This is a genomic window from Paenibacillus massiliensis subsp. panacisoli DSM 21345, assembly GCF_000426545.1.
Taxonomy (GTDB): Bacteria; Bacillota; Bacilli; order Paenibacillales; family Paenibacillaceae; genus Paenibacillus; species Paenibacillus panacisoli.
This window is the reverse complement of sequence record NZ_AUFO01000011.1, coordinates 270545-328215: the sequence shown is the minus strand read 5'-3', so window position 1 is coordinate 328215 and position 57671 is coordinate 270545. Positions and strand designations below refer to the sequence as shown.

General features: G+C 48.2%; 65 protein-coding genes and 2 pseudogenes (2 of these 67 running past the window's edge). 9 read left to right on the top strand and 58 right to left on the bottom strand.

The window, feature by feature from the left end; all coding sequences use genetic code 11:
- The 8 genes from gatB to K331_RS0111315 form a co-directional block, all read right to left on the bottom strand.
- On the bottom strand, window positions 1-78 hold the start of the coding sequence (gene gatB / locus K331_RS0111350; RefSeq protein ID WP_018887339.1) for an Asp-tRNA(Asn)/Glu-tRNA(Gln) amidotransferase subunit GatB. Its footprint begins 1368 nt before the window's first position; only the first 78 of its 1446 coding nucleotides appear in the window; it begins with the start codon at window positions 76-78; the stop codon falls past the left edge of the window.
- 26 nt (window positions 79-104) lie between these two features.
- On the bottom strand, window positions 105-1562 hold the full coding sequence (gene gatA / locus K331_RS0111345; protein WP_028590392.1) for an Asp-tRNA(Asn)/Glu-tRNA(Gln) amidotransferase subunit GatA: 1458 nt from the start codon (window positions 1560-1562) through the stop codon (window positions 105-107).
- Between the two features lie 31 nt (window positions 1563-1593).
- Window positions 1594-1881, bottom strand: coding sequence for an Asp-tRNA(Asn)/Glu-tRNA(Gln) amidotransferase subunit GatC (gatC, locus tag K331_RS0111340; protein WP_018887337.1), 288 nt, complete (start codon window positions 1879-1881; stop codon window positions 1594-1596).
- A gap of 226 nt (window positions 1882-2107) precedes the next feature.
- Window positions 2108-2494 (bottom strand): hypothetical protein, encoded by a 387-nt coding sequence (locus K331_RS0111335; protein ID WP_018887336.1) that lies wholly within the window; start codon window positions 2492-2494, stop codon window positions 2108-2110.
- A 220-nt stretch (window positions 2495-2714) separates the two neighbouring features.
- Window positions 2715-3035 carry a hypothetical protein gene (locus K331_RS0111330; protein ID WP_028590391.1) on the bottom strand — a complete coding sequence of 107 codons (321 nt, stop codon included), beginning with the start codon at window positions 3033-3035 and terminating at the stop codon, window positions 2715-2717.
- 246 nt (window positions 3036-3281) lie between these two features.
- Entirely contained in the window at window positions 3282-3908 is a 627-nt protein-coding gene (locus K331_RS0111325; protein ID WP_028590390.1) for an MBL fold metallo-hydrolase, read from the bottom strand.
- A gap of 6 nt (window positions 3909-3914) precedes the next feature.
- Window positions 3915-4484 (bottom strand): thioredoxin family protein, encoded by a 570-nt coding sequence (locus K331_RS0111320; protein WP_018887333.1) that lies wholly within the window; start codon window positions 4482-4484, stop codon window positions 3915-3917.
- 1 nt (window position 4485) lies between these two features.
- Entirely contained in the window at window positions 4486-5100 is a 615-nt protein-coding gene (locus K331_RS0111315) for a DedA family protein (RefSeq protein WP_028590389.1), read from the bottom strand.
- A gap of 157 nt (window positions 5101-5257) precedes the next feature.
- Here K331_RS0111315 and K331_RS0111310 point away from each other — a divergent pair, with 157 nt between their 5' ends.
- On the top strand, window positions 5258-5581 hold the full coding sequence (locus tag K331_RS0111310; RefSeq protein ID WP_028590388.1) for a hypothetical protein: 324 nt from the start codon (window positions 5258-5260) through the stop codon (window positions 5579-5581).
- A 108-nt stretch (window positions 5582-5689) separates the two neighbouring features.
- Here the strand turns inward: K331_RS0111310 and K331_RS0111305 are convergent, their stop codons facing one another.
- From K331_RS0111305 to yyaC, 4 genes are all read right to left on the bottom strand, one after another.
- A complete protein-coding gene (locus K331_RS0111305; RefSeq protein ID WP_028590387.1) occupies window positions 5690-6856 on the bottom strand; it encodes a class I SAM-dependent methyltransferase in 1167 nt (388 codons plus the stop codon).
- A 56-nt stretch (window positions 6857-6912) separates the two neighbouring features.
- Window positions 6913-7590, bottom strand: coding sequence for a DUF6483 family protein (locus K331_RS29390; RefSeq protein WP_051289792.1), 678 nt, complete (start codon window positions 7588-7590; stop codon window positions 6913-6915).
- Window positions 7591-7770: 180 nt separating this feature from the next.
- Window positions 7771-8565: an alpha/beta fold hydrolase gene (locus K331_RS0111295; RefSeq protein WP_028590386.1), complete on the bottom strand. Its 795-nt coding sequence runs from the start codon at window positions 8563-8565 to the stop codon at window positions 7771-7773.
- Window positions 8566-8644: 79 nt separating this feature from the next.
- The gene (gene yyaC / locus K331_RS0111290) at window positions 8645-9214 is read right to left on the bottom strand and encodes a spore protease YyaC (protein ID WP_028590385.1); all 570 of its coding nucleotides are present in this window, start codon (window positions 9212-9214) and stop codon (window positions 8645-8647) included.
- Window positions 9215-9409: 195 nt separating this feature from the next.
- On the opposite strand from yyaC, the gene K331_RS0111285 reads away from it, so the two are divergent.
- From K331_RS0111285 to K331_RS0111265, 5 genes are all read left to right on the top strand, one after another.
- Window positions 9410-9634 (top strand): DUF1128 domain-containing protein, encoded by a 225-nt coding sequence (locus K331_RS0111285; RefSeq protein ID WP_018887326.1) that lies wholly within the window; start codon window positions 9410-9412, stop codon window positions 9632-9634.
- Window positions 9635-9782: 148 nt separating this feature from the next.
- Window positions 9783-10469 (top strand): phosphatase PAP2 family protein, encoded by a 687-nt coding sequence (locus tag K331_RS0111280; protein ID WP_025677891.1) that lies wholly within the window; start codon window positions 9783-9785, stop codon window positions 10467-10469.
- Window positions 10470-10651: 182 nt separating this feature from the next.
- Window positions 10652-10909 carry a GlsB/YeaQ/YmgE family stress response membrane protein gene (locus K331_RS0111275; protein ID WP_025677893.1) on the top strand — a complete coding sequence of 86 codons (258 nt, stop codon included), beginning with the start codon at window positions 10652-10654 and terminating at the stop codon, window positions 10907-10909.
- A gap of 49 nt (window positions 10910-10958) precedes the next feature.
- Window positions 10959-11369 (top strand): YtxH domain-containing protein, encoded by a 411-nt coding sequence (locus K331_RS0111270; protein WP_018887323.1) that lies wholly within the window; start codon window positions 10959-10961, stop codon window positions 11367-11369.
- A 100-nt stretch (window positions 11370-11469) separates the two neighbouring features.
- On the top strand, window positions 11470-11817 hold the full coding sequence (locus K331_RS0111265; RefSeq protein ID WP_018887322.1) for a DUF5665 domain-containing protein: 348 nt from the start codon (window positions 11470-11472) through the stop codon (window positions 11815-11817).
- Between the two features lie 149 nt (window positions 11818-11966).
- Here K331_RS0111265 and K331_RS0111260 read toward each other — a convergent pair whose 3' ends face one another.
- The 13 genes and pseudogenes from K331_RS0111260 to K331_RS0111200 form a co-directional block, all read right to left on the bottom strand.
- On the bottom strand, window positions 11967-12941 hold the full coding sequence (locus K331_RS0111260) for a magnesium transporter CorA family protein (protein ID WP_028590384.1): 975 nt from the start codon (window positions 12939-12941) through the stop codon (window positions 11967-11969).
- Between the two features lie 186 nt (window positions 12942-13127).
- Window positions 13128-13904 (bottom strand): sigma-70 family RNA polymerase sigma factor, encoded by a 777-nt coding sequence (locus tag K331_RS0111255; RefSeq protein ID WP_018887320.1) that lies wholly within the window; start codon window positions 13902-13904, stop codon window positions 13128-13130.
- On the bottom strand, window positions 13901-14350 hold the full coding sequence (rsbW, locus tag K331_RS0111250; protein WP_018887319.1) for an anti-sigma B factor RsbW: 450 nt from the start codon (window positions 14348-14350) through the stop codon (window positions 13901-13903). Before rsbW ends, K331_RS0111255 begins: the two co-directional genes overlap by 4 nt.
- 16 nt (window positions 14351-14366) lie before the next feature.
- Window positions 14367-14705 (bottom strand): STAS domain-containing protein, encoded by a 339-nt coding sequence (locus K331_RS0111245; protein WP_028590383.1) that lies wholly within the window; start codon window positions 14703-14705, stop codon window positions 14367-14369.
- A gap of 103 nt (window positions 14706-14808) precedes the next feature.
- A pseudogene (locus tag K331_RS29385) lies at window positions 14809-16510 on the bottom strand (response regulator).
- Between the two features lie 19 nt (window positions 16511-16529).
- Window positions 16530-17393 carry a CheR family methyltransferase gene (locus K331_RS0111235; RefSeq protein WP_025677899.1) on the bottom strand — a complete coding sequence of 288 codons (864 nt, stop codon included), beginning with the start codon at window positions 17391-17393 and terminating at the stop codon, window positions 16530-16532.
- A gap of 55 nt (window positions 17394-17448) precedes the next feature.
- Window positions 17449-21165 carry a response regulator gene (locus K331_RS0111230; protein WP_028590382.1) on the bottom strand — a complete coding sequence of 1239 codons (3717 nt, stop codon included), beginning with the start codon at window positions 21163-21165 and terminating at the stop codon, window positions 17449-17451.
- Window positions 21162-22331 (bottom strand): SpoIIE family protein phosphatase, encoded by a 1170-nt coding sequence (locus K331_RS0111225; RefSeq protein ID WP_025677904.1) that lies wholly within the window; start codon window positions 22329-22331, stop codon window positions 21162-21164. Before K331_RS0111225 ends, K331_RS0111230 begins: the two co-directional genes overlap by 4 nt.
- A 174-nt stretch (window positions 22332-22505) precedes the next feature.
- Window positions 22506-22850, bottom strand: coding sequence for a general stress protein (locus K331_RS0111220; protein ID WP_018887313.1), 345 nt, complete (start codon window positions 22848-22850; stop codon window positions 22506-22508).
- Window positions 22851-22992: 142 nt separating this feature from the next.
- On the bottom strand, window positions 22993-23520 hold the full coding sequence (locus K331_RS0111215) for a hypothetical protein (RefSeq protein ID WP_025677907.1): 528 nt from the start codon (window positions 23518-23520) through the stop codon (window positions 22993-22995).
- 60 nt (window positions 23521-23580) lie between these two features.
- Window positions 23581-24078, bottom strand: a complete 498-nt coding sequence (locus K331_RS0111210) for a DUF948 domain-containing protein (RefSeq protein ID WP_025677909.1) — start codon at window positions 24076-24078, stop codon at window positions 23581-23583.
- A gap of 279 nt (window positions 24079-24357) precedes the next feature.
- Entirely contained in the window at window positions 24358-25569 is a 1212-nt protein-coding gene (locus tag K331_RS0111205; protein WP_028590381.1) for a C40 family peptidase, read from the bottom strand.
- Between the two features lie 626 nt (window positions 25570-26195).
- The gene (locus K331_RS0111200; protein ID WP_028590380.1) at window positions 26196-27098 is read right to left on the bottom strand and encodes a cation diffusion facilitator family transporter; all 903 of its coding nucleotides are present in this window, start codon (window positions 27096-27098) and stop codon (window positions 26196-26198) included.
- A 212-nt stretch (window positions 27099-27310) separates the two neighbouring features.
- On the opposite strand from K331_RS0111200, the gene K331_RS0111195 reads away from it, so the two are divergent.
- Complete coding sequence (locus K331_RS0111195) at window positions 27311-27499, top strand: hypothetical protein (protein WP_018887308.1); 189 nt, start codon at window positions 27311-27313, stop codon at window positions 27497-27499.
- An 83-nt stretch (window positions 27500-27582) separates the two neighbouring features.
- On the opposite strand, the gene K331_RS0111190 is transcribed toward K331_RS0111195, so the two are convergent.
- The gene (locus tag K331_RS0111190) at window positions 27583-28467 is read right to left on the bottom strand and encodes a LysR family transcriptional regulator (protein ID WP_028590379.1); all 885 of its coding nucleotides are present in this window, start codon (window positions 28465-28467) and stop codon (window positions 27583-27585) included.
- Window positions 28468-28590: 123 nt separating this feature from the next.
- On the opposite strand from K331_RS0111190, the gene K331_RS0111185 reads away from it, so the two are divergent.
- Window positions 28591-29772, top strand: a complete 1182-nt coding sequence (locus tag K331_RS0111185; RefSeq protein WP_028590378.1) for an MFS transporter — start codon at window positions 28591-28593, stop codon at window positions 29770-29772.
- A gap of 119 nt (window positions 29773-29891) precedes the next feature.
- On the opposite strand, the pseudogene K331_RS0111180 reads toward K331_RS0111185, so the two are convergent.
- The 7 genes and pseudogenes from K331_RS0111180 to K331_RS29375 form a co-directional block, all read right to left on the bottom strand.
- A pseudogene (locus K331_RS0111180) lies at window positions 29892-30080 on the bottom strand (ABC transporter ATP-binding protein); the annotation flags it as partial.
- A gap of 73 nt (window positions 30081-30153) precedes the next feature.
- Window positions 30154-30963, bottom strand: coding sequence for a hypothetical protein (locus K331_RS0111175; protein ID WP_028590376.1), 810 nt, complete (start codon window positions 30961-30963; stop codon window positions 30154-30156).
- Between the two features lie 12 nt (window positions 30964-30975).
- A complete protein-coding gene (locus tag K331_RS30955; protein WP_028590375.1) occupies window positions 30976-31539 on the bottom strand; it encodes a papain-like cysteine protease family protein in 564 nt (187 codons plus the stop codon).
- A 213-nt stretch (window positions 31540-31752) separates the two neighbouring features.
- Window positions 31753-33381 (bottom strand): ABC-F family ATP-binding cassette domain-containing protein, encoded by a 1629-nt coding sequence (locus tag K331_RS0111165; protein ID WP_028590374.1) that lies wholly within the window; start codon window positions 33379-33381, stop codon window positions 31753-31755.
- 586 nt (window positions 33382-33967) lie between these two features.
- Entirely contained in the window at window positions 33968-34315 is a 348-nt protein-coding gene (locus K331_RS0111155) for a YolD-like family protein (RefSeq protein WP_028590373.1), read from the bottom strand.
- 11 nt (window positions 34316-34326) lie between these two features.
- A complete protein-coding gene (locus K331_RS0111150) occupies window positions 34327-34518 on the bottom strand; it encodes a hypothetical protein (RefSeq protein WP_226383580.1) in 192 nt (63 codons plus the stop codon).
- A 321-nt stretch (window positions 34519-34839) separates the two neighbouring features.
- Window positions 34840-36432 (bottom strand): SIR2 family protein, encoded by a 1593-nt coding sequence (locus K331_RS29375; RefSeq protein WP_028590371.1) that lies wholly within the window; start codon window positions 36430-36432, stop codon window positions 34840-34842.
- 437 nt (window positions 36433-36869) lie between these two features.
- Here K331_RS29375 and K331_RS0111140 point away from each other — a divergent pair, with 437 nt between their 5' ends.
- Entirely contained in the window at window positions 36870-37526 is a 657-nt protein-coding gene (locus tag K331_RS0111140; RefSeq protein WP_028590370.1) for a hypothetical protein, read from the top strand.
- A gap of 463 nt (window positions 37527-37989) precedes the next feature.
- Here K331_RS0111140 and K331_RS29365 read toward each other — a convergent pair whose 3' ends face one another.
- The 25 genes from K331_RS29365 to K331_RS0111010 form a co-directional block, all read right to left on the bottom strand.
- Complete coding sequence (locus K331_RS29365; protein ID WP_051289786.1) at window positions 37990-38706, bottom strand: M23 family metallopeptidase; 717 nt, start codon at window positions 38704-38706, stop codon at window positions 37990-37992.
- Window positions 38703-39167 carry a phage holin family protein gene (locus K331_RS0111125; protein WP_028590369.1) on the bottom strand — a complete coding sequence of 155 codons (465 nt, stop codon included), beginning with the start codon at window positions 39165-39167 and terminating at the stop codon, window positions 38703-38705. The genes K331_RS29365 and K331_RS0111125 overlap by 4 nt, the downstream gene beginning before the upstream one ends.
- A gap of 60 nt (window positions 39168-39227) precedes the next feature.
- Window positions 39228-39338, bottom strand: coding sequence for a CD1375 family protein (locus K331_RS32460; RefSeq protein WP_211237335.1), 111 nt, complete (start codon window positions 39336-39338; stop codon window positions 39228-39230).
- On the bottom strand, window positions 39331-39705 hold the full coding sequence (locus K331_RS30950) for a hypothetical protein (RefSeq protein ID WP_051289784.1): 375 nt from the start codon (window positions 39703-39705) through the stop codon (window positions 39331-39333). The genes K331_RS32460 and K331_RS30950 overlap by 8 nt, the downstream gene beginning before the upstream one ends.
- Before the next feature lie 12 nt (window positions 39706-39717).
- Window positions 39718-40938 carry a phage tail protein gene (locus tag K331_RS30945; RefSeq protein ID WP_051289781.1) on the bottom strand — a complete coding sequence of 407 codons (1221 nt, stop codon included), beginning with the start codon at window positions 40936-40938 and terminating at the stop codon, window positions 39718-39720.
- Between the two features lie 15 nt (window positions 40939-40953).
- A complete protein-coding gene (locus tag K331_RS0111105; protein ID WP_028590368.1) occupies window positions 40954-41343 on the bottom strand; it encodes a phage tail-collar fiber domain-containing protein in 390 nt (129 codons plus the stop codon).
- Window positions 41344-41353: 10 nt separating this feature from the next.
- On the bottom strand, window positions 41354-42418 hold the full coding sequence (locus K331_RS31880; protein WP_156897646.1) for a hypothetical protein: 1065 nt from the start codon (window positions 42416-42418) through the stop codon (window positions 41354-41356).
- Window positions 42415-43569 (bottom strand): baseplate J/gp47 family protein, encoded by a 1155-nt coding sequence (locus tag K331_RS0111095; RefSeq protein ID WP_028590367.1) that lies wholly within the window; start codon window positions 43567-43569, stop codon window positions 42415-42417. The genes K331_RS31880 and K331_RS0111095 overlap by 4 nt, the downstream gene beginning before the upstream one ends.
- 15 nt (window positions 43570-43584) lie before the next feature.
- A complete protein-coding gene (locus K331_RS0111090) occupies window positions 43585-44493 on the bottom strand; it encodes a contractile injection system sheath initiator (protein WP_028590366.1) in 909 nt (302 codons plus the stop codon).
- Window positions 44490-44837 (bottom strand): hypothetical protein, encoded by a 348-nt coding sequence (locus tag K331_RS0111085; protein WP_156897645.1) that lies wholly within the window; start codon window positions 44835-44837, stop codon window positions 44490-44492. The genes K331_RS0111090 and K331_RS0111085 overlap by 4 nt, the downstream gene beginning before the upstream one ends.
- 5 nt (window positions 44838-44842) lie before the next feature.
- Window positions 44843-45460, bottom strand: coding sequence for a hypothetical protein (locus K331_RS0111080; protein WP_028590364.1), 618 nt, complete (start codon window positions 45458-45460; stop codon window positions 44843-44845).
- A 6-nt stretch (window positions 45461-45466) separates the two neighbouring features.
- On the bottom strand, window positions 45467-46180 hold the full coding sequence (locus K331_RS0111075; RefSeq protein WP_028590363.1) for a hypothetical protein: 714 nt from the start codon (window positions 46178-46180) through the stop codon (window positions 45467-45469).
- A complete protein-coding gene (locus K331_RS32665; RefSeq protein WP_028590362.1) occupies window positions 46177-47934 on the bottom strand; it encodes a LysM peptidoglycan-binding domain-containing protein in 1758 nt (585 codons plus the stop codon). Before K331_RS32665 ends, K331_RS0111075 begins: the two co-directional genes overlap by 4 nt.
- A 1-nt stretch (window position 47935) precedes the next feature.
- The gene (locus K331_RS30935; protein ID WP_051289780.1) at window positions 47936-51499 is read right to left on the bottom strand and encodes a M23 family metallopeptidase; all 3564 of its coding nucleotides are present in this window, start codon (window positions 51497-51499) and stop codon (window positions 47936-47938) included.
- Between the two features lie 15 nt (window positions 51500-51514).
- Complete coding sequence (locus K331_RS0111060) at window positions 51515-51781, bottom strand: hypothetical protein (protein ID WP_028590361.1); 267 nt, start codon at window positions 51779-51781, stop codon at window positions 51515-51517.
- Entirely contained in the window at window positions 51765-52232 is a 468-nt protein-coding gene (locus K331_RS0111055; RefSeq protein ID WP_028590360.1) for a hypothetical protein, read from the bottom strand. The genes K331_RS0111060 and K331_RS0111055 overlap by 17 nt, the downstream gene beginning before the upstream one ends.
- Before the next feature lie 60 nt (window positions 52233-52292).
- A complete protein-coding gene (locus K331_RS0111050) occupies window positions 52293-52727 on the bottom strand; it encodes a hypothetical protein (RefSeq protein WP_028590359.1) in 435 nt (144 codons plus the stop codon).
- Window positions 52728-52745: 18 nt separating this feature from the next.
- Window positions 52746-53771: a phage tail sheath protein gene (locus K331_RS0111045; RefSeq protein WP_169718327.1), complete on the bottom strand. Its 1026-nt coding sequence runs from the start codon at window positions 53769-53771 to the stop codon at window positions 52746-52748.
- 85 nt (window positions 53772-53856) lie between these two features.
- The gene (locus tag K331_RS0111040) at window positions 53857-54108 is read right to left on the bottom strand and encodes a hypothetical protein (protein WP_028590357.1); all 252 of its coding nucleotides are present in this window, start codon (window positions 54106-54108) and stop codon (window positions 53857-53859) included.
- Complete coding sequence (locus tag K331_RS0111035; RefSeq protein WP_028590356.1) at window positions 54098-54637, bottom strand: hypothetical protein; 540 nt, start codon at window positions 54635-54637, stop codon at window positions 54098-54100. The genes K331_RS0111040 and K331_RS0111035 overlap by 11 nt, the downstream gene beginning before the upstream one ends.
- Entirely contained in the window at window positions 54638-55456 is an 819-nt protein-coding gene (locus K331_RS0111030) for a hypothetical protein (RefSeq protein WP_028590355.1), read from the bottom strand.
- On the bottom strand, window positions 55431-56174 hold the full coding sequence (locus K331_RS0111025) for a hypothetical protein (protein WP_028590354.1): 744 nt from the start codon (window positions 56172-56174) through the stop codon (window positions 55431-55433). The genes K331_RS0111030 and K331_RS0111025 overlap by 26 nt, the downstream gene beginning before the upstream one ends.
- The gene (locus tag K331_RS0111020) at window positions 56174-56875 is read right to left on the bottom strand and encodes a hypothetical protein (RefSeq protein WP_156897644.1); all 702 of its coding nucleotides are present in this window, start codon (window positions 56873-56875) and stop codon (window positions 56174-56176) included. The genes K331_RS0111025 and K331_RS0111020 overlap by 1 nt, the downstream gene beginning before the upstream one ends.
- A 182-nt stretch (window positions 56876-57057) precedes the next feature.
- Window positions 57058-57369 (bottom strand): hypothetical protein, encoded by a 312-nt coding sequence (locus tag K331_RS0111015; protein ID WP_028590352.1) that lies wholly within the window; start codon window positions 57367-57369, stop codon window positions 57058-57060.
- Window positions 57370-57425: 56 nt separating this feature from the next.
- Window positions 57426-57671, bottom strand: partial view of a hypothetical protein gene (locus K331_RS0111010; RefSeq protein WP_156897643.1) — the 3' end only. It continues 1197 nt past the right edge of the window; 246 of the gene's 1443 nt are visible here — the last part of the coding sequence; its start codon lies off the right edge, out of view — the gene reads right to left on this strand; the stop codon is at window positions 57426-57428.

Sequence of the window (57671 nt, the reverse complement as noted above, 5' to 3'; positions counted from 1 at the left end):
TATTTTGGATTGTGTATGTAGCTCTACATGGACTTCCAGTCCAATGACCGTTTCGTATTTTGATGTAGTTGTAGACACGATTGATTCCCCTCCTTCTGGACCGATTACAGCTGCGGACGCTGCTTATGGAATTCCGTATGCTGCTCGAACGCATGTGCGGCACGCAATACGGTAGATTCATCAAATGGTTTACCAATAATTTGCAGACCTACTGGCATGCCATCGGCAAAGCCGCAAGGCACACTGATAGCAGGGACACCAGCGAGACTGACAGGGATCGTCAGAATATCATTCAAATACATGGTCAGCGGATCATCTACCTGAGAACCCAGCTTGAAGGCTGTTGTCGGGGCTGTAGGTCCGATAACGACATCATATTTCTCGAATATTTGATCAAAATCGCGCTTGATCAATGTACGTACTTTCTGTGCCTTCAGATAATATGCATCATAGTAACCTGAGCTAAGCGCATAGGTTCCCAGCATAATCCGGCGCTTGACCTCATCTCCAAAGCCTTGTGTTCTCGATTGATGGTACAGATCAAGCAGGTTGTCCGGATTCTCGGCACGTACGCCATAACGGACACCATCGAATCTTGCCAGATTCGAGGAAGCCTCTGAAGAAGCCAGCAAATAGTAAGTCGCCACTGCATATTCCGTATGTGGGAGCGATACTTCCTCCCATGAAGCGCCAAGCCCTTCCAGTGTCTTCAACGCTTGCAGTACAGTCTCTTTTACCTGCGGATCAACGCCTTCTCCCAGATATTCCTTAGGAACTGCAATCCGCAATCCTTTTACGTCACCAGTGAGTGCCGATGTATAATCAGGAATATCGACCTTCGCCGAGGTAGAATCCGACCCATCATAGCCTGCAATGGCTTGCAACACATACGCAGAGTCCTCAACATTTTTGGTGATCGGTCCGATCTGATCCAGTGAGGAAGCAAATGCCACCAGTCCAAACCGCGATACAAGACCATAGGTTGGCTTCAATCCAACTACTCCGCAATACGATGCCGGCTGTCGAATAGAGCCACCTGTATCCGAGCCAAGTGTAAAGTAAGCTTCTCCGGCAGCTACAGCTGCTGCTGAGCCGCCACTGGAGCCGCCCGGTACACGTTCAAGATCCCATGGATTGCTGACCGGATAGAAGCTGGAGTTCTCATTAGACCCTCCCATCGCGAATTCATCCATATTCATCTTGCCCAATGTGATGACGCCAGCATCACGAAGCTTGCCTGTTACTGTAGCATCATATACCGGATTGAATTCACGAAGGAACTGACTGGCACAGGTCGTCCGCAGACCTTTGGTAACAATATTGTCCTTGATTCCTGCCGGAATACCGAACAGTGGTCCACGCTTCTCTCCAGAAGCAAGCTGGTCGTCCAGTCTTCGAGCGGCATTACGCGCGCCTTCCTCATCAATAGTGATATAAGCCTTAACTTTCTCCTCACGCTGACTAATCGTCTCAAAAGCCTGCTCTACCAGATCCGTAACTGACAGCTCTTTGCGATCCAATCTGGATTGTAGCTCTGGCAATGTATGTTCAAACAAACTCAAGTGAAGCTTCCTCCCTTCAATCTTTCGATGATTACTCCAGCACCGCCGGAACCTTGAATTGTCCTTCTTCCTCATCTGGTGCATTCAACATGACCTCATCCAACGAGAGGCTCGGACGCACCTCATCCTCACGCATCACATTGCTGACATGCAACACATGTGTTGTTGGCTCGACCTCATCTGTGTCCAGCTCATTTAATTTCTCCGCATACTTCAGAATGGCGTTTAATTGCCCGGTCATGATCTCCTCTTCCTCGGCTGTCAGGTTCAAACGGGACAGCTTGGCTACATGACGTACGTTATCAGCAGAAATACTCATGTCGGCTCCTCCTTATGGATCGGTGTGGTACATGCAAAATATATGTTCAGCAAGAATGACTGTATCTGGTCCCCATGACAGGTCAGATATCCAGTGCATTCATTCTGGCAAATCAAGTAGCTATCGGGGCTATTTCCCCTTTAAAATAACGTTTTTAATTATATTGTAGAATGTTGGACAATTCAATGTCACACCTTGCAAAAAAGAGCCGGCATAGGCCGGCTCCTCATATCCAAGCACGCAAATTAATTTGTTTGATAAATTCCGCCTGTGACAACGGCTCTGTAACCGCCTCATTCTCTTCTGCTTGCTCTTGTTCTTGATCACCATTCATGATGCTTCGGAACAATCGTTCATTATGTGTAGCCAGTGCATAGTCTATCAACGCTTCGCGTTCGACGCGTTCTGCCTCAAGCTTAAGCATGCTCTCCTCAAGCTCTACGTCCTGTTCCGGAACAAAGAAATTCCGGTTGGCCTTGGGCACTCGGATAATATAATCAAATGCATTATCCGGGTTACGGTCATATGCAATGATATAACCATACTCCCCTATTGGAAGACTTTGCTCAAAGGCGTCCGCGACGATTACAATTTTCTCTCCTAAACGGTGCATCGTCTACCTCCCCGGCTGTCTTGGATTATCTGCCTAGTCTACTAAAAAAATATGATAATGTCTATCATCAAATGATAATGCCTATCATTAATTGTAGGTCATCTGCTGATATAAGCGCAGTAATAGCCAGCGAAGACCTCCAAATATCCCCGTTGCACATCGTCCCGAATCGTGTCCCCTGGTGAGATTCTGCCAGATATTATGACTCTAGCATCCGATGCTATGATCTGCGCTGGTCCCGATGCTGCTGCAGCCATACGAGCCAGGGATGTCTTGCTAATCTACTACGTACGTTCTCTCTTCCTCCCCAGGTCACAACCTGAACCCGGCCTGTTGTGCTTCTGCTCGCAAGCGATCCTCTATCTTCATAGCTGTTCGCTTCCCTGCGCCATCCCCTGCTCGACCGCCGATAATCTCTGGATTCTGACTGATCGACCGCGCGCGATACATCCACTGCCATCAGCACACCTGTAGCTTCTGCCCCATCACTCCAATATAGCACTCCCGAATATGGTACTTTCTTTCTTTCTCTATGCTTCATGGAATCCCCCTTGTGCACCCCGACCGACCACCCTTAATGTATCGAAAACCTAAAAAAAGACAAAAAAAGAACGCAAACCGGGCTTAAATCCACAGTCTGCGTGCTTCGCAAAGTTAATATGTAACATGTAATAAGGCTATATTAGCAAACCTTCCATCACTTGTCCAGATGATTTCGCAAGAAAAACGTCGATTTCTGCATTTTCATGGAGACAAACATTCGATTCATCCTACTGATCAACTGTGTCTACCTAACGTAAGGATTATGCTGCTTCTCATAGCCAATCGTTGTCTTCGGCCCATGACCAGGATAGACAATTACATCATCACCCAATGTAAAAAGACGTGAGATTGAATCGAAGAGGTCCCTTTCCCGGCCGCCTGGAAGATCGGTACGACCGACACCCATTCGGAATAGCACATCTCCGCCGAACAGATGCTGGTTGATCTGCAGACTGACACTTCCCGGTGAATGCCCAGGTGTGTGAAGGACGGTGAAGCTATGACCAATTAGCTCCAGCTTCTGCCCATCGGCCAGATCATATTCAGGCGGGTCTGTCTGAAGCGGGGTCGTAACATCAGGCCACATGGTAGAGCCATTCAGCTTGGGCGACGCCAGCCATTCATACTCAAGCGCATGCAAATATACGGGGCAGTTATGAAGCTTACGCAGCTCATCCACTCCGCCCATATGATCGAAATGTGCATGTGTCAGCACGATCGCCTCAACAGTAAGGCCCTCGACTGCACGAAGCAACGCTCCCGGATTCATTCCGGGATCAATAACAAGCGCACGCGTGGGGTCATCCCCCTGCAGCAGGTAAGCATTCGTCTGCAGAGGGCCCAGCGTGAAGCTACGAATAGATAATGTCATCCTTTTCTACACTCCTGACAATAGCTCACGCAATTCTTGTACGATCGTGCCGTGAATCTCTGTTCCTTCTCCGTAGCGCTCCTTCATCTCTTGACGCGCCACCATAAGCTTGTCCTGATAATCCGCTGCTTCACGATCAGGGTTCTCTGTTTTGAAGCGCACCATAACTTCCTGTACATGAGCCGGGCGAGGGCCCCAGCGTCCCAGCACATGACCGCCGCTGTCTGCCACGATTACAACAGGGACTGAACGCCCCCCCATCGTCAGGAAGTCATCCATCAGCGCTTCATGGTTCTCCAGAATCAGAATTTCAGTCGGTACTCCACTGTGCTCCAGTGCACGCAGTATTACCGGCACATTCCGAACTACATCGCCGCACCAGTCAGCTGCCAGTATAAGCACACGCAGATCATCCCGGTGATTCAGACTTTCAAAAAACTCGCGGTCCTCTTCATTCGCCCAGGAGAACTGGTCATACCAGGAGCGGAAAGCCTCCTGATTCTTCGTCATGACCTCCATGAATTGCTCACCAGACAATCCTTTGCCGAAATACTGAGATACGTTGGTTCGACTCATGCTATACACTCCCTTTCTTGTTTTTGGCGATCAGCCACTTTACGAGAAAATAGACAATCATGGCGGCAAGAGCTACCAGCAAAATCGGCGTAACGTAAGGTGTGGCTTTCTCATCAATCTGCGACCAGCTGCTGCCCAGCACCATCCCTAAATAAATAAACAATACACTCCACGGAATAACAGCCAGTGTCGTCAATAGAATGAATTTCCAAACACTCATACGAGCAATCCCGGCCGGGATGGAGATGGCATGACGTACTACCGGGATAAAACGGGCTGTAAAAATCACTCCAGTCCCATACTTGTTGAACCAGTCATCCGCATGGTCAATATGACTTTTCTTGATCAGTATGTACTTCCCGTACTTCTCCAGCACCGGTCTACCACCATACTTGCCAATCCAATAGATAAAGAGCTGTGCGAGCACCCCGCCGATCGTACCGAAAATAACGGCAATAAAGAAATTGATCTGTCCTTCAGATACAAGATATCCCCCATACGCCAGCACGATCTCGCTAGGTATGACCTCGATCATCAGACCGAGCATAATCCCAAAATAACCCAGCCCTCGAATCCACTCGAAGAGCTGTTCAATGATGCTTGATAACAGGTCCACATCCTACCTTCTTTCCGCATGTACTCTGTTTACAACGTTCCAATTCATGGTTCATTGTAGCATATGGCTTCCTAGCACTTCCAGCATGTCCATGTGCCCATAACGGTTCCCCAGCATAGGCTTGCGGCATATTCTGATGTGAGAGGAGCGTGGTAGGATGCCTGCCCATCAATTACCCAAGCACGCCAAAGGCCAATCCGGCCTCCCCACGGCGCGCGGCATTCGAAGAGCCTGCAGCAAGGAGTTGTATCGTGCACGCAAGCGTCTTAAGCTCTATATAGCTCCAGAGCTCGTCGATAAAGGAGAAGAGCTCTACTGCCAAAAGGTCGGAGCCAACCTCCTATGGATCTCGGAGAATCACAGCAACCGTAAGGCACTGTGCGACTGGTGGGATACCGAAGTCAGTCAGGAGCTCGCCGAGCTCTGGGAAGTGGACCAGACACAGCTAAGCGCCGCCTTTCGCCAGTCCTTCGGGGGCTAATAGCGCGCCAGACCTAACTCCAGATTCATAACAAGCCATTACTCGTGAGGCAGGTGCGTGAATCCCGTGAATCCTTTGTCACTTAAAGAACCTTTCGCTGTACCTCCCTCACGATGTCGGCAGCAGATCTGCACAGGCCCGTTCAAGATACGGGTCTGCACGGATGAAATCCCGAAATGCGGTATATTCCTCCCACAGTCTCTGCCGATCCTCCTGTGAGCCTTTTACCGCACGAATCAGAATATTCTTCGGAGTATGCTCCATATCAATGAATTCAAGAAGCTGTGTCTTATAGCCCATCACATCGAGCAGCTTGGCGCGAATGCCGTCTGTTGCGAGTGCAGCAAAGCGTTCCTTCAATATGCCATGTGACAGCATCGGTTCCAGCACCGAATTGTTGACCTGGCCGAACAGCTCGTGCTGACAACACGGAACGGACAGGATGACGGATGCGTCCCAACGGACAGCCTTTTCCAGTGCAGCATCTGTAGCTGTGTCACAGGCATGGAGGGTCACCACCATGTCAACCTGCTCCATTTCGTCATAATCTGCGATATCACCGACCAGGAATTTCAAATTCTGATAGCCCAGCTTTTGCGACAGCGTATTACAGACTTCGATGACATCCGCCTTCAGATCAAGTCCGACAATATTCAGCGGTCTTCGCTGCTGAATCGCCAAATAATGATATAACGCGAAGGTCAGGTACGATTTGCCACAGCCAAAGTCCACAATGGTCAGAGGACGGCCTACTGGCAATGCAGGTAGAATATCCTGTACCATTTCCAGAAAGCGATTGATCTGCCTGAACTTATCGTACTTGCGGGCCAGCACCTTGCCATCGGCATTCATGATGCCCAGCTCTACGAGAAAGGGAACTGGCTCCCCTTCCTCCAGCACATATTGCTTCTTGCGATTATGCGCCAGATTCATAGCTGATTTGGTTGGTGACTTGGTCAGGATGGACACCTTGAATTTCTTGCTGATCAGCACCTGATAGTCGGCCTCGGCTGTACACAGCAAGCCCTGGCGGAAGGTCTCACCAAACAGCTGGGACAAGCGCTCCTGAGCCTCCTCTGGTGTCAGATTGTCATGTGTTACCTTGTTGCTATAGTGATAGGCGAACTGATAATACAACTTTTTCTTCAGCTCTACAGGCTTGATCTGCACCTTGGTAAAGGTATCCGACTCCCGCTTGCGTAGCTGACTCAAGGTAGCTGTAATCAGCGTCCCCCCCGACAACAGTTGATTGGTTAAGTTAAGCAATGCTTCCACTACATATTCCTGCTTTCTGCCTTTATCAGGCTATTTATCAATCGAATGCATCGTGATCATTCGGTAAATTGGTCGGATGGCACGAGAGCTCTGAGGCGCAAAAGCTCCTGTCTGCCCTCCTCCACCTCCTGACGGGATAGCCCTCCCTGCTGCAACTCCTCCTCACCAAGCTGCTGCAGTCGGTCGTAGAAGGCAAACGCACCATCAAAAGACTCTGGATGCATGGCAATCAGCCTGAACCAGATATTATCAGCCTCCGCCAGTTGCCCCTCTCCCTCCTCATATCGGGCCAGCAGTTCGTCCACTTCTCTGGATAGTCGATACTCTCGCAGCTCCAATCTTACTTCTGCAATGCGTTCCGGGAGCTGCAGCAAGGTACGATCCGCTCCGTTCATATCGCTGTATACGTACAGGTAGAGTGCCTTCATCAATGTGGCTGCATCATCCCTCGTCTCCTCCAGCTCCATACGCAGTCTGCCAGCCTCCTCCAGTAGCCGGGCTACCTGCTGGAGCTTGTCAGGCTCAGGTGAACCGTTCATCCGGAATAAATCCGTAATCTGCTCGGGTGGCATCGACTCCAGCAGCTTGAGCGGAATGCGGAACTGCTTGCGCAGCAGCTCGTCCAGCAGTGCAATCGCCTGCGGATGCTTCATTTGACGCTTCAAGCCGAGCACCGCTCCAATAACCTCTCCCATTTCCTCGATCATGCGAGTCAGATAATCTCTTTTGAACACAGGCGCACCTCACTCCTTCCGTTCCCTATGACCTGGGTCATCTTTCAATGAATAGATTGTAAGCCAATCCCGCTCCAATTGCCAAATGGACACGAAAAGAAGCCACCCTGTGGACCCGGACTTCCATTCACCAGGTCACACCAGGGTAGCTCATGCTGTAATCAAGCCGTGCCATAATTTTTACTGGATTCGTTCCTTCATGAAACCCGTAATGACTTGGGCCAGCTCAGTTGGCGCCTCCAGCATACTCATATGCCCAGCACCTGCTATGATGGTGTGCTGAACATTGGGCCCTTCTGCCGTGAAGGTTCTGTCAACAGGAATCAATTGATCCTTCTCCCCTGCAACGAGCAGCACTGGCAAGGAGGTCGATGACAGAACGTCACGTCGATCAGGACGCTCACGCATGGCCAAGGCTGCACCACTTGCTCCCTGAGGAGGCGTCTTGTAACCAAGCTCTCTGACCTTCAGCACCTGATCAGGCATCTGCTCCAGATGCTCAGGCGCAAATAAGCCTGGCACCAGGCCATCAATGAAGGCTGTAATCCCCTTGTTCTCAATGGTGGATACTGCCTGTAGCCGCTTGTCCTTTGCCTCCTCCGTGTCCGGGTACGCTGTAGAGTGAATTAACCCTACTGCACTTAGTCGATCCGGGTACCTCTCCGCAAGGGATAGCGCAATATACCCTCCCATCGAATGGCCCAGTACTGCTGCACGAGGGATATTCAGCTCATTCATCAGCTTCAGAATGTCATCGGCCATTCCGTCAATGGAATAAGCTCCCTTCGGAGCATCCGTACGCCCATGTCCACGCAGGTCTGGTACAATGCAGCGGTAGGCTTCCGACAAGAGCGGAACAACATCGTCCCAATAAGCCGAGCTCCCGCAGAATCCATGGAGCAGAAGGACAACTTGCTCTCCTTGCCCTTCCTCGGCATAACAGATGGTGGTTCCTTCGCACAGTACTTTTTTCATGAATGGCGCCTTCTTTCTCCGATTATGGCTTAGTCATTATTTTGGGAATATGAATTGTATATTATTAAGCACTAATGGTTCATCTGAAACTATATTGAGCAGCTTCCTCTATCTGAAATCCGAAACCGACTGCCGCAGCCTCCGCAATCTGCGATGCCATCATAAGCACACTATGGAGGGACGTAGTCTGTAGTGTCCAATAGGGCTTTGGCCCGTAAGCATTAACCACACCAGCAATGCTATAATCACCGATGCCAGGCAACGCAAGCCCTACGGATTGTGCCGGCCATAGCGGTCCTTCAGATGTCAGAAATAGTCCTACCGAGCCGGGTAATCCAAGGCAAGCATCAATAGCAATCACTGTATGCTCTGAGGGGATACTGGTGATGACGGATTCCAAGCTGTGTGCATCACAAGGCTTGTCCATCGTACCGAGCACATTCGTGAAGCCCTTATTCTTCAGCATCGTTCCGGCCAATGGCCCAAGCGAGTCACCTGTCGAGCGATCCGTGCCGACACAGACGAAGGTGATGGGTTGTCCCCGATGCGCTTCATGGACAAGTCGGAAAAATGCAGCAAGCTCACGACTGCTCGTTCTCTGCTGACCAGGCCTGCGCTCCCTTCCTTGATTCGGCGTATAGATTGACACCAAGGCACCCCCTTACCTTTCGTTTAAGATGGATTGTATATTTAACGTAGATTTTACCGTAATTATGTACAGCGTGGCAAAGTAATATTGTATACCTAACATATCAGTATATAGCTACCGTTGGCTGGATTTATGTAAAATGCTCATGTTACAATATGGGCAATCGAGATTTTACGAAAGGGTGAACGGATTAGCATGGATTTAACTCAACCTTCTCAGGTCAATGTCGAGTACATGATCGAGAGTATCAAGAACAAGCTTCGGATGGCCAGCGGAGCTGCCATGCAGGCCTCAGCATTCTCTGTAGATTATTATGAGGATATCCATGATATATACGAGATGGTTATGAATAAGCCAAGCCTGAGCATCTCTGAGGTGGAAGCTGTCGTGTCCGAGCTTGGACGCCTGCGCAAATCCTGATGCACCAACACCAGTATAGAATTTTCTGTATGCGAATTACAGCAAGCTCTGACTGGTGTTTTTTTGTACAAGCTATTTACCTGCATTGGCTGTTCATCGGAAGGCTGTAGCTCATTTAACTTATACTACCTGGAGGCTTTCACGCTGCATGATTAAGTATCCATCGATTCAAAATTCATACATACGGAGCATGATGGTTGCTCTAATCGTCATCCCTGTAGCTATGCTATTGATCGTTTATGTGCTCAAGCTACTCGGTACCGAGGGTATATTGCATCTTGATCGTACACTGCATGACCTGCTCTTTCCTGGTCGCTCCGAGACTTCGTCACCTGTATTGCAAGCCCTGCTTCCCCTCATGCTGCTCATGAGCACGGCTGGCTCCTTCCCGGGAACTCTCCTGCTCACGATTGCTGTGTGCATCCTATGCTGGATACTACGCAAGCCGCGGACATATATCCTTGCCGTAGGAAGCAGTTTTGCGTCCATGTGGGGACTAAATACATTGCTGAAGTACATTCTTCAGCGCGAACGTCCTCCGCTGGATTATTTAATCGAGGTGACGGGCTATAGTTTTCCAAGTGGACATGCGATGATTGCTACCGGCTTCTATGGGATGCTATTTGGACTATGGGCCATTGAAAGACGTATCCGGCGCAAGTCCATGCTGCTGCCTGTCATTCTGGGGATACTGTACAGTCTGATTACCGCCATCAGCCGAATTTACCTCGGGGTACATTATGCTAGTGATGTCATCGCAGGTATGCTAGCCGGGGGCATGTGGCTGTGTCTCATGCTTCCCCCGTTATACCGTCGAGCCGCTCGACTAGCTTAACACGTCAGACCATGCGAGCTGCCGCTTGTCCTATGCATTTCCGCTCATTACCATGCAAGCTGTTGTTTCAGTCCCCCCTTTCGAAGTTTATATACCAAATAAGCAGATGAGAGATCTGTAACGTATAGCCACTTAATAGGTAGCATGCTTGGCTATGGTATCTTCGAAGGGAGGCCATCTGTATGTGGGGGATTATACTCAGTATCATCATGGCAGTCATTATTGGACTGATTGGAAATGCCATTGCTGGTAAAGAAATGCCTGGCGGCATCATCGGCTCTATGATTGCTGGATGGGTTGGAGCTTGGCTAGGAGCCATGCTATTCGGACATTGGGGACCAGTCATTGGCGGTTTTGCTATCGTCCCTGCTATTATCGGCACCGCCATCTTCGTGTTCTTGCTCGGACTCGTGTCCAGGCTAATCAGACGGGCAACCTAACTTTATATATAGTTGCACAAGTTTGAATTTATCAAAGGAGTGATTCAGTATGAATAAAGAAGATAATCAACAATGTTCAACCCCGGCTTCATCCTTTGCCAAAGGCGTATTTATCGGAGGTCTCCTTGGTGCAGCAGCTGCACTGTTATTCGCACCGAAGCCAGGACGTGACCTGCGAAGCGATCTGACGGACAAAATGAACGTCGTAACCGACAAGACCAAGGATGTAGCTCATGTTGTCGGTGAAAAAGCTAGCGATCTGGCCAAAACCGTGTCCACCAAGTCCTCAGAAGTAGTCAAGACCGTCGTCGACAGCAAGAACAACGTCGTAACCAGTCTCCAGAATGCTTCAGCCGATATTGCCGAGGAGGCTGCGGAGGCCGATCAGGAGATCATGGAAGCTACCGAGCAAGCCACCAAGGAAGCTAACGAAGAGCTGAACACGTTGTCCCGTTCTTAATCCGAACTTCTTCTTTCTTTCAAATTGAACCAGAACAGCCAGCTCAATTCTGAAGCTGGCTGTTTGCATGAACAGACTCGCAGCAAAGGTAGGGATCGAGATGAGTGAAATCAATCGAAAACACACGCCAGCGAATCCTATAGATGAGCATCCTTTCGAGCTCCGGCACGAGATCAAGCACCTGAACAGCAGATTGGATAAAATTTCAGACATGCTGGAGAAGGCAGAGATTGCAGATATTCTTCAGACCTATTCCAATCCGAAGAAACGACTCATTAGCAATCTCACGGCAGGCATCGCACGAGGACTAGGCTTGTCCCTGGGAACAATCATTGTCATCGCCCTCCTCGCTTGGCTTCTCAGCGCCCTTGTTCAGTTGAATCTGCCTGTGATTGGCGATTTTCTGGCAGAGCTATTGAAATATGTAGACGCGGCCAGAGACAGGTAGTATCTAGCCTCACACTTCTGGCTGAGCAAAGCCACGTAAGACATACGTCTCTCTAGCCAAGCCCAAGTACCTGGCAACTCAAATGTGAGATTAGAGCCACAGCAAGCCTAACAACGGTCGCAGGGCTCGTACGCTTGCTGCGGCTCGCTCTAATCATCTTTTACTTGACGCTGATTATTTAGCAGATCTCCGGTCCAGCCCTTCAAGTACATCCAATAATACATGCCCGCCGTAATCAGGAGTGTTCCCAGCATGACACCTGTGAAGCCGAGCCTGCTCTGAATCCAGGGCAGGTTCTCAAAATTCATACCCCATACAGCACCTACAGCCATTACGGGAGTAAATACTGTTGTGACGATCGTAAGCGTCTTCATAATCTCATTCCCACGGAAGCCAGAGATCGCATTATCTATAGATATCATGGTGTCAATTTCTTTCTCATACCGTTCAAATAGCACCTCCATACGCTCCATACGGTATAGCAGCCTCAGGAAAAACGGATTGTCATCAAGCTCCTTCAGACAGGCCTCGCGTGAAGCAGAGATCAGCTCCCGAAATGGGGCAAATAGATTACTCCAGTACAGTAGCTCGAAGCGCGCCTCAACAATTCGATCCATCAGGGTACGGCGATTATGCCTGTGCATTAACTCCTCCAGCTCTCTCAGGTTCTTGACGAACTGATCCAGACCCCCATGAAAATAATGCAGCAGCGTACGAATCAGCACAAACATGCCATCCATCCCGGTCCTACATGCATCCATCATCTGTCTGCGCTCATGTCCCAGCATCGTCTGTCTGGTCTGCTCGTCCAGATTGAGCGTAATTAACCGCTCCCTCGATATGAAAAAATAGAAATGATGACAGCCACGCGTACTCTGGAGCCTCTCCTTCATGGAATACTGCAGTGCTCCGAACATCACAGGCTCCCTTCCATCCGGGAAACGAACCGTCAGAAAGTCCACATCCATGTCAGGCAGCATCTTCAACCACATCTCTGCTTCTGGAGCTAGTTGACCAAGCTTGGTCAGCCTCGGATCGGAGGAGGATTCGAGCTGGACATCCCACCATTCCCATTGGCCATCATGAAATACGTGTGTCTCATAGAAAGATGTATTATGCGGCACAGAACCACTCCCTCAGATATCTTACTTCTTATAGCCACAGCTTATAGCTACAACACATGTGTGTAACAAATACAACCTTTCAAAAAAGGACACGGTATCCATTCTTTCAATGAATACGTGTCCTTATTATGGAACAACTAGAACAACTAATAGAATAAAGGCGGGATCACTGTTCATAATGGACCATCAACCAGACGAAGCCGGATTAGACATAATCTGCTTCAGCTTCTCCGTGGCCCGCTTCTGAATTCGGGATACGCTCATTTGCGATACGCCGAGCTTCTGCGCAATAGCCCGCTGTGACTGTCCATCCTGGAACGCCAATAGCAGCACCTGCTGCTCTTGCTCCTTGAGCTGGTTCATCGCCTGCTGCAAATCCATCCTTTTCTCGACCGCATCATAATCATTGGCATCCGCACTAATCAGTTCACCTAGTGTGGCAGCACTCTCATCCTGAGATAGTGGAGAATCCAGCGATACATAGTGGTAGCATTCTCTGCCCGCTAACACCTCAATCGTCTCCTCTACGGATAGATCCAGATATTCTGCAATTTCCTTGACATCAGGAGAGCGTTCCAGCTTCACTGTCAGCTCATCAATCGCATGCTGAACCAAGGCTCCCTTTTCCTTGATTCTCCGCGGAACCTGTATGTACCAGGACTTATCTCGCAGATAATTTTTCATGTGACCAATCATACTTTTCATTGCATATGGCTCAAAAGGAATACCAAGCCCGATATCGTACTGCTGCAATAATCGAATAAGCGCCATTTGGCCGGTCTGATACAGGTCCTCATATAGATCAGGGCGGTTGCGGGCAATCTTGCCTGCTGCCATCTTGACCATAGGCTCATACTTTTTGATCAGCACAGTAGCGATTTCATTGTCCTTGGTCTGTTGGTACTCCCAGATTAGACTAACGGCTTCATCCATCGACTCTGGGGGAGTTACCTTTTCATTCATACTTTCTCCTCGCTTCTTGTTATGCGCTTAATCAATACGACTTCCGTACCTTTTCCAGCCTCATTCACGACACTGACATCATCCATTAGCGCCTGCATCAAATAGAATCCAAGTCCGCCAATCTGAGCATCGTCAAGCTCCTTCTCATGCAGCGTCGGACGTACCCCCGCCTGCTCCAGACGCTCGAAGCTCTGGCCCTCATCCTTGACCTTGATGTGCAGAGAGGTATCATCGAACTCAAAGGTCACCTCTACCGTGCCATGCTCGTCGTTATAAGCATAGAGCACCGAATTGTTACAAGCCTCCGAGACAGCAACCTTCATGTCCTCAATCTCCTCGTAGGAGAAGCCCATCTTGGATGCAATCCCATATAAATTTAATCTGACAATATCGACAAACTCAGCAGTAGCCGGCAAATTAAGCGTTACTTTCTGCAGAACATTCATGCTATTCTTTCCTTTCCTATTGGGAATTCTCCTGTGTAGTGAAAAACTTGGCAATGCCCGTCATGTCGAAGAGCTTTTGAATCTGGCTAGGTACTTCTTCCACGTAAAATTTGGAGCCAGCCGCATGCCTAGCTTTCAAAATTGACAGCAGAATACCGATCCCCGTACTGTCAATGTATTTCAGCTCCTTCAGGTTCATGATTAAATCCTTCTCAGATTCCCCCACCAGCGGCTCCATCACAAGCCGGAAATCAGGAGCGACAGACAAATCAAGCTCACCGGTTAGGTGGACGACATTTGCCCCGCTGCTTACTTCGGTTCTTGTATTGAACTTCTCGCTTTTATGTGTATTCATAGACTGCTCTCCCCTGTAATAAAAATGATTACCCTACCTAATAACCCAGATGGACTCCAATCGAAACAATCTAACGCTGCATTGCATATGCCAAATTCAGGAACTAGGCCTCATGTATATGTTCAATATTTCTTAAGCTTCGTTCATCGACCGTGTGGCGAAGTAGCATCTGCTTGACGCTGCTCATTTTGACTGGCTTACTGATGTAGTCGTTCATCCCTGCCGACAGGCACAACGTCTGTGTGCCCTCCATTACATTTGCTGTCATGGCGATAATCGCTGGTTGAATGGAAGATTGGAGTTGATCCCTGATTTGTCTGGTGCATTCCAGACCATCCATCACAGGCATGTGAAGATCCATGAAAATATAGCTATATTGAGCAGACAGCGCCTTATCCAGAGCCTGTTGCCCGTCCATAGCCACATCCGCCTTCATGCCAAGACGACCTAAGATACTGACCATCAGCTTCTGATTAATGGGATGGTCATCCACGACTAATACCGGAGCCGCTGGTCTGACGGAGGCTTCCTCTCCTGCCAGGTGCTCCAATTCCTCATTCTCCTTGGAGGTATCTGTCTGGCTGTGAGCCTTCTTCATTTTCACCGTAAATTTAAAATGTGCCCCCTCCTGGACGGTTGTATCCACATGAATATCGCCGCCCATCATCTTCACTAGGGTTTTGCATATAGCCAATCCGAGTCCCGTTCCGCCGTATTTACGAGTCATCGAAGAATCCAGTTGGGAGAACGGCTGAAATAACCGATCTGCCTTAGCTGGGTCAATTCCAACGCCTGTATCCTGTACAGAGAATTCCAACGCCTGTATCCTGTACAGAGAATTCCAACAAGACGTTATCCTTTTCTATTTCACGCAAGGAGGCATGTAGCTTTACGTAGCCTTGATCCGTGAACTTCACGCTATTTGAGATCAGATTGATCAATACCTGACGCAAGCGAGCCATGTCTCCATATAGCAATGGAGGGATGTGGTCATCAATACGGTACTGAAGATCCAGCTGCTTCTTGCCGATTTCAACCGTGAACAGGCTGAATACCTCCTTGATACAGGAATCTAGGTCAAAAGGGTGCTCCTCCAGCTCTAGCTTGCCAGATTCCAGCTTGGTAAAGTCCAGTATGTCATTAATTACTGCCACGAGTGCATCCGAGCTGCGACGAATAATCTCGGCGTATTCACGCTGCTCTCCCTTGAGCTCGGTCTCCATTAGCAGATCTATCATTCCAATGACACCATTCATCGGTGTACGAATCTCATGGCTCATCATGGCCAGGAATTCGGTCTTGGCCTTGACGGCAATCTCTGCCGCCTCCTTGGCCACGACCAGCTCATAATTTATCCGTTCCAGCTCCTGAGTCTTCTGATGCAGGAGCGCCGATTGAGTCTTGAGCCGATTATTCGTCTGATACATGTGGACAAACGCTTCAATCTTGGACTTCAGGATCTGGGGAATGAACGGCTTGACCATATAGTCGATACCACCAGCAGAATAGCCCGCGAATAGATGCTCCGCTTCCTTGCTATTGGCCGAGATGAAGATAATCGGGATATCCTTCGTCTTCTCTCTGGCCTTGATCAATTTGGCGGTCTCAATGCCATCGAGACCAGGCATTTGCACATCCAGCACAATGACGGCAAATTCGTCCTTTAACAAACATCGCAGCGCTTCTTCGCCAGACGTAGCCTTGACAAGATGATATTGCTCACTCTCAAGCACCGCCTCAAGAGCAAGTAAATTCTCGGGGCGATCATCGACTAATAGAATGTGTATCGGCTCATGCAAACCCATGGGACCCTCCTAAGCGTCTCTATTTAATCTTCCGGTATATTTTCTCCGATCGATCCAGGGGCTCGTAATGATCCGTATAATCCGTAAAGTGAATTGATTCCTTAGAGCCCAGGACCAGTACGCCAAATCGACTTAAGCTTTCGTAAAACAAGCCATGAACATGATTGCGTAGCTCATCATTAAAATAGATCATGACATTGCGGCAGAAAATGACATTAAACTCATTAAAGGAACGATCCGTTGCCAGGTTGTGCTCGGCAAAGATAATATTTTTACGCAAAAAAGGGTGGAATATTACTGAATTGTACTTAGCACTATAGTATTCCGAAAAAGACTGGCTTCCTCCAGCCTCCATATAATTTTTTGTGTACGTCTTCATGCGGTCAATCCCGTATATCCCTTCTTTGGCCTGTGTCAGTGAACGGGAATTCATATCCGTAGCGTAGATGCGGGCCTTGTCGTACAGCCCTTCCTCATACAGCATAATCGCCATTGAATAGACTTCTTCCCCGGTCGAGCACCCTGCATGCCAGATGCGAATGTAAGGATACGTGCGCAGGATTGGAATAATCTTTTCGCGAAACGTCCTGAACAAGTCCGGATCACGATACATTTCGGTCACGGGAATGGAGAGGCTCTGTACCAGGCGCTCAAAGCAAGAGCGATCGTGGAGCACCTTTTCCTGGAGGCCCGAGATTGAATTCACATTCTCAGATTGGATACTGTAATAAATACGCCGTTTCAAAGAAGGCAGGGCATAATTTCTGAAATCATACCCATACAGCCGATGAATTCCGCTTAACAGCAATTCAATCTCTATCAGTTCACGTTCGTCATGATTCGTTGCCAGCTTGGCTCCAGCACTTAGTTCATTCGAGGTCATACTATCTCTCCAGTTCATCAGTCTACGTTAACCTTTATTTACCCCAATTTTCGGTCTACGAATACAACCAGACACGCATCAGGGATAAAAGCTGATCCGTTTGGATTGGCTTTTTGACATAGTCTGACGCACCTGCTTCAATGCACTTCGCCCGATCATCCTTCATAGCCTTGGCCGTTAAGGCAATAATCGGTAGCTTCTCGAATTGAGGCATCTGGCGAATGCGAGTCATCGCCTCATAGCCATCCATCTCCGGCATCATCATATCCATCAATACCAGATCGTAATTGCTATTGTTCTCAAGAAGCTGAAGGGCTTCTTTGCCGTTCTCTGCAAAGGTGACATTCATGCGGTAGCCTTCCAGCACGCTCGACAGCGCGAAGACATTGCGGATATCATCATCCACTAGCAGGATGTTTTTGCCCTCGAACAGTTCTTCCTTGTTGTACAGCTTTTGTAGAATTCTCCGCTTATCCTCCGGAAGGTTGGCTTCCACACGGTGAAGGAACAATGTTGTCTCATCGAGCAGTCGCTCCGGAGATTTGACATCCTTGATAATGATGGACTCCGCATATTTTCGCAGCTGCATCTCTTCCTTGTTATCAAGCTCCTTGCCCGTATAAATGATAATCGGCAGATCATTCAGCTTCTCGTCATCCCGGATCCGATCAAGCAGATCGAAGCCCGTCATATCGCTGAGCATCAGATCCAGCACCATGCAGTCGTAATGCTGTCTGTTCAGCTCCTCCAGAGCCTCCTTGCCCGTGGATACAGCTGTGATGGCAACATCGTCGTGACCGATCAGTTCAATAATGGATTGCCGCTGCACATCATCGTCCTCCACAATCATGAGCTTCTTCACCGTGCTCTGTGTGTAAGAGGAGATTTGGGCGAACGCACGATCCAGACTTTCCTTGGAGGAAGGCTTCTTCAGATACGCAATAGCTCCCATCATAAGTCCCTGCTTTACATCATCGACGACCGAGATGACATGCACAGGAATATGTCTCGTGGCAGAGGATGCCTTTAGCTCGCCCAGGATGGCCCAGCCGTCCATGACAGGCAGCTGAATATCCAGAATGATGGCATTGGGCAGGTAGGTTCTCGCCATATCAAGCCCAGCATCCCCCTGTAGAGCAACCAGAGCCTTGTAACCACGACTTCTAGCCATCTCCATAAGGATCTGCGCGAATTTCTCATCATCCTCGATAATCAGCAGCACCTGATCTGTCGCTTGAATGTTCTCACGATCATCATTCAGTGGCTCCGACACCGCCGTCTTACTCATATTCGTTGATGCAGCAGGCGATGTTGGAGAGACAGCTAAGCTTGAGCGAGTATCTGCTCTGTGCTCCGCGATCGGGGCCACCTCCTGTCTAGCCTTGTAATGCTGATCCTGACTATGCTCCATTTGGGTATAGCCAGAGGTCTGTGCAGGGTCCGCAGGCAGGAAGAGGGTGAAGCAGCTTCCTTTCCCTTGCTCAGAGGTCAGCTCAATGCCACCACCCAGCAAGCGGGACAGCTCACGACTGATAGACAGACCAAGCCCGGTTCCCCCGTATTTACGACTTGTCGTACCATCTACCTGCTGAAAGGCCTCGAAGATCAGGTCCGTCTTATCCGGTGCAATACCGATGCCCGTATCTTCTACAGATAAAGCAAGATAAGCCTGATTCTCATTCAAATAAGAAGGCAATTGCTCCGCTGCTGCAGGTGAAATGGAGAAGGTGATAGAGCCTGTGCTTGTGAACTTAAAGGCGTTAGAGAGCAGATTTCGTAAGATCTGCTTCACGCGATAGCTATCACTCATAATGGCTGTAGGCAGTTCACTATCGGCTTCGGTAATCAGCTGAAGCTCCTTCTTGGCCGCCATAGGACCAAAATTCTGCTCGACGAATTTTTGAAGCCCCTTCAGGCTGACCGTCTCATAGTTAATGTCCATTTTCCCTGCATCGACCTTGGACAGATCCAGAATTTCATCGATCATCTTGAGCAAGTCCGAGCCAGACATATAAATGGTCTGCGCATATTCCTTTTGTTTGCTACTCAGATTGCCATCCTTATTCTCGGCTAACAGTTGAGATAGGATCAGCAAGCTGTTGAGCGGTGTTCGCAGCTCATGCGACATATTCGCCAGGAACTCCGACTTGTATTTGCTCGTAACCGCAAGCTGCATGGCCTGCTGCTCCAGCTGAGCACGAGCCTTCTCGATCTCAAGATTCTTCTCCTCCACCTCACGCACCTGCTCCTCCAGCGCTCTGGTCTTGGACATCAGCTCGGTATTGAAATGTTCAAGCTCCTCTTGCTGTCTCTGCAGCATCTCCTCGGAACGCTTCAGCTCTTCTGTCTGCTGCTCCAGATTCTCATTAGAGCGACGAAGCTCCTCCTGCTGAGTCTGTAGCTCCTCGGACTGGCATTGTAGCTCCTCGGTGAGAGCCTGCGATTCGCGCAGCAGCTGCTCGACACGCATTCTACGGTGAATATTGTTCAGAATAATTCCAAGACTCGACACCAGTCGATCCATCAAGTCCTGCTCAAGTGCCGAGAACGATCCCAGAGAGGCCATCTCAACGACACCAATGAGCTCCTCCTCAAACATAATCGGATAGATTATAACCCCTGTCGGCTCTGTTGAGCCAAGGGCTGAGCTGATCGTCAGATAACCGTTCGGAGCCTTCTCCAGCAGAATCGGCTTCTGGTCCAATGCGCTCTGACCGAGCAACCCCTCACCAATGAAGAACGTCTCCTTGGTATGGTGATCCTCAGCATTACGGGCATAGCTACCGCTAAGGAAGAGCTTGTCGGGCCCTTTCTCTTCATTAAGAAGATAGATGGAGCCATAGCTCGCCCCAAGAATTGGAGTGAACTCGCTGATGAACGTCTGTGCAATCTGTTCGGGAGAATTGATGCCACGCAGTAGCTCCGTCACTCTGGCCGTATTGGCACTCAGCCATGTCTGATCCTTCTGCGATTGAATGATCGACTGCTCTAACTGGCGCTTCTCCTCCAGGTCCTCAGCCATCTCCTGGAAGACCAGAGCCACCTGCCCGATCTCATCGGTCGTGGTGACCTTCATCCGGCCAATCGCTTTGAATCGGCTTTTGCCGAAGCCAGAGATCATCATGGATAATGTATTCAGACCACGGGTAATGCTTGGAAGCACCCACAGAATAATGCCGAGTGACAGCAGCAGACCTGCAGCCATAATCAGGGTAGTTGTCTGTATGGCCTCCGAGAACATCTGCCTGGATACGGCCATTTCCTCATCGACAGCACTATCCTGATAACGTGATAGGTTATTAATACTGTCCAGAGCATCGCTTTGTGCCGGTAGACCTGTACTGTTACGCAGGGCATTCGCTTCGTCCATCCGATCCTGGGAGAGCAGATTCATCAAGCGCTCCTCGTAGCTGTTGAACTCCTGCCACGATCTCACTACCTCCCGCATCAATCGGTCTTCCTCAGCATTCGAATTTCCTTCCTGCATACGGGTAAGCAAATCACCGCCAATAGTGGCAACCTGCGCAAGCTCTCTTATGCTGTCCTCCACGGATATCCCAGGATTCAGGAGCTGGTTAGCCATGATCTTGGCTTTTTCGTTGACCTGGGAGCGAAGTGCAGCCGTCTGCCTCACCTTGATGTATCGCTCCTCATATACCTTGTTCAACTGCTCGTTCATGCTCCCCAGCCTGTCATAGCTGATGACCGTAAGCGCTATAATGATGCCCATTAGCAGGCTGAAGCCAATGAGCAGCTTATTTCTAATTTTCATGCCAAGCTCGCTCCTTCTTTCAATGATATCCATACCAGGCATTTATCATCATCGTGTGTGCTCGGCGATTCCTGCTGAATGAAGGCCTTACGCATCGCGTCCTCATCCCATTCCACTCGGTCCCGTAGCTGATCAATTAGGAACTCAAGCTGCTCTTCGTGCTCACCCTGAACGATCTCTAGCAGACCATCTGTATAGAGAGCAATACGCTCCCCATCCTCATATTGGATGGTCCGTGTCTCTACCTCGATCTGGTCGAACAAGCCAACCGGACTTGCTCCACTACTCAGCTGAAGCACGGTGCCATCGTTGCGGAACATCAGGCCAGGCGGATGCCCTGCATTCACATAATCGATCTTCTTGGAACGCGTATCAATGACCATGTAGATGGCCGTGAAATAGTACTGAACGAGCTGTCTACCCAGATCAAGCTGGCCAAAGCGTCGATTCAGCTCCTGAATCACCCTCTCCGGCTCCACATACGTGGTTACGGTATCCTTGAGAACTGCTGCGATGAACATGCAAAATAAAGAGGAAGAAATGCCGTGTCCCATCATGTCCAACAGGATGACACAATATCTTCCTTCTCCGAGCGAATACCAGGAATAGAGGTCTCCCGCCAGCTCAAATGAAGGCTGATAGATGGCGTGGGCTTGCAGAACGGGATCCTTGATTGCCGGACTCAACACTGCCTGCTGCACCAGAGAGGCCAGCTTCAGCTCATCCTGAATTCGTTGATCACGCTCCTTGTGCCAGTCCTTCTCCAGCTTCAGACGTAGAGCCAGCCGAATACGGGCCATCAGCTCTACCTTGTTGATCGGCTTGGTGACATAATCTGTTGCTCCCGCATCCAGCGCTTCGGCCAGCTTCTTAGAGTCGCCAACAGCAGTAACCATAATAATAGGAATATCCTTCAAATGCTCATATTGCTGCACGATGCCACAAGCCTCAATGCCATCCATCTCCGGCATCATCATATCCAGCAGAATCAGGTCAATGTCCGAAGCAACTGGCCTAATATCCAAGGTACGATCACCTATTCCCAGTCGCTCCAGCATTTCCTTGGCTGAACTGGCGGAGACGATGTTTCTGTAATTTTCCTTCTTCAATATTTCACGGATAATGATTACGTTCGTTGGATTATCATCGACGATTAGAATTTTCATGGATGTCTCCTTTATATCTGGTTGGAGTTCTATATATAACTATAACTTCTGATCCTGTAGGTTTAAATATGAAAAACATAGATAAGGAATGGGATTGCTGGAATCCCATTCCTTATCTATGTTTTTCAGTTATCGACCGTACCCAGCAACAGTGAAGAATGCGGTCGCAACATATTATGGCTTGGCCTTGGCGATGACGAGCACCTTGCCAAGATCCAGTTCTTTTTCGTAAAATTCAGCCTCTGATTGCTGGAAGCCCATCGAGACGATTTTGGCACGCAGCTCATCACCACGAGAACGGAACAGATTCGCCAGAGAGTCAAAAACGCCTTCTTCCTTGATGCCAATCTCATTCGCATCTACGGTGTCTGCAATGCGATCCGTACGATCCTGACTATGAGCCAGCACGTATACATCCTCATAACGGTAGCCAGCGTTGCGCAGCTCCTTGACTGTCTCTACCGCTTGAACTCCATTCTCCACCACTTTTGCATAAGCTTGAGCATTCGTTGAATTCATTTTTCTCACTCTCCCTGTTACAAAATTCAGTATCTCGTATATTTCATCCCACTTCAGGGATGGATGTAAGATACTTGCTTGGATGACCCTGGCGGTGCATCCTCACGTTGTAACATTAACCCGTCCATCTCATTCTGAAACGTCAAGGTGATGAGGTTTCGTCAAACAATTCAACAGCCTTTAATTCCCCGCTGTCTTGATCCGTGTATACCTTGATGGCATGATGCCCCCGAATGTATACCTCTCCATCCTCTGCAGTGAACTGAGCACCTCCCAGCTCATGATCCAGCGTGCTGCGGTCCAGTGGCAGCCAGCGGTCATTCACCTTCACGCGCACAGAGCTACTGTCCACATGTACGTAATTGACGTAACCATCCCGAACGCCGACGACCACATCCTCATAATGATATTCAGTAGAGCGCAGAATAAGGTCCTCATGCGTACGAAGCGGCTGGCCTTTCTTCTGTAGAACATCCTCTGTCCGATCATCAAGGGAAATATCATTTAACGTCTCAAAGCGTTCCTCATAGACTGCATCAGTTACACTTGTACCACGAACGTCCACAGCGTGTGTTATTTTTCCGGCTGCATACGGCGGAGCCGTAGCCTGAACCGTTTCCTGAGCGGAAAAGGGAGAAAGCAAACCTATCCAAAGAAGTAGTTGTATCATCGTATCTCACCCTTTCAATGGAATGATGGTTCTGAGCACCGTCACACCGCCGCTACCCTGCTAACGTCGCATTTTTTGCCACACACCAGCAGCAATATCTACGTACGTTAACCATTCAGGGCCTGCTTTTCGGGGTTCTCCTCCGATGACGCGATCCTGGGGTAATGGTTGGCTCTCAGGAACAGGAGGTTGTGGCGGCACTATAGCTGTAGAGGCTACATCTTTTTGCTTGGGCTTTTGAAATCGATTCATCAATGTAGCAGACGCCTGCTTGGCCGCAGAGGTCAGCTCACTAAGTACCTCGCCCAGATTCTCCACGGATGTAATGACAGGGTCGATCTTCTTCATCTTTTGCTCTACATCCGCTGTAATGCCATTCGCATGACGAATCGTCTGCTTGACCTCGTAGCTTAGCTCATCTACCGTCTTCTGTACCTCTTCCAAGGTAACGGATACCCGGTCCAGGGAGCCCTGCGCGGCTTTTAAGGTCTTGACCAAATACAGCACCAGCACTACAAAAGCCAAAGCAATAATAAAAACACTAATTTCCATTAACATGACGTAACCTCTCTTTCCAATCTGGGCGTGCTCTCCATTATGTATATTCTAGTTACCCTCTGGGTGTTAGCCCGAAACAAAGGTTCGACACCAATGAGGAAGATGAGAAAGACGTCTCTGGACGTACTTTCACAGAAGACAGACCGCACTTAGCGGAAGTTCTTCCTAGGATGTTCGAATGGTTCAGCTCCGCTGAAAACTTATAGATTCTATATCCAAAAAAACTTCGGAAGCCCGTTACGGGCCCCGAAGTAATTCGAAGGACCAAGGCTGCTGCAATTAGAGCACCCGATCTACTACACTTCCACCATAGAGGAAGCGATCCTGCCATGATTGGCTAAAATCTGTTACCTTCACCCCACCTGCTGCTACAGAGAAGGTGTGAAGCAAGCGCGAATCTCCCAAGTACACAGCTACATGGGTAATGGTCTGCGAGAACGGATCAGGCTGAATAAGGCCATCTCCTGCTGGAACCGCATAATCCCGAAAGAAGACCAGGTCCCCTCGCTTCAGCTCCGATATATCCAGTACTGGCTGGCTATTCTGTCTAACCCAGTTCCCCTGCGATCTGGAATCTCCCGGAAGTAGTAGACCCATGCTTTCCAGAAAAATACGCTGCGTAAATGCAGAGCAATCGAAGGTGGCCGTCGAATTACGGTCCGAACCATACTCATACGGTGTCCCCAGATACGTCATTCCCGTACTAATCATCTGCTCAATTGCCGTATCTACATCACGACCTCTGTAGATTCCTTCCTCCCGCATCACCACGGGCTGGTAGGCTGGTACGGTAGCAGCGGAAAATACTGGAACAGCCACATTCTGCCCTGAGCCGGAGTTCACATTTACTGAGCTAGCATTGGTAGCAACGGGTACGATTCCTGCTTTGATGAATTTGTCCGAAGCTCCTACATAACCAGTGACTCCCGCATCAGTAGCGATCTTGAACCAATATTTATTACTAGTGTCCAGCAGCTTCACCTGCTGTCCGGGGCTAAGCAATCCGAGAATAGCTCCTGTGTTGGCAGGCTCACTTCTCAGGTTGACCGCAGATTGAATGGTAGCTACAGCTTGTCCTGCTGTAGATGTTGCCGAGGATGCTCCATTAGTGCTTGTTGCCGCACTTGGTACCGCCACTGCACGGGATGCTGTGGAAGATGCGCCGGACACGCTTACTCCAGCCTTCCCAACAGGCAGTATGTATTTTTCCGAGATGCTCGTGTAGCCGATGGTTCCATCAGCCGTCTTGACCTTATACCACTGATTCACTGTCTTTTCCAATACGGTCACCTTATCGCCCTGACTCAGAAAGCTCAGTGTGTCCCCTTCCATGGAAGGAGAGATTCGTACCCGTACCGGCGCCTGTATGACTCCCTGCTCCCCTGCCGGGATCGTGACAGCAGCCGCTGAGACATGACTGCTTGAAGTCACATCCATAACTGACCATAATGCCGCAGCAACTGCAAGTGTTCCCCATACGCGTTTGTTCATGCTGTTCCTAACCTCCCGATTACTTCACGAATCTTGACAAGACATGCTGCAGGATGCCGAACATCCGTGTACTTAGCTAATCACCGTCTCACCATGCTTCTCCGTATATAGTTCATGCAAATATCGTGAAATACTCCCCATCTGACCTCATTATAGTCAAGCACAAGGAATATAAGCATGATGCAAAAGTCACAAAAAACGACGCATACATTGAGAACGTGATTCCAATTACCCATGTTCTTCTGCCATCTGATCAACTTGTCTTTTTATGTATCCCGCTGTTATGTATATCGGTAATTACAGTTCAATCTGTTGCAGGAAGGTATTTCCATCCCGCGTATACCTACCTTGTTATTAATCTGTTGCAGGAAAAGTGAAACGACAGGATGTGAACTACTGAAATACTGAAATGGAGTACTGAAATAACCGGAAAGCCTGCCACATCTGAACAGTGGGATCATCAATGGATGCAAAAGAAGAGTCTCCGCGATCGTCCGCGGAGACTCTATTTAGCTTACTATATGCACCCAGACAGCCTGTCTGCACTCCATTCAGCAGGATAACAAGCTGCCCTTACCTAGTGCCTTGACCCGGTATGATTTCAGGTTGGTTATTTGGCCGAGATGCTAGTGTTGGAGCTGGGTAGAGCTTATGTGCTCACTCGCTCTAGGCTCCACATGCACATGTACATGCATCGTATTATGGAATTTCTTCAAGCGCTCTTCAATTTGGTCACTAATCTCATGCCCTTCAATGAGCGTCAGCGTCGGGTCCACCTCAATCACCACATCGACCATGACATGACTGCCATGCACACGTGCCTTTACGTCTCGAATTCTCTCTACGCCTGGTGTTTTGGAGATCGTACCGCGCAGCACTGACAAATGCTTCTCATCAAAGCCGTCCGTTAGCGAGTGTGTTGAATCACGGAAGATTCCCCATGCCGTATAACAGATCATAAGCCCGACTACAATGGCAGCAACCGTGTCCATCCAGGGGAAGCCGAATTGGGATGCAAAAATGCCTATGGCCGCTCCTATGCTGACAAGCGCATCTGATAGATTATCCTTCGCTGCTGCCATGAGTGCCTGGCTTTTGATCTCACGAGCAAGCTTCCGGTTGTAGAGGTATACCCCTCCCATAGCCAGCGCACTCACTACAGCGACGACTGCAGCCAGCATGCTCGGCTGTGCCTTGCTTCCTTCAAATATAGAACGAATCGCCTCCACCAATACCTGAATACCGACTAGAGCCATAATGAAGGAGGCGATCATGGCCGCTATGGTCTCTGCCCGGAAATGCCCGTAGGTATGATCGGAATCTGGTGGTTTTTGGGATATGCGCAGACCAATTAACACAGCTACAGACGCTACAATATCCGTCATATTGTTGAACCCGTCGGCAAGGAGTGCACTGGACATGAACACGTATCCGCAGAACACTTTCAGAGACGAGAGCACAATGTAGGAGATAATACTTACCCAAGCGCCCCGCTCCCCTTTACGAATTTCACCATACACATCAGTCACTTGCAGTACACTCCTTCTAAACAAAAAGTTGGTAGCTACGACTTAGACAAATACTTATGATTAAGCTATTCAGAACAGCTTGAACATGCGATATAGGTGGGGCCCGACACGGCAAGCATCGTCATGGTAGTCTTTATTCATTGTTGCCCTTGTCCCCCCTTTTAAAAACGTATAAAATGAAATACAGCTTAGACATTACAGGAGGAACAGGGATGAGCGATAATCAGAAGGAAGTCCGTAAAATTGACCTGGCTGAGGCCGTTCGACAGAAGCTGGCCGAGAAGAAGCTGGCCGCTTCCCAAAAACAAAATGGCGGGTTCCAGGGCAATCAGACCAAGGCATTGAAGAGCCAGAACAACAAAAAGCCTAACAATCAGCGCAGACGTACCGGCGGATCATAAAGTATAACTTTTGCATACATTTGCATACAGCTGTTAGCATGAAGAAGAAGCTCCCAACCGAAGTTAAGGTAGGAGCTTCTTCTTCATGCTTCCGTTGACTGTAGGAAAATCTCCTGAGATACTGCCAGGAAGGCTCGCGCAGCAGGCGAAGCACTGGATTGTGATGGGCATGCCAGAGCAACATTACGCCATCTGGTAATATCCAGATACCCCACTTGGATATGCTGCTGTGTCTTCAGAAATAGCTCCGGCCCAATCGTAATGCCAAGCCCCTCCTGAACCATATTGGCGATGGTGTTACAATCATACACTTCGAAGCGAATCTTCGGCTGCACCTTCATCTCCTCAAGCATGGCCAGAATATGAGCTTGATACATGCCTGTCGGCATAATAAAGGGCTCGTCCTGTAGCTCCTTCATGGAAATCTGGGTTCTTCCATTAAATCTGTGCTCGGCTGAGAAGCCCAGAACCATCTTGTCCTGAATCAGCGGCACACAGTCGAACAATACTGGTGAATCCTCCTCTACCACAAATCCGATGTCAATCACGCCTGTATTCAGCCACTCTGTAATTTCTTCATAAGAGCCTTCATAAAATCGAAATTCAATATGCGGATGCTTCTTCTGAAACCTGGATAACAGCTTGGGCAGCAGGCAGGAAGATGCGCTTGCAAATGTTCCAATGCGGACTGTCCCCGTCTCCAGATTGGCTGCCAGAGCCGCTTCCTGCTGGATCATTTCCATTCGGCACAAGATTTCTCGCATGTGGCCAAGCATCTTCTGCCCCACTTCCGTCAGCATAACCCCCTTCCTACGGTCGCGAATCAGCAGTGTCGTCCCCAGTTCCTTCTCCAGACTTGCAATAGCATGACTTACAGCGGATTGCGTCATATTCAGTCGCTCTGCTGCTTTGGTGAAATTTCGAGTCTCAGCAATGTGTACAAAAACCTCGAAACGCGCTATAGACATGAGTATTTACTCATCTCCTTCATTAAAAACATGAATTTCCCTCATGATAACATGTCAGCTAAAATGAATACAATCGTTGTAGCAGGCTACATAGCAGCAATTTCTACAAAAGGAGTGAAGTCATTGAATCGTCTAGCTATATATCTATTAGCGATAGGAGCCTTTATCACAGGCACAGCAGAATTTGTCGTATCGGGGATCCTTGAGCTGATTGCAAGCGACTTACAAATCTCTATTGCGGCCGCGGGGCAACTCATTACAATTTACTCTATCTCTTATGCCGTTGGCGCCCTTGTGCTTGTCATGGTAACCGCACGCTATGAGCGCAAAAAGGTACTTGTCTACTCCCTTATAGCATTTATTGCAGGGAGCATCCTTGCATTCCTCAGCATGAACTTTGCAGTACTGATGCTGTCCCGTATTGTCATGGCAGCAAGTGGCGGATTATATACGGTTGTAGCTACAAGCTATGCAGCACGTCTCGCTCCCCAACAACAACAAGGTAGAGCGATCGCCACTGTCATTACTGGCTTCTCCATCTCACTGGTGCTTGGAGTACCATTCGGAACACTGATGTCCGTCTATATGGATTGGCGCTACATCTATCTATTCCTTGCCATCGCTGCACTCGTCAACGCAGTTCTTCTTCAGAAGTACATTTCGGGGCTTGAAGGGTCAATAGCGCTTACATGGCAGGAGCAATGGCTTCTCTTAAGAGATTCACGCATGCTTACCGGGCTACTTACAACGGTGTTCTGGATATTGGGATACACTATGGTATTCGCATATATCGCTCCCCTCTTAAGTAGTCTGATGGACTTTTCACTGGAAATGATAAGCTCCTCCCTGCTCGTCCTCGGAATAGCGGCTCTGATCGGCTCACGCTTGGGAGGCTATGCAGTTGACCGCTGGGGACCCGCACGTACAATCATCATTAGTCTGACATTACATGCTGCGGCGCTGTTCTTTCTGAAATCTACATCCGTGGCTGTCTCCACACCCATAATTTTCGTGATTCTTTTGCTATGGGGAGCAGCTACATGGACTACGACACCAGCGAATCAATACTATCTCATTACGCTCCAGCCCCGGTCCTCCGAGATCATACTTAGCCTGAACACTGCATTAATGAATATGGGTATGGCACTAGGTGCTGCAAGCGGCGGGATCGTAATCGAATATGCAGGTATTGAGCAGATTAGTGGATTTGCAGGAAGTATTATATTACTTGCTATCCTTACCTCTGCATGCTCATTTAAGCTGAACGCACACGCAAAAAGGGGCAGCAGCCATTCCATCAACTAAGCACAGAGGAGATTGATCGGTAATATATTGCACAACTACGGTAAGATAGATCAAAAAAAGACCTCAAGTCTACTCGTAGGAGTAACTTGAGGTCTTAAGCTTACTATTCAGATCACTAATTAGTTAGCCTCTACTGGATACATCCGTTCACGCAGCTGCTTGACTTCATCGCTCTCCAGGTACTCATCGTACGTCATAACACGGTCGATGACCCCGTTCGGTGTAATCTCCACAATGCGGTTCGCAATTGTCTGAATGAACTGATGGTCATGCGAAGTGAATAACAGTGTACCATCAGCATGAAGAAGCTCCCACCAGGAAACCAAGGTAGAAGCTTCATACTTTTGCTCAATGAGTCCATTTGAAATTGAAATTTTAGGCTTATCTGTTGCTATTGTGCCCGTATACCTTTCTGTATACGATGATCCCAGTGATCATGAGCACCAATAGAATAGCTGCCCACATGAATGGCTCTACAGCAGATTCTTGTGAAGCTGAGGCTTCTATCCCCCCAGCACCACCTCCCGTTCCATCTTGATCGTCAGATATAATCTCCTGATGCCGCTCATAGGCTTGTTCTCCAAATTGCTGAAGGCTCATTAGATTTTTTTCAGAACTTTGAGCCAATTTCTCCACAGGATCAGCCTGAATCGAAACGACCTGCTCCATGCCATCCTTCACACCAGACATTGCATAAATTCCTAGCCTTGGATCATCTATGAGCTTGACAGGTTGGGTAGTATCAAAATTTTCTCTCCCCGCCCTCCAGGTCCTTTCAAATGAAAAGTCGCTCGATATGTAATCCACAATCCATTTCTCTTCCTCCAAAACACCATGTACCACACCAACAGACTGGCCCTTCAGATAAATCGGAAAATTATACCCCGCCATTTCCAAAATATCTTCACTATATACCTCTTCAGCAACCGCTGATTGTTTAAGGAAGGACACAGCAACCTTATAATAAGGATATCCTTCGCCAAGTTTCACTTGGTCTGCCTGATCATCCGCATCCATGCCAAAATTTTTCTTATCTTTCTCCAAAGAAGGAATGTAAGATTCAAAATCCTGTTTGATCTGATCACGTATATCAATCGAAGCGAATTTTGCATCTACTGGTATACTCCATACTATCGTTGATATCAATAGAATATTTATAGCCCAGAAGACGAGCCTTTTACCTGCCTTCAATACAATCCCCCCTTAGTTAACATAAATATAATCTACCGAATGTGTCCATTTGAAGTTAGAGTTTCTAACGAACCTATCATAATTCTGAATTTTGTGTGTTTTCTCATCTTTTAACGAATCAATAAAATAAACATCTTGTTCATCAGTGTCAGTATTCTCATAATAACCTCTAATAGTAAAAAAGTGCCCGCCCCCGCCTGTCCATCCTATTCTGGCGATTATGGGTTGTCCTCTATTAATCCTGTTCTCTATTCTTGAAAATGACAAGTAGTCCAGCACTGCTCTTGAATGTATTCCCCAATGATCCAACCCATCAACAATTTCATATATACTTCCGGTATCGTTTACAACCTCTCCCTTTACATACCTGACAAATTGTCTCTGAGTAGGAGCGTTACCTAGAAAATCAATAACCATGACAGAGTTGGCTGCCCAACACCATTGGGTATCTTGTTGTTTTTGAGTAGGAATATCTAGTGTTTCATACCCTACGTAAGCAGACACGCTAGTGGCAAAACCTAATAAGCATATAGCTGCTAGAAGCAAAATAGGAGTCAAATTACTTTTCCTCAGCATACAATCCCTCCTTAGGCTTAAGTAATAAAAAAATACAAAATATTACTAATTATGTATATGATTATCATCACACCTAACATTTTCATCGGAAAATGTCACTAATCTCTACAGCACAAATAGAACCTCAACCCGCTCCTATCGAGCAAATTGAGGTTCTTTAGATTTATAGCTTGAAGCCCTTGTGTATGGGTGTTGCAAACCGAGAGCCTGCGATTAGTTAGCCTCTACTGGATACATCCGTTCACGGAGCTGCTTGACTTCATCGCTCTCCAGGTACTCATCGTACGTCATAACACGGTCGATGACCCCGTTCGGTGTAATCTCCACAATGCGGTTCGCAATCGTCTGAATGAACTGATGGTCATGCGAAGTGAATAACAGTGTACCATCGAAATCAATCAAGCCGTTATTGAGCGCAGTGATGGATTCCAGATCCAAGTGGTTCGTAGGCTCTTCCATGATGAGCACGTTAGCGCCGTTAAGCATCATTTTTGCCAGCATACAGCGCACCTTCTCGCCACCAGACAGTACACTCGCCTTCTTCAGCGCTTCCTCGCCGGAGAACAGCATACGTCCCAGGAAGCCACGCAGGAAGGTCTCATCCTGATCCTTGGAATATTGACGCAGCCACTCTACCAGATTCAGTTGGACTTCGTCAAAGTATTGGGAGTTGTCCTTCGGGAAATAAGCCTGACTGGTCGTCACACCCCAGGTGTACTCACCAGCGTCTGCTTCCTTCTCACCCATCAGAACTTCGAAGAGCGCCGTCTTCGGCAAGCCATTCGGTCCGACGAAAGCAATCTTATCGCCTTTATTCACGACAATGCTGAATTCATTCAGTACTTGCTCGCCTTCGATGGTCTTGCTCAGACGGTCTACGGTCAGCAATTGCTTGCCAGCCTCACGCTCAGGCTTGAAGTTAATGAACGGATACTTACGGTTCGATGGACGAATATCGTCCAACGTGATCTTGTCGAGCTGCTTCTTACGGGAAGTCGCTTGCTTCGACTTGGAAGCATTCGCCGAGAAGCGTTGGATAAAGGCTTGCAGCTCCTTGATCTTCTCTTCCTTCTTCTTGTTGGCGTCGCGAGCCAATGTCAGCGCGAGCTGACTGGATTCGTACCAGAAGTCATAGTTACCCACATACATCTGGATTTTACCAAAATCAATATCCGCAATATGCGTACATACTTTATTCAGGAAGTGACGGTCGTGAGATACCACAATAACGGTACCTTCATAGTCCATCAGGAAATTCTCCAACCATTGAATGGATTCGAGGTCCAAATGGTTCGTAGGCTCGTCAAGCAGCAGATTATTCGGACGACCGAAGAGCGCTTGTGCGAGCAAGACACGTACCTTCTCGTTACCGCTCAGCTCAGACATTTGCTTATCATGCAGATCGCGAGGAATCCCCAGACCAATCAGCAAGGCAGCGGCATCTGGCTCAGCATCCCAGCCATTCAGCTCGGCGAATTCGCCCTCCAGCTCCCCTGCACGCAGACCATCCTCTTCCGAGAATTCAGCCTTCGCATAGAGTGCATCCTTTTCCTTCATAATGTCATATAGACGTGTATGTCCCATAATAACTGTCTCCAGCACCGGGAACTCATCATATTCATAATGGTTCTGCTTCAGCACGGCCAGACGCTCGCCAGGTGTCATGTGCACCTCGCCGGAATTCGCCTCGATCTCGCCAGAGAGAATCTTCAGAAACGTAGATTTACCAGCACCGTTGGCCCCAATCAGACCATAACAGTTGCCAGGCGTGAATTTGATATTAACATCCTCAAAAAGTGGGCGCTTGCCATAACGGAGCGTTACGCCGCTTGTACTGATCATATGTGCATTACCGTCCTTTATACGTTTTGGCATGAAAGCCTCATACTAGCTATGTTATAAACACATTCGCCTGTATACGATGATAACCGTTTGGGTGCGTAATCTCAACGATAAAAGTAATTAAGAGTATTTTTCATTCACTCATTTTCGCTGATATTCGCAGAGAATGTTATTTTTTGCGTGATTTTTTTGTGAAGAACGAGCTCAAATGGCAATCGCATTGCCTGTATAATTTTGTTGTGATAACATAAGGATAGAACTAAGGAGAGGCGCAATCCTCTCCCTGAACAACGAAATGTGCCTTCACGGCGCGCACTGTATTAACTCACAGCAAAACCCACCGTAGGCGGCCAACCTTTAGCGGTGGGTTTTGCGCTTGTTACGTTTTTTACGTATCCATCGGTAAACCTTACGAGAGCTAAACCACAGGCTTAGCAACGTCGCGATTACTTTCAAGATCCAATAAACCGCACCAAGAGCAGTCATGGCGTCAATCACCTCCTTCACAGAAGGCTGCGCCGTGACCCCCACCCGTTGTCCAATCCAAATTATAACACAAAAGAGCCCGGGGTATCTGCCCTGGGCTTTAACTATCTATATCAACATATGCCCCCAGGATGTCGTCAATCTCAATCCATCGGTAATCGTCTTCACTCTGCAGGAGCTTGGCCATACGACGGCCAGTATTCAGTGCGGTTACCACTCCGTTCAGCTTCACATCATCAAACGGATCGAATACCCACAGTTCGACAGACACACGCCGATTGTACGAATTCACAAGCGCTTGTTCAATCAGTTGCACTTCCTGATCATCCAGGATCGGCTTGGATCTCCGAGTTTCTTCTATATAATGTTCCCTGATGCGAGCAGCGTGCTCCGGCAGAATGAATCGAGATCCTTCAAAGAGTCCGTTACCTTCAAGTTTTCTTCCCATGTCGTCAACTCCTAAGCTGTCTGACTGATAGGTGACCAGGCGAGAATGTTGGTCACTTTGAATGTCCGGGGCTGGCTGCTGTTAAGGTCTGTCGCCCTGATCACCCCATCACGAACCCCACGAACAGCAATTTTACGCTGCGTGATGTTGCCGGACCCGTCTTCGTAAATTATTTCAACATTCAAACCTGCAGTAATTTTCAACTCCAACCCCTCCATTTTACGAACATTTGTTTGTATTATATGCGAACACTAGTTCTTTTAGCAACAAGAAAAAAGCTCCATCAGCGTTAGCCAGCAGAGCTCATAAGGTCGATATAACCAACATAATAAAATATCGGAACTACCCTTCTTCAATTTGTTGTTTAATATTAACCATTAAATTAAAGAAATAAAAATACGTTTGATAGTTGGTGAAATGACTATTGATTTGCTCGAATTTTGATGTTAAATTCAATGTATCAACCAAGCGAACTGATCGGAGGTCAGCAGTCTAACTGCTTACTGGAATCCGGGTTCGCTTTTTCATTCTTTAAATTTCAAAAAGTCATACATTCTTATCAATTTTTTAATGCCTGAACTAAGATTGCTTTTCCTTAGTATGTGCGGATCTTCAGTTAACCTTTCCCTACAATATTCACCCAATCTCTCGACCTCTATTTGTTTTGGTGTCAGCATCTGTATATATCTTACTTGAGCACCCAGATTGCTACGAGTTTTACGAATGATTTCATCTATTGATGTATAAATCATTCCTTTTCGGTGCTTCCTAATAGTTTCATTTTCTAATTTTTTGAAACTGAAATTCTTAAACCTTTCAAACTCTATCGGGAGATCTGGCGAGTAATTATTGATATATTTAAACACTGGCAAACTTCCACTTGTACGTTTTAATAGCTCTGGTAAAGACTCGTTAATTAACAATTCCTTGTTGAATTTACCTTCATCGAAGAGAATATCTTTGAAAACTTCTTCGGAAGAAATGCTTTTGTATCCTCTTTTTCCGAGTTCAAAGATACCAAATCCAATTAATATTTCAACATCACCTTCCATTAATCTATCATCTGTTGAAGCTAACACTCTTATTTTTTCATGACCGTCCTCTGTTAAGGCCAACTCATAAATATTTTTTCTTACTTTTCTATAGAAGCTTGTTGAGTACTTGGCTTTGTTACTTACCAACACATTTAATAAAGAAACGTAAGAATCTGTTACAATTTTCGTCATGCTTACAGTCTTTCCATTAGTAAATGACCGACTGTATGGAAACACTTCAGTTGTTTCGTGTCCTTTCTTCCATTCAACAAAAATAAGCCTATCACGCAACTTATTTAAATTTTCATCACTTAGACAATCAACAATAGATTTGAGTATAGCTTGTACATTTTCATCATCCAGTGAATATCCTAAGAATATAATAGGATGCTCCACAAAAATAGTCATTAATTTTGCAGCCAAATAAGCATTTCTCTTGTCAAAATTTTCGTAATCGCGTGAATTTATTACCACAGAGTTGGGTTGCGTTGAACACCCATGCACTTTGTAAATTTCATTAACCCCATATGTAGGAGAAAATATTAGCTGTTCTTGCCCTACATATACCTCGTACTCCGGAAATATGTGTTCCATTAGACAATCATAATTAGTTGTTAGCACTCCCGCTATGGAATTTACTCCTACTTCCCCTAAAAGTGCGATTTCATCCTGATATTCCTGAGCGATTGTCGCCATGTCAATCGTTCTGAAATAATCAGCTAATTCTAATTTAAATGGAGTTACCCCACTACGAACTTCTTCTCGAAATTTATCCCTTCGTTCTGAAAAATCTTGACTATCAAACCAAAGAGTATTGAAATCATTCTCAATGTAATCCGCCATTTTAGTCATTAAATTATTTGTAGTCTGTGGAATATCTCTTTCCAAAAGGGCCTGTCGAGCTCTATTTTCATACTTTTCATAGGCGAAATCACTCGAATCAACAATACGTGCAAAGCGATCAAGTATACCTGGCCAACTTTCCGTCGATATGTATCTTTTAGAAACACCAGAACCAATGAATAAGAAAGGCAATGATTGTGATTCCTTTAATAAATCCTCAATTTGTTTGATATCTGCCAAATTATCCACCTGCTTATCATTAGAAATAAAAATAGACCTGCAAGCCGAAGCCAGCAGGTCTCATTTTACCGATACTCTCGGATTGCACAACGATGCTTTCGTATGTGTTGGTATGATTATAGTTCATATGGTTCATTTTGTAAATAATACAGAAATATATACATGGGTATAAAAGACTACTGATAACTCCGTTTCCCTCGAATTACTTGGATCAGTGGTTCGAAACTTGATGCTGGTTGTTTGTTATCAGGTGGATGCATAACTAAAAAATTACCATTCACAGGTGATATGATCATCCTAATTCTATAATCAAATCCAAGATTAGACAAATTCATTATTATAACGTTCTTGCGTTCACGACCTTGCATATGAGATAATAGGGTTGACAAACGAAAAAACAGAACACACATTCTTGTTTTTGTTTAGGAGGAGACGCCATGCTCAATTCCAGCTACCGTCACAGAGCGGTTAGTGGATGGCTCAAAGAGAATCATCCCATTCAATTCAATTCAGATCTGAAGCTACAGAAATTTCTATTTTTCTACGAGGCACAATGTGAAACTGAAGATGGAAGTGCCCATTTCAATTCCCTTAAAGGATATAAAAATGGTCCTGTTTTTAGTGATGTTTTTGGCGATTTTAAATATGATTATCATGAATTCGATGAAAATGTTACCAGGTTATTTCATGATTGCCCTGAACATGTTGATATTCCGAAGGCCAAACTCGCAAGTTTTTTAGTGCGGACAATGACAGAAGATGAATTGTCCATCTTAACTCACGAGTTTAACATCTGGAAAGCGAAAGAACATAGAATTCTTCAAAACGAGAAGAATGTCCCTCTTTCGAGAAACGACTTCAATGAAAACGATAAGTCTTTAATAAATTCATTTTGCGAATCTTATACAGAAGAATTTATTGATTCAATTGTCGTTTTGGAAGTGTTAGGAAAAAGTTTTGTGATCGAAAAATCAGATTACTCCATCCTTTCAGATGATCAAAGACTAGTATTCCTACAGCTTGCCCAACAAGAAGAACTCGTTAATCCTGTCTACATTACTATATCTGAAGATGGAGTGATATTGGTTGATTAGAAAGACAGATGTTGTGACCATGAGAGTTCCCTTTCCAACGATCAGTGATGAATTGGCGGTGAACTCTCATATGTACATATGCATTCAGGAAGGCAGAGAGAAACAGTTTATTAAGTGTCAAACATATAAACCCCTACATATGATTGCTAACAAACCCCCGTTTCACTTCTTGAAAGAAATGCCTAACATAAGCAGGAATCCATTCAAGAACGTCACTACTATTGATTGTGATAAGGCATTTTGTATTAATGATGTGATTATTGATTCTGAACTTCTGGCAAAAAAGAGAAAAGATGTGTGTGATGAGTTATATAGAGATGTCACAAAAAAAACAGATCATCTTCATTTCCAACATAATACCGTTTCATCGAGCGAACTAATAAGTTTAAATAAACTCATTAAGAAATCGAGTTAAATTAAACAGACCCTACAGCCCCTAAATAAAGGGGCTGTTTTCTTAAATTTACGAAAGTTTTTTGTTTAAAAGGTCTGTTCGATACAGCACCGTGAGTAAACTATAAAAATCATAGCTGCGGCCTGCTGTGGTATCGACAATTCCAGCCTTTTTAGCAGCTACACATGCATCCTTTGCCCAGGCTGGGATCTCCGACATGGAATTTTGCTGCTCCAGTTTTTTGATAGCGGCAGCCTGTTGCTTCACTGTCTCCTGCAGTGCCTCGAATTGCTTGCGTTCATCTGCTGTCATTGGTTCTTCATCCTCCTCTGGCTTGTTAGCCGCATAGTAGTTAATCAGATATTGAGTGGGCTCGACCACTCCCGCCTCCGTGGCAGTGTACCCGTATTGAGGCGTAGACTTCTTTCGGATCTCGTAATGCAGATGGGGCCCAGTGGACTTGCCCGTACTACCCTGGCGGCCGATAACCTGCTCCTGAGTGACCTGCTGACCTACCTTGACGGCAGCACTGGACAGGTGGGCGTATACGTGTAAGTAGCCCTTGTCATCCTGGATGGCAACCACGTTGCCCATATTTCCGAATCCAGAACCAGTGACCCCCATTTTGGCATGCAGGACCTTGCCTGCCGTGAACGCCTTAATCTCGCCGTTAGCCGGTGAAATGACCAAATCTACCCCTCTGTGAAACCTTTTGACCTTATCGACTGGGTGTATCCTTGGTCCGAATGGGCTTGTCAGCCGGTAGCCTTCGAATGGATTGCTCATGCTACTTTGTCATCTCCTTTTCGGGACTCTGCCCGTTGAATTTTTTTATCTAACTCGGACTTGACCCACCCGATGATGGTATTGAGCACGGGTATCGGTAGCCAGTCCCCCCAGCCAGCTCGGATAGAGTTGGCAACCATACTCTGTAGCACATGGTACAGTGTACCGAGCACTAGAATGCCAAAGATGATCCCTGGTAGGTGAAATACCATATCCAGCAAATGTCCACCAGCTGGGAGCAGTAGCATGAAAAAGGTTCGCGCCACACCTTCCAGCCCGTATCGGCTGCCGTACGTATCATCTTTTTTAGCGGCAGAGATACCCGACATCCAATCCATAATGATAAAAAACGCGAGCGTTGTCATGATAGTCAGAACCGCTTCACCCTGTCCGTAAAAAAATTCAAAAACCGGAACCACTACAGCTCCGGTCGATGCAATGAAAACCTTCCACTTATCCACGTTACTTCCCCCTAAATTTAGATAACCCTCTGACCACTCCAGAGGGCATAAAAAATACGCCTATTCGGCGTTTGCTGATAACAATTCTTGCACTTGATCCCGCCATTTCAGCGGCACGTCCTCAATGGCCTTCAACTTAACCGTAATCAGATCGTAGTAGATTTTAGCCATTAGTTACTTCACCTCCAGTCCCTGCAATCAACTCAGCCAGTTCCGTCAAAGCGAGCTGCGTCTCCGTCTTATCCTTTTGGTTCATCTCGGCCAACTCAGCTATCGCTAGCTTCAATTCCATGTTTTCCAGTTCAAGTTGCTCCACCTTTGATTCCGGGAACGATTCGTAGTCATAATAGAGTTCTCGCTCCGGGAGCCTGATCATCAATCTACCTTGCATGCCTTTCGGTGGATCTGCAACGGGAATTTCCGAAGCATCAATATAGAAACTGAGCTCTTCCAACTGTTCATCTGTTGGTCGCTCAATAATCTTGGTTACCTTGCACCGATCTTTGTCTATCTCCTCATACACAATGTACTTGTCCAAATCCTCAGCCTCCTAGTATGTGAACACTCCATTAACACCAACCCTATCCGTACCTCCTGAAGGACCAGGAGCAAACAATCTGCCCCGAAGTATAATGGGGCCGTTAATGTTGAAGTTACTCGGTATTGGGGCCGTCGTATAGTTTTCATATCTTATGTGCCCACCAGGTCCATCAAATATGAACCCGTATCGCACCACACTTCCATTTTCTCCTGTCTTAAAAAGAATTGATGCAACGACCCCGGCGTTGTCTACCATCTCTATATAAGTTTCAAGTCTAGTAGAAGTATTTGCACCATTTCCTTGTACAGAACATGATACAGCTCCAATAAAAGATATTCGTTGAGAACCTGCGGGAAATGTGAAAAAATCTTTTGTAAATGTCTTGTCAGTTGATACTGATCCTCCCCCTAAAAACGCCGCCTGATCTGCCACATCTGCACGTCTCGGATATGACACGATGGCACGGATAGCTGCTGCCAGTGTAACGAAGGGATCGCTGCCTTGAGCTGGTTGATTTTTGTCCCTAATGGCGGCAGCGAGAAGGTTTTTGCCATCAGAGACTTGCGTAAAAGCCTCGTTTGCTCGATCGTATGCGGCTTTAACCGCACTCGGAGTAGCCGCCTGGTCCGTTGCTGTACTACTCGTAGAATTATTGAGCTGCACAATACCCCGGGCTTGTGTAGTCGCGCTGGGAAGATCGGATGGACTATGAGTGTGAACCTTGGTAGCTGCATAGGTTTCAACATATTGTTTGGTGATGTGGAGATCAGCATTATTTGCGTGATCAGCAAGCTTTGCCGCAGATCCACTAACAGTCTCCCACTCGTACCACGGACTCGGCACGGTTGGATTTATAATGGTGCGCGGCTGATAGAAAAATCTGGCGTGAGCGCCAGTTGTATAAGATGTGTATAAAAAAGTCCTGACAATCACATTGGTTACTGTGTCAGGCCGCCCCACAGTGACTACTACGGATCTACCGATGGTCAGATCTCTTATTGGTTCGCCCGCAAGCTTCTGACCATCAGGAATCTGAATGAAGTATTTACCCGGTTTTAAATTCTCCAGGTTATAATTAATTGTTGCTGGATCAATAACGGTCATCCTCTTGTCATCTTTTAGCTCGTCCAACTCTTTGTCATTTGCATAAAGTGTTGCAATAGGGACGTTCAGCACATCGGCATGACCCTGATCCGTAGTGACGAATTTACGCGGTTCTTGAATGGCCATCGAATCGTTGCCTCCTCAATAAATGTCATCAATTTCAAATATAAATTCCATGTCCGCATCCTTGACTTTATTGGTCATTGTGCGGATCGCGGTGAATTTACCAGCCGAATCCACGAGGGCCAATTCATTAATCGTCGCCCCTGCCAGCTCGTTCTCAGCCAAAGAGCAGGTGTACCGGATCGTAGCCGGACCTATGAATTCATAGCTGGATATGTCTTTCACCAGCAGCTCTGCCTTCAACGTTTGTTCGGTTCCGTCCAATGGAAGCGGCTGGCCGGATACGTCAACTCCCCCACTGCCAAATGCCATCTTAACTACCTTCGTCAGCGAAGTCCCTTCTGCCCTGGCGCGAGCCATCTGCTCACGGGCATATGTCGTCGTTACCGTTAATACTTGATTTGCCATATGTGACCTCCTATACCTCCAAAATAGTTTCCAGAGAATTTAGTAATCGGCTACCGTCGAGCTGCACACTGCCATCCAGCACCCAATAATTTTGCCTAGCCTTGACTACACTAGTCTGCTCATTGCGCACCCTGTGCGGCGTCCTGATCTCCAGTCGATGCCGATTGCGTTGTCTCTCGCCTGTCCACCCAGACAATGAAGGAATCCCATTTAATACTTCCACACCATCCAGGTACCAAGGTCGACCACCGAAGAAGCTCACTCGGGAGCGAAAGTGAATTCGATACTTCTGATTGAATGTGTGCTCGATAGACACAGGCACATGTACCGAAACAGTAAAAGCAATCCCCCCGCCTTTATTCTCAAGCAGGATGCTCCTCATCTCGGCCAATGCCGTGGCACTCCCGGTGTACTTGACGTCGAGCCTTACTCCTATGACCGCAGGGGCCTTGTCGTATACCTGCACGCCGCCAGACTCGCCTAGTTGATAAGCCAGTAATTCCTGCAGCGCCACATTATTAGTCTTGGGATTCAACACCCACATGGTAAAGCGTCGGCGAAAAGATTCAACCAGTTCGCCCGGACGGCTCTGCATGCCGAAAAAGCTGCCCCAGTAATTGAGCCAACGTCCTGTTGCCATATTGCGGTCCAACTGCAGCAATGCCAGGTCTGTGTCCGCCTCCGCTTTACGCAACGCTCGATATAAGGGGTACATACGCCTCCAAACATTGCTTGTGAAGGCATTCAATGTCGAATCCAATGGAATATTGGTTACCTCAATTAGCGCCAGCGGTACAGCGTCCATCCTGAGTATTTCCGGCGCCAACTCGGCCAAGTACCCCATGTTACGAATCGCAGACACTAGCTCCTCGGAATTCACTCCCTGCAGATCGACAAGTTCCTTGTCCGGCAGCTCTGGGCGATAGGGGGTGCTATGAAAGTACAGGGTTCCTTCGTCCACTGTTACCATACTGTGCAACCCGGCCCCCCGCCCAAGCACTAGATATGGGACCTCTTTCGTCTGAGTATTCCAGCCGTCCCCCAAGTTATCCAGCAGCTTTTTAAGAATTCTCATGAGTTCGCCTCCCGATAAATGATCGGGAACTGCGGGACAAGCTTCTCGGTTTTTCCTGCTGTCGGATTAGTGTCAGACCAGGTTGTGCCATCGTCTATGGATAAATCCAGCTTTACATCATAAATGCCCGATAAGAGCTTTATACGAGTTTCCAGTTCAGTCTGAACCAGTTCCTGACCTTGCTTGACGGCAGAGAAGAAGTCGCGTATTTCTCGCTCAATGTCCCCCTGAATCAGATCAAGGGATGATCCAGCGTTGAATGTTAACGTCAGGCGGATGCTCACGGGCTTCATCGTAACCGAAAACAAATTAACCTGTATCCCAGCAGACTTGTATCCGTATATAGGCTTGCCGTCCTCATAATACCCTGTCAATGTTTTTTGAGTGGCCACGAATAACTCAGGAGAAGCTGTGCCTACCCCGTTCCAAATATACAGATCGACCTCGCCTTTTCGTGCAGGCAAATCCTCAAATGCTTGACAATCAACTACACGCTCTATTGCTGCCCCGGTTACGTCCGTAAGCTGGACTGTGGTAGCTCCGTATTCAATGCTCTGAAGGGTCCCACGGGATAAAGACGCGATGAATTTTTTGAAACGGGTCTTCTGTTCATCATCCGTTTCCTCTTCTCGCCCATTGGCCAGAGCTGCAGCATTGGTTACCGTGTCGATCCCAGTCGGCTTAGCTACAAAGTCAGTAATGGTCTGAGCTTCTGTATTGCCGTCCAGTCCAGGAGTAAGACAAATTACAGGCACATCTACTCTCGTTCCCCCGGTAACCATAACTGCGTCTGCCGTGGTGCGGAAGGTGATCGGTGCGCGGGAAGATGTGGCCTGTGTCTTGATTAGGGTTCCCACTGGTATTAGATAATTAGTGTCTGCTGGAGTGATACGTTCAAACGTAACCGTGCCCGTGGCATATAGAGGCGGAAGCTTTGAAAAACCGAAGGCTGAGTAAATGCTTTGTCCGATCGTACTCCGAATGGCCCGCCAAGTTTTGTCGTAATATTCCTCTAATTCCTTTGCCGCAGCTTCCAACATTGTTCGGGCACGGGAACCGACCGTAAAATCTGTTATTTTTTGTGACACTCCACGCGACCAATCCACCATATCCTGTACGATGTTTTCCATTGTTTTGCGTTCAAAGGCCAAAGGTATCACTCCTTTCTATGCAGTGATGGTTACCCCGGTTTGGTCAACTTCTATTCCCATGCTTACTTCTTCGCCAGCAGTGGTAATCGTCAGCGAAATATAAAAAGATGTCCGCTGCACCGTCACATTCTTAACTGCTACATCTTCTATTCGTTCCTCATACGCTAGTGTCTCGTGAATGTCCAATTCAACCAGTTTACGTATATATGGAGCTTGGGCCAATCCAATAAACTCGTGGAGACGGCTACCGTAATAAGGATGCTGTGTGAGGCTTCCACGCCGGGTGACCAATCGATGGCTTATAGCTTGTTTGATCGTGTCCAGGGCCGTCACAACTGCCCAATCTCCAATCCCGTCATCTGCTAAATCTCCATCCGGCATTATTTTAAGATCGCTTTCAGCGGGTGAATCTCTGATCGATACAGATTCCTGATCCGTACCGTTATTAATGTAGATGGTCTGACCAGTCAGGAGTACTCTCGCATCCTTTCCATTAGCGAATGCTTCAGGATTCGTGATCGTCAATGTACCTGCGTTCACGCTGGAACGAACAGATCCATTAACAATGCTGCCTGCGATTGTATTCCCAAAGCTCCCCGGCAGTTGACTACGGACATAAAAATAACCCTCCGCCGTTCCCGCAGCGAGGGTCGTGTCTTCTACCAATTCGTATATTTTTTGCACGCCCTGAGAATCCAAGTCCGTTTTGAATAACGAGCCCGAATATAGCGTAAGCGGCAAAGACATCAATTGCCGCCTTATCAGCAAATATCCGCTTGCATACAACGTGTAATAAGCTTCTCGGCTTGTCATGGTGTACGGGTACTCAAGTCCATTGTAATCCACAATATCCTGCCAAGGCACATTGTACATGACGGACAGACCTTGAATAGTGTCAGCATCATTTAATACATGCTCGATCATAGTCCACTTCCTTCCTCCACTGCCGACGGTTTCCCAACTACACCCTTCTCCTCTACGGCCAGCACCCGGAGCTGATACAATACTGCCAGGATGCTCCTTAGTTCCAGCAGCAAGTCAAACGGCACGCTTTCAGCATCCGAAAGCCGGGAGCATACCTGCCGTGAAAGATTAATGTATTCCTCAAGTTCAGCAGTATTTATATCCACCCTATCATACAGTGCTTCGTTGTAGTCTGTCAGGGCCGAGTATGCGCGTAAACCATACGTTACAATGTCCTCTATGTTCTGTTGTTCACTCCGCAACACCGGGTAATTCACATAATTCATGTCCTCTTCGTCTGCCAAGATCATCATCCTCTCTTTGTGAGCTGACTGAGCAATTCGCCGATCCGCGATACGCTGGATGACAACTTCACGGCAACCGTTTCTGTGTTCGGAACAAGTTTAAGATAGTCAGACATCGCTTCTTTCCTCGTTTTAACCAATCGACGGAGGCAGGTGAAGCGGAATTCATAACGGTACAATAATGGCTCTGACTTGCTCCGCTGCAGCCGGAAGTTCTGTGGGTGGATCTCGTAATACTCGTTATCCTCCCAGTTGTACCAAAACAAAGCGTGCTGCGGATCGTTGGCTTGTAGGAATTTGCGAAAAATCTCTGAGCGGAATTTAATGAATTCCTCGTATCCGTCCAATTCCTTGGCTTCGGCTGATGTACGTTTGCTGTAGCCAGTTGTACCGGACAAGGTCACCGTCGGCAGCCCTGCTCCGAAGTCGGCCACATATGCCCCGCCAAGGGTCTGCACAACGTTTCCGCGCCCCGCTTCGTCCTGGACGAACTCGGAAGGATTGACTAGGAGTGTATGCAGTGTGATGGAACTAGAATCCCCGCTCGGGAGCGTCTTCCTTAGCTCAAAGGTCATATGATAGATCTTTTTCAATTCACGAGTTGAATTCTTAACCAGTGCCATGAAGCATCATTCCTTTTTGTGTTCTTCTGTCAGCGATCCCTTTGGAAGATTGACCACCATATCACCTGTTGGATGATGCAACCTAAAACCATCGGCACTCATTTGGATATACGCAGCAGTCTCTTCTTTAATGGGGAAACGGTGTTCTATTCCATCGGGCCCTATAGATACGCTGGCTGGTTCCTCGCCTTCTATAACGGGGAAAACTATGTTCACTGCTGAATGCGAGAGTTCTACCTTCACGGGCGACAGCTTGCCGTCCTTGTCCAGTGGGTAGCTCAGCAACACATGATTCGGAGATAATTCCACGTATGCGCGTTGATCTTGCTTTGCAGTGTCCAGCAGATTACCCTGTATGTCTGCATAAGCAGCGCCGTCCTTTACCCCAATTTCAAAGACAGGCAATTGCAGCTTAACCATATCTCGCTTGACGACTACGAAATTCGTTCCATAGCTATTGTTCTTGTGAAATCCAGCCAGATACGGGGCATCCTTGCGATTATCCAAATACCCTACAATTACCGTGTCGCCCTCGACCGGCTCCCGATCAACACCGCTAAATACCCAAACAGGAACAGGCTGGCTGTAATCAAGGAACACGACCTCAATGCGCCCATACTGTTCATAGTCCTTTACGCTGGTGACTCTGGCCAAACGGGTAGCGTTGAATTCAGGCATTCGATTTACTGTTTTCCCTCCAAGCGCGCTCTGATCCTTCATGTTGAACCTCCTGGTATCTTGAGAATCTGACCTGAGTAGATATATTTCCCGTGTTGCACAGAATTCCGGCTATCCCTCTTGACAAGCATCTCCTTATTGGCCTCCCACAGCTTTGTCCACTCATTCCCGCTGCCGTACAGCTTGGCAGCGATACTCCATAAGTTGTCCCCGCTCTTGACGGTGTAGTAATCCGCCTTGATCTCGGCTGTCGTTTTAGCAGATGCCGATTTTATACTGGCCACTACGGACGCCTGCGTGGTAGTTGCACCAGCAGTATTCGCTGTCGGTTTATAATCACGACCACGGGTAAGCTGCAGCGTCGTGGTCCATCCTTCAAATACGTTAAATGTTTGCGTTACGGACTCAATATAGAATTCTTTCAAAATCCCAGGCGCTTGAAGCCTCTGCCCTATCTTGTAGTTACCCTTCCCGCGCACCGTCATTGCTCCGCTTAAAAATTTGTGATTGTTCTCAAACCATTCCTTCAGCTTGACTGTATAAGCCGTGCTCATTCGCTCCAGCTTTGTCGTATCTTCAGGCTTGCTCGGGTCTATGGCCAAACCCTCAACTTCTACTTCCAGCGGAGACAAGCCGTAACGTTCGATTGCCGACTTGTTCATGAGCGGGGGCGCCACCCGCTTCAGATCCATTCCGAAAGGGTTAATAGTCGTCCCCGCCCAAAACAAGTTGTAATGCTCATCGTCGCTGTATGATAGGTCTTCATCAATCACATCCTCTGCGGTGACGACATGTGTGTACAGCTTCTCCCACGGTCCCTTCGAAAAAGGCGTATTCCGTAAAAACACAGAAACCACAGCGTTGTCCTTCCCAAATGGGAACCGTGGGAACGGATAGTATCCCTCGCCCTTCGGAAACTTGGCCTTGCTTTGATCGCTGGACTGTTCGATGGTCTCATTCACCACCCGCGGCTTATCGCCAGGATTCCACGCTTCCAGCGGCTCACGCACATCCACGAACAACTCCGTGAATGGCTTGCTGGATGTGCGCTCCATCAGATTCCAAAGCGATCCTTCGAATCGATCCAGAGTGAAAAACTGCGGTAAGAAGATAGGCACAGATGCGAAGTTGTATCGAACAATATTGGTAACATCGACTTGCTTAGCAACTGGCTCCGTCTTTGTCTCATCCCACACGGTCCACTTCACGCCGTTGAGCTGAGGCAAAACAAAACGCATGATGACATCCAAAATGACAGCAGGGCTACCCTTTGCCACGCTCTCGGATTGAAAATACTTCGCCATGGCCAACCAGCCGTTCTCAGTCAGGAAGAACTTGTCCGATTTCCCTCCCGAAACTTCCGGATAGAACTTGATATTAGATTTTATAAATACTTTACCGAAGTCTCGGGCTTGGACAGAAGTAGTCATCCCGCCATCCACGCTGCGGGTCCTACGTACCCGATCTACCAATCCGACCATGACCGTAGATAGTTCTTCTCCCTTTACTGTCTTATAGCCCATCTGCACAACGACAAGATCGTTAGGAATGATGAGCTGAGATCGGAACCATTTATCGCCGGCCAGCACAATATTCATCGTGCCCGTCGGGGCATCCAAGGTCTTCTGAGTCGTGACCGAAAGCACTTGGCTGGTCGGGTCCTGGCCTTTTTCATCATGAAGACTTCCTTTGAGCTGGTAGCATGTCTTTTCAGTGTGGAAGCTGACCCGAATAATGGGGGCATGCCGCTTTCCGACGACACCCCCTACCGGAGCCCAACTATAACGCTCAATCATATCAATACCCCGCTTTCACAGGACTTGTTCGGAGTCGCTGACGCTCATTTTCTGCTACAATCTGCTTCACCAATCTCTCAAGTTGCGATTTTGTAGAAGCATTCAGAGGCTTGGCTCCTTCGCCCGAAACATTGAGGTTTACTGTAATTTCAGACTTGTGGCGAACCTCCTTCACGCTTGATGCAGTAGGTATTCGACCAATGTCGCTGTCGCCAGCTCCAGATGCGTAATCTCCAGGAATTCCAAGCGATTGTAACAGCTTCTCAGGGTTCATATATGTGCCAGCACTGTTCATGTACCCAAGATGCAAATGACTCCCAGTTGTGCTATAACCGCTACCAGCCACACCAGGAGCACCACCAACATTACCGATGTACGTACCTGCATCTATCTTCTGTCCTTCGCGGAGGTCCGGATTAACGGCGGATAAGTGACTATAAAAATAAGTGCTACCATCAGGCATCTTTATGCCTAGCTCAGTGCCGCCACCGCGAGTGTTCTTCTTACCATCTTCGTCTAAGGGACCCCCGTCATCCATTTTTATGAATGAAACAGTACCACCAGCTAACGCCTGAAGCTGATCACCCTGCGTCCCTTTTATGTCCAATCCTCCATGCGCTTTTTTTCTAAAGCTTTCTCTATCTCCAAAACGTGAAGTTGCTTTCCAATTGTTGAAAAACCCGTTTCCTGATCCGGTCGACACGCCACCAGCCAGGTCATTCATGAACTTCACAACCCCGCTAGACCAGTTGTTGTTCAAATTGTCCGGATCATTTCTAGCTCCAACAGGGGCATATTTCCGCTGCACAGCCTCAATCGTATCAATGCCTTTGTCGGCGTAATTGACCTTGAGGTTGCGAGCCATAGCGATAATGCCGTCATCAATGGACGCAAAATTCATTAAGCCATTTGCCCCCATCATGCCACCTACATTGTGGCGATTCCGGACCGCAGGAGACGTGCCGTTACCCGTTTCATGCATGCTTATAGCCGCCAGTGCAGCCGGATCAATGCCGAACTGCAAGCCAGCTTGTACAAACTGAGCGCCCTTGCCCGCAAGTACACCGCCCAACTTTTTATTGAGCTGTTCAGCGCTGATCCCGCTCATGGTGGTGATTTTTGAAGTGATGCCGAATCCAGTTCCCATGGCAGTCAACCCACCGCCGCCAAAGCTGGAGGCAACCGAACTCCGTAAGCTCTGGAATTCTGACAACATGTTGGTCATCCCGTTCTGGACGGTATATAGCATGGTTCGGAATATCCATACCGTCTTATCCAGCAGATCACTACTATTGCGTTCCATGGACATGTATTTAGAAGCAGCATCGGCTGTCATATCCGTAGTGGCACGTTCCATTTGCTTGAATTTCGCCTGACCGATCAAAGACATGTCTTCTACATTGCGGTTGACTTGGCCAGGCATTCGACCGATGTCGCTGTCGCCAGATCCGCCAAAAAACTCACTTGTGAAAACCCTTGTGACTTGTTGAAAAAAACCCGAAGTAGTGTCAGCAACAGAATCAATTCCTGACTTAGGGATCACTCCTGCTTGCTTCCCCGCCTTGAAGTGGTCTGTGTTATACTGAAATACTTTCTTCATGTCCTCATCGGACAGTTTCTCTCCATTAGCCGCTCGCTGCCACAAGGCTGCACCTTCTGACTCCTCGAAGTTTTGATTGAGTTTTTGTTCCCTTTCCAGTTCTCGTAGATATTGAGTGCGCTGTTGCGGAGTCCCTATCGGTATCTGGGAGGATGCGTCAGATTGTACTTTATCCTCTAAACCAAAGAAGGTACGAAACTGAGTTACAAGAGCATCGTCATTCCCACCAAAAATGCGTGTCAATGATTCACCCAAATTTCCTACAGACATCGAAGTAGCAAGCCCTTGGAGATTGTCATTCATGAATTTGAGAATAGAGTCAAGCGTGGCGTTTCCTGTACTGCTACCATTTTGGATGGCTTCCATCACAGTCGTCGTGCCTTCTTTGACGCCCATTATAGCCTCGACAAGCTGTCCGCCAGCTTGTTCCAGCGCATGCTCGAAGCGAGCATCTGTGTCCATATATCCTTGCCCCTGAGCTCCTTGACGTTCTGCATCATACTTGGCCCCGGAGTCAATAGTGCCGTTCTGCAGGGCTTGCAGTTGTTCGGGACTAAAGACAGATAATCCTTGCGTCGCATCGTAGAATTGGGATGCTTCGCGTTTAGTTGCTGCATACCCACCGTCTGTCAGCCAACGCTGCATGATGCGTTTTGCTAGCTGTTCATTGCCGCCTGTTTGGGAACGGACGTACTTGGCCATAGCTGGAACATTATCGGCGTTTAGGAGCCCATCCTCGAATGACTGCTCCAACCCGAAGAGATCCATGCTCCTATATTTCTTGGGATTGTACTCACGCAGTGCCTGGATGCCCATCCACTTCCAGTCATCATTCCCCGGACTGAATATGCCGCCCAAGCCCGAAATCAGGTTGCCGCCCTGTGCACCAGTGAGCTGCATCATGCCTTGCTCTGTCCCAATGCGATCAAGCGTAGTCTGATAGGCTAGGAGCTGTTTGGAACTGCCGTCTTTCAGCGACGTGTTCATGGTTTGTAACAGAGCGTTATTGGTCTCCATAACCTCGACAACCCGCGCCGTCATGCCTGACCTGGCCACACTACCCGCAATTGCATCGGCGAATCCTTTTGGAGTCTGCATGCCGCCTGCAGCACGGTTGTTTCCGACGACACTCGCGACCTCCGACGTGTCCAAGCCGTATCCGCGTCCGAACTTCAGCAGCCCCTTCAGTTCCCCGTCTCCGATGTTACCAGCAATGCGACTGTATTGATCAAGAAAGCCCCAAGTGTCTGCAGCGCTATAGCCCATACGATCAGCGCGACCAACCGCAGAAGCACGGTCCCACATATCGACAGCCTGGCCACTCCATCCTGCTTGTCCACGCATACGCTGTGCAAGATCAAGAGATGTCGTTTGCCGGGCATAGGCTGAGCTGTACATCTGCGTTGCCAATCCAACAATGCTGCCAAGACCCACGAGGCCAAGTGCAAATTTCCCCGCCCCTAGAACTCCAGACAAAGCACCGCCAGTTAGCCTGCTAGAACCGCCACCACCAGAATTATCATCATCCTTACTTCTGCTGCTGCCAGCAGTGCGAACGGTGGCTGGTCGATAGCTACTAGCCTCGCGAGAACGAATATTATACATTCGTTCGGCAGCAATCAGTTCCTTGCGGATCACGTCCAGTTGGCGCTCCCGCTGCTGAATATTTCGCTTGATCTCTTCACGTTCTCCGCGCTGGGCCGTTTGCAACTTGCCGTATAAGGACTCTATGACAACGTTTTGCTTGCGAAATTCTGCATCCAGTTCCCGCATCGTCCCCAGGAATCGTGAACGGAATACATCTAATGCCCGAAGCTGCTTCTCATCGAAGACTCCCCCGCCTCTGGCCCCTCTATTAACAACAGAAGAAACGCCCTTTAAATCTTGTTCCAGTTGCTTCAGTCCCCGTTGAAGCTGTCCAAACTCACCTTTTGCTGACACGCGAATTGTTTGTTCTTTTGCCAAATTCGCACCTCCCTTCTATTTGACATCTTCCCAATCACCAGGATCTTCGGTATGGGTTACAGGGGCTGAATAGTCATATGACAGCTTGCCGTCTGCCTCTTCGGTTTCATTTGCCCAATCATCGAATTCTGGATCTTCGTATTCTTCTGATTTCCCTTCCCTGGCCTTACGGTCAATCTCCATATGTTCAAATTCGAGATCAATTTGTTCAGGCGTCATCGCCAAGATGCGCGGATCAGTCGGCGGCAGCCCACCATAGGCGTATTTACGGAGTATCCACAACTTGCGCTCCTGCGGTAGCTTCGCTATGGTCTTCAAGTGCGTTTCGAAAGTCTTTGCGAAACTTCGCCTCCCACATTTGCTGTAAGCCGTAAACATGGAATAGTAGGTCTGGCTCCGTAATCTCTTTAAGTTTCAAGAGGCATTCAGGGCGTTTGTGCAGTGCAATTTCAAGCACAGAAATGACGTGCGCCGTGAACAAAATGTCGCTATCTACAAGGCGAACATCCTGTACACCCGCCTCCCGAAGAATTTCCGATTTGATAGCCCCGACCTTCATCAGATCGGCCATATTCAGCTTTTTGAATACCAGCACACCTGTATAATGATTGCCCTCAGATGATGTAAAATCCAAGATCTCTCCTTCCTTTAATTCCCCGCCTGCGCGGGCCTTTTGTGCGGTTTCAATGGCAGCTTGCGCAGCTGCTTGTTGTTCTGGAGTAAATTCGGACATAGTTGATCTCCCTCTCGATAATGGAATAGCCCTCTCCGAAGAAAGGGCGTGGTTGATTGATTATTCTGTTTCTGGCGTACCGTAGTCAGCAGACAAGTATTTCCACGTCGCATTTTCACCCGACATGGCGTTAGCGCTGAAATCTTCTGACGACTCGGACAACGTGCAACTACGGTACACAATGACAATGTCGCCTGTGTACTTGTCCGTCACCTCAATGTCGATCACATTCATATTCAAGATGCCTGCGCCATAACTCGACAAGCCCAGCTCTGCCAAGGATTTTTTACGAATACGGTATTTCTCAAGAGTGATACTGCCATCGACTTTCAACGGGACAGATTCTTGCGGCATGATTGAACCAATTTCATATTGGTTTTCTGTGCCGAACGAGCGGTTCCCGCTCAACCTTTGTCCTCGCCCGACTTCAACGCCTCCAATTTTCAAACGAACCGTATGTCCAGCATGAGCCGGCTGATCTTTTACAATACTCACTGGGTGTTCCTCCTTTCACTACAACGAGAGGTGGTGTGTCATCAAGAAATTATTAATCGGTAGGGTCGGTTTTCCTTCCCATTCCAGCCAGAACGCTGTGCCATTGCGAGTGACCTTGGTAGACTCTGGCACGAACGTTCGTATCCATCCGCTCTTCTGAAACTCGGTGATGAGGGATACCAAATCGTTATAGATCGTGATCTCAATCCCTGCGACACCTGCCTTGCCGGTGTATTTGTTCTCAAAATATGTTTCGATGTTGGCGCTCATATCGTCTGCTAGGGTGGCTACAGAAAGTTCAACCTTGGTCAGATCGTCGCTAGGAGAAAGCGTCACACCCTGAACAATACGAAAGCCCACATTTTTCACCTGTTCGACAGGGCAAATGTGGGCTTCCAGAATATCTTCAATTTCCAAACCGATGTACACCTTTTCCAAACCGTCAAATCTGACAGACTTGTATGTGACAGGTTCCTGGGACGCTTGTCCGGCCCAAAGCCCCGCGACAGCAGCCGCCATGTAGTAACCAGGTTTAACGACCTTGTTACCGTCGCTGTCAGCTACAAGTGGACAAGGAGTAACGAGTAAGCCGCGCTCGGTCGGCATGGTTACTGCCAAATCCTTAATCTCTTCAATCGTCGCTCCAGGCTTGTGTCCGTAGAATGCACGGCGTCGCTTCCGATTTTTTACGGACGACATAAATTCGATGTGCGTATCCACCTTAGCCCAAATAGCCGCCTGCGTCGTAAGCGGGATGATCCCAGCCGTGTCCTCCGGCTGCAGCAGATCGATGGCATCTTGCCATTCCGTGTCCGTCGGGGCGGTTGCGGGGGCCGTGACCTTAACAGGCGCGACACCGATTAAATCTGCCCCGTGCCTCCACGATACCTTCATGACCTCCAGCAATTCGCCCTCACCGACTGCTGCAGCCGCCAGCTTCGGATCGTTGAAATATGATACTTTCCCTTCCGGCAAGGTGCTTCCCGCCGGAGGTACTCCGATTACGGCCAATACTTTGTTGGAGCCCAATGTGACAGGGGTCATTTCACTCGAATCCACGACTGAATAAGCCCCCGGACGCTTGATGGTGGCTCCTCCAAAAGAAATATTAATGCTCATGGGTTACCTCCTATTTGTATTGTGCTTGGGACTGTCGTTTTAAGGCTTCAGCCCACTGCTCATCGGTCTTGTCCTTCGATAGATCAGGGTTAAAACGTGCTTCGTATCTAAAGCTGGCCACCAATCCCATATGGACCTTGACGCGGGACAGATAATCTTCCAATGATACCTCTGCAGCAGCAGCCTTCCCTTTCTGTAGTCCAGGCCTGGCTCCAGTTCCCTGAGTAGATGAAGCCTGCTCATTATTATTTTCATCCGCCAATTCGTACACCTCCCCTCACTGTGAATCCGCTGATTGCCTCGACGCGCTCAGTTACTTGTACATCAAGCGGATTAATATATGAAACGATAATACTCGCCCAGTAGACCGGGAAAGGGGCTACTTGCCCGGTAAAGTCGCTCTCATCCTTTCCTGACTCCATGCTGAAGCTGAGCAAACCTTTTTCTACTGCTACTGGACGAAACAACATAAGCAATGCCTTGAGTATCTTATAGGCCCGTTCTCGCTCGTCCGCATTGGTATGCCAAATACGCACTTCCATTGATTCCTGAAAGTGCGTGCTGTGGATCTCACTATATTGGAGGGCGTCTCGGTCAAAGTCATCTCCCCCAAAGTCACCCAATATATGAGCTACTTCGCTGTCTGATACTCGATTGATGCCCACACAAGGCAATTCCGCTTCTGTCTGTGGATCAGCCTTAAAGACATTCATTCTAACATTATTCTGTTTGAACCCAGCTTTGAGGAATTGAACCAATTCCTCCTTGACATCAACACTATGAAATTCCAATCAATCGCCTCCTAAGCCCATAGCGGCCAAGTCTTGCTGGAATCCCTGCAAGATCATCTCCTGCACCTGTTCACGTGTATTTTCGAGCACTGCATCGCGGATCGGCTTCGGCTTGATCGCAGGACGCATCCAGCTCTTAGGGCTTGAGTTTTCGGATAGTCGCCGGAAAGTAAGATACTGCTCTTGTCCAGGACGCCCTATCTTCACCAGGCCTTGATATTTACCAGCCTTCCAGCTGTATCCTGCGCCTGGATGCGCGCCCGCGTGGCTCCGCTTGCCTGTCTCGTCCTTTTGAATCCGTCCACCCCATGAATAGGTGCGGGTCGGCAACGGAGCTGTCACACGGCTGAATTGTAGTTGCTTCGCTTGTGCATGTATCGACTTCGGCATAGCGGCCATTGTCCCGGTTCTTGGTGCGCCGTGGCGAAAAGGAACTGTGATATACTTTTTCCCTTTTGCTCCAGTTTTGGCCTTCGGTGAAGCCAAAAGGGCAGGCTTCATGTCCTTTGCTTCTTGGCCATCCTCAATAGCAGCGCCATGAGGTGACGTTGTGAACACTTCCCCGGTCAGATCATCGGGAAAACGTAGTCCAGCCTGGATGCTGCGAACGTAATCGCCCGTCTGCACACCGACACGGAAACTGCCACCGCTAAAGCTTACTCGCGCGCCTGACGCGTACTGTATCCACGTCTGCTGAATCAAGTCCATCGTTGCAGCTTGGACAGCAGCTCGCGTATATGGCAACCGACGGTGCCTTGAGAGATTGGCAAGGATGTTATCAAGAGCTGGCAACTCAGCCTGTATCGACACCTTGCTCATGCAGCACACCTCCAGGGTAGTAACGAAGTACCACCGTCCGGGGCAAATCCTGATTATTCTGATGGCGCGGGCGAGGCAATACTGCGTAAACGGTATACACAGGACGATGCATGTACATGACACTGTATTGCGCCCCTGCTGGCGGTTGATTGCCCTTCCAGACGATTGTAGCCCCTTCCACCTCATAATCCTCCCCGGCAGCATACAGTGTCGTTGTGACGGCGTCAGGGTCATGCATACGGATAGATAGCACCTGCGTAACCTTGGGATTCAGCAGCGTATCCGCTGGTCGTCCGTGAAGCTCCGTGTCCCGCATGAGCACTTCGGAAGTCTTCACTTCGTCATCAGTCAAGGTAACGATATCCCCAGCTCCAATATTAAACATAGGAACTGGTTCCCAACCAGAACGATCAAATCCGCCTTCAGGCGTGCGCAGTAACATATTGGCTGGCACGCTCATCAAGGCGTCTCCGACCTCAAACATACCTGCATAGGCCAGGTAGTCCTTGGTTGTGGTTACGCTTTGTACAAGAGCACGGCAGGTAAGGGCTGGCTCATAAACAAAGCTTGTGCCGCCGCAAATCGGACAACCATATCTCGGCTGTCCGCTGTCCAAGTTAATGCAGGAGCACCGAACAGATTCCTGCCACAGCACATCTCGGCCATGGCGGGCGATCAGATCCTCGAATTTCTGTCCATTGATTTGAACACTAGTCATCAAATCCCTCCCATTGTAAGCCCGCGCATCTTGGTTCTTGCGCCGCCAACTTTAGGATCAAAGAAATTGTCAACCTCCTGCTGCAACTGCTTGATATGGGCTGAATATGTGGTGCTCGTCGCTGATGCAGTCGTCTGGACTGACTCGACCACTCCATCCAATGACAATGAGTAGTTTGCAACCCCTGCCAAAACAGCGGTGCCCGCTACGCCAAGCGTTGTGACCGCCGCCTGCTTACCTACTACGGCTCGGATGTCTTCCGTTAGCTGATCCTTAGTCAAACCAGCGGTGTAGTCAACGTGGAATACTTGTGGCGTCTTAGATAGTAACGGAGCTGCAAATGGAGCCGTGCTGTATCCTGATGGGTAGCCACCAAGCATAGGCGCCCCCACGCCCTTGCTGACCACATGCAATTGCCCTGATTTTTTGTACAGCTTTATCCAACCGGGATAATGCATAAAGTCAATGTTGACCTGGCCTCCATAGGCAACCAGTTTAAATTCCGTCAATCCACTAACATATCGCTGTCGGAGCTGGATGAAGCCGAAATTCTGCCAACGCTGCGCATCGTAATCGTACGGCGGTTCTTCGATCTCATAATCTTCACCTTGCTCCAGTCCTCGCGACTCGGCATTACAACGAATGACGGTGGGCTTGAGAAAGATACCAAGCTGCCGCTCAGTATTCTTAACAGCAGCCATCAGGAATCCTAGTATGTCCTGGTCGTCCATCGGCTGGCCGTATTGGTCAGTGAGGGGGAGCCCGAAGCACCACCGCCGTCGGACTTCGGCTGGCGTAGGCAACCCCACGGGGGAAGTGTAGGTGATTTCCCCCGTACCCATGTCCTCATGCGATTCATAGTACGGGATGATTGGCATACTCATTACTCTGCTGCAGCAGGAGGATTAGAAGGAGTTGGAGTCTGATTTGCTGGAGAAGCGGCTTGCTTGCCCTTGGTCGTCTCCTTTTTCTCCTTCTCAGGATCTAGAGCATTCTTATCCTTTTCGGACTGCGGTGGGTCTGGTTCCTTAGTCTTTTTCTCGCATTCCACATACCCGGGAATACTCAACAACACTTCCCCAATGATCTCGTCTACTTCCGCCACGCCACGCTTGTCAAAATGAACAACCTCGTCAAGCACAACAATGTCCAATGGGTACTCGCCTTGCGTTTTGCGAATCACCATATCGCTCATATATTTCATCTCCTTTGAAATTGAATGCAAAAAGAGAGGGATTGTCCCTCTCTTTACTAATTTGCGTGTACTGGACGGATGGTGCCGTAGCTCTCGGCTCCGTAACTTGGATCGTACAGTTCGCGGTTGCTGTTCACGCCCAACTTCCCGACATTTTTGAATACCACAATGCGTCGTGGATTGTAGACCTGCAACATACCAAACAGCAAGATCATGAACTTGCTGGTCGTATCAACCAAACCGAGCGGAACGCGCATGAGATCAGCCAACTTTTTGAAGGCCAACACATCGTCAGGGTCATT

What these genes read in the sequence shown, in the direction of transcription:
- K331_RS0111235 (WP_025677899.1), bottom strand. Translation starts at nt 17,393, where the DNA reads ATGACCTCGAATGAACTAAGTGCTGGAGCCAAGCTGGCAACGAATCAT.
- K331_RS0111230 (WP_028590382.1), bottom strand. Translation starts at nt 21,165, where the DNA reads ATGAAAATTAGAAATAAGCTGCTCATTGGCTTCAGCCTGCTAATGGGC.
- K331_RS0111215 (WP_025677907.1), bottom strand. Translation starts at nt 23,520, where the DNA reads ATGATACAACTACTTCTTTGGATAGGTTTGCTTTCTCCCTTTTCCGCT.
- K331_RS30945 (WP_051289781.1), bottom strand. Translation starts at nt 40,938, where the DNA reads ATGGCCATTCAAGAACCGCGTAAATTCGTCACTACGGATCAGGGTCAT.
- K331_RS0111195 (WP_018887308.1), top strand. Translation starts at nt 27,311, where the DNA reads ATGAGCGATAATCAGAAGGAAGTCCGTAAAATTGACCTGGCTGAGGCC.
- K331_RS0111335 (WP_018887336.1), bottom strand. Translation starts at nt 2,494, where the DNA reads ATGCACCGTTTAGGAGAGAAAATTGTAATCGTCGCGGACGCCTTTGAG.
- K331_RS0111105 (WP_028590368.1), bottom strand. Translation starts at nt 41,343, where the DNA reads ATGGCAAATCAAGTATTAACGGTAACGACGACATATGCCCGTGAGCAG.
- K331_RS0111255 (WP_018887320.1), bottom strand. Translation starts at nt 13,904, where the DNA reads ATGAATGAAAAGGTAACTCCCCCAGAGTCGATGGATGAAGCCGTTAGT.
- K331_RS0111190 (WP_028590379.1), bottom strand. Translation starts at nt 28,467, where the DNA reads ATGTCTATAGCGCGTTTCGAGGTTTTTGTACACATTGCTGAGACTCGA.
- K331_RS0111320 (WP_018887333.1), bottom strand. Translation starts at nt 4,484, where the DNA reads ATGAGTCGAACCAACGTATCTCAGTATTTCGGCAAAGGATTGTCTGGT.
- K331_RS0111275 (WP_025677893.1), top strand. Translation starts at nt 10,652, where the DNA reads ATGTGGGGGATTATACTCAGTATCATCATGGCAGTCATTATTGGACTG.
- K331_RS0111140 (WP_028590370.1), top strand. Translation starts at nt 36,870, where the DNA reads ATGCTCAATTCCAGCTACCGTCACAGAGCGGTTAGTGGATGGCTCAAA.
- K331_RS0111090 (WP_028590366.1), bottom strand. Translation starts at nt 44,493, where the DNA reads ATGATCGAGCATGTATTAAATGATGCTGACACTATTCAAGGTCTGTCC.
- K331_RS0111325 (WP_028590390.1), bottom strand. Translation starts at nt 3,908, where the DNA reads ATGACATTATCTATTCGTAGCTTCACGCTGGGCCCTCTGCAGACGAAT.
- K331_RS0111205 (WP_028590381.1), bottom strand. Translation starts at nt 25,569, where the DNA reads ATGAACAAACGCGTATGGGGAACACTTGCAGTTGCTGCGGCATTATGG.
- K331_RS29365 (WP_051289786.1), bottom strand. Translation starts at nt 38,706, where the DNA reads ATGAGCAATCCATTCGAAGGCTACCGGCTGACAAGCCCATTCGGACCA.
- K331_RS0111310 (WP_028590388.1), top strand. Translation starts at nt 5,258, where the DNA reads ATGCCTGCCCATCAATTACCCAAGCACGCCAAAGGCCAATCCGGCCTC.
- K331_RS32460 (WP_211237335.1), bottom strand. Translation starts at nt 39,338, where the DNA reads ATGGCTAAAATCTACTACGATCTGATTACGGTTAAGTTGAAGGCCATT.
- K331_RS0111330 (WP_028590391.1), bottom strand. Translation starts at nt 3,035, where the DNA reads ATGAAGCATAGAGAAAGAAAGAAAGTACCATATTCGGGAGTGCTATAT.
- K331_RS0111270 (WP_018887323.1), top strand. Translation starts at nt 10,959, where the DNA reads ATGAATAAAGAAGATAATCAACAATGTTCAACCCCGGCTTCATCCTTT.
- rsbW (WP_018887319.1), bottom strand. Translation starts at nt 14,350, where the DNA reads ATGAATGTTCTGCAGAAAGTAACGCTTAATTTGCCGGCTACTGCTGAG.
- K331_RS0111075 (WP_028590363.1), bottom strand. Translation starts at nt 46,180, where the DNA reads ATGAAGGATCAGAGCGCGCTTGGAGGGAAAACAGTAAATCGAATGCCT.
- K331_RS0111165 (WP_028590374.1), bottom strand. Translation starts at nt 33,381, where the DNA reads ATGATCAGTACAAGCGGCGTAACGCTCCGTTATGGCAAGCGCCCACTT.
- K331_RS0111220 (WP_018887313.1), bottom strand. Translation starts at nt 22,850, where the DNA reads ATGAATTCAACGAATGCTCAAGCTTATGCAAAAGTGGTGGAGAATGGA.
- K331_RS0111045 (WP_169718327.1), bottom strand. Translation starts at nt 53,771, where the DNA reads ATGACCCCTGTCACATTGGGCTCCAACAAAGTATTGGCCGTAATCGGA.
- K331_RS0111025 (WP_028590354.1), bottom strand. Translation starts at nt 56,174, where the DNA reads ATGACTAGTGTTCAAATCAATGGACAGAAATTCGAGGATCTGATCGCC.
- gatC (WP_018887337.1), bottom strand. Translation starts at nt 1,881, where the DNA reads ATGAGTATTTCTGCTGATAACGTACGTCATGTAGCCAAGCTGTCCCGT.
- K331_RS0111155 (WP_028590373.1), bottom strand. Translation starts at nt 34,315, where the DNA reads ATGGGAAGAAAACTTGAAGGTAACGGACTCTTTGAAGGATCTCGATTC.
- K331_RS0111245 (WP_028590383.1), bottom strand. Translation starts at nt 14,705, where the DNA reads ATGAATACACATAAAAGCGAGAAGTTCAATACAAGAACCGAAGTAAGC.
- K331_RS0111210 (WP_025677909.1), bottom strand. Translation starts at nt 24,078, where the DNA reads ATGTTAATGGAAATTAGTGTTTTTATTATTGCTTTGGCTTTTGTAGTG.
- K331_RS0111020 (WP_156897644.1), bottom strand. Translation starts at nt 56,875, where the DNA reads ATGGCTGCTGTTAAGAATACTGAGCGGCAGCTTGGTATCTTTCTCAAG.
- K331_RS0111015 (WP_028590352.1), bottom strand. Translation starts at nt 57,369, where the DNA reads ATGAGCGATATGGTGATTCGCAAAACGCAAGGCGAGTACCCATTGGAC.
- K331_RS30955 (WP_028590375.1), bottom strand. Translation starts at nt 31,539, where the DNA reads ATGCTGAGGAAAAGTAATTTGACTCCTATTTTGCTTCTAGCAGCTATA.
- K331_RS0111295 (WP_028590386.1), bottom strand. Translation starts at nt 8,565, where the DNA reads ATGAAAAAAGTACTGTGCGAAGGAACCACCATCTGTTATGCCGAGGAA.
- K331_RS0111080 (WP_028590364.1), bottom strand. Translation starts at nt 45,460, where the DNA reads ATGGCACTGGTTAAGAATTCAACTCGTGAATTGAAAAAGATCTATCAT.
- K331_RS32665 (WP_028590362.1), bottom strand. Translation starts at nt 47,934, where the DNA reads ATGATTGAGCGTTATAGTTGGGCTCCGGTAGGGGGTGTCGTCGGAAAG.
- K331_RS0111055 (WP_028590360.1), bottom strand. Translation starts at nt 52,232, where the DNA reads ATGTCCGAATTTACTCCAGAACAACAAGCAGCTGCGCAAGCTGCCATT.
- K331_RS31880 (WP_156897646.1), bottom strand. Translation starts at nt 42,418, where the DNA reads ATGAGAATTCTTAAAAAGCTGCTGGATAACTTGGGGGACGGCTGGAAT.
- K331_RS0111280 (WP_025677891.1), top strand. Translation starts at nt 9,783, where the DNA reads ATGATTAAGTATCCATCGATTCAAAATTCATACATACGGAGCATGATG.
- K331_RS0111285 (WP_018887326.1), top strand. Translation starts at nt 9,410, where the DNA reads ATGGATTTAACTCAACCTTCTCAGGTCAATGTCGAGTACATGATCGAG.
- K331_RS0111265 (WP_018887322.1), top strand. Translation starts at nt 11,470, where the DNA reads ATGAGTGAAATCAATCGAAAACACACGCCAGCGAATCCTATAGATGAG.
- K331_RS0111030 (WP_028590355.1), bottom strand. Translation starts at nt 55,456, where the DNA reads ATGAGCAAGGTGTCGATACAGGCTGAGTTGCCAGCTCTTGATAACATC.
- K331_RS0111225 (WP_025677904.1), bottom strand. Translation starts at nt 22,331, where the DNA reads ATGAAAATTCTAATCGTCGATGATAATCCAACGAACGTAATCATTATC.